At 67.1% G+C, this 54,704-nt stretch carries 60 protein-coding genes (2 of these 60 only partly in view); 29 read left to right on the top strand and 31 right to left on the bottom strand.

Translation table 11 applies throughout. From position 1 onward, the window contains the following. Positions 1-25: the final stretch of a lipase maturation factor family protein gene (locus AC5Y4Q_RS15780; protein ID WP_064923962.1), read on the top strand. 1,430 nt of this gene lie to the left of the window's left edge; only the last 25 of its 1,455 coding nucleotides appear in the window; its start codon lies off the left edge, out of view; its stop codon occupies positions 23-25. 41 nt (positions 26-66) lie between these two features. On the opposite strand, the gene dtd is transcribed toward AC5Y4Q_RS15780, so the two are convergent. After that, a complete protein-coding gene (gene dtd, locus AC5Y4Q_RS15775) occupies positions 67-498 on the bottom strand; it encodes a D-aminoacyl-tRNA deacylase (protein WP_064923963.1) in 432 nt (143 codons plus the stop codon). A gap of 53 nt (positions 499-551) precedes the next feature. On the opposite strand from dtd, the gene AC5Y4Q_RS15770 reads away from it, so the two are divergent. Beyond that, a complete protein-coding gene (locus AC5Y4Q_RS15770) occupies positions 552-866 on the top strand; it encodes an MTH1187 family thiamine-binding protein (RefSeq protein WP_064923975.1) in 315 nt (104 codons plus the stop codon). Here the strand turns inward: AC5Y4Q_RS15770 and AC5Y4Q_RS15765 are convergent. The 5 genes from AC5Y4Q_RS15765 to AC5Y4Q_RS15745 form a co-directional block, all read right to left on the bottom strand. Then, a complete protein-coding gene (locus tag AC5Y4Q_RS15765; RefSeq protein ID WP_064923964.1) occupies positions 859-1,509 on the bottom strand; it encodes a M15 family metallopeptidase in 651 nt (216 codons plus the stop codon). The two genes, AC5Y4Q_RS15770 and AC5Y4Q_RS15765, sit on opposite strands and share 8 nt — an antisense overlap. Further along, positions 1,506-2,255 (bottom strand): peroxide stress protein YaaA, encoded by a 750-nt coding sequence (gene yaaA / locus AC5Y4Q_RS15760; protein WP_064923965.1) that lies wholly within the window; start codon positions 2,253-2,255, stop codon positions 1,506-1,508. The genes AC5Y4Q_RS15765 and yaaA overlap by 4 nt, the downstream gene beginning before the upstream one ends. After that, positions 2,252-2,770 (bottom strand): phosphatase PAP2 family protein, encoded by a 519-nt coding sequence (locus AC5Y4Q_RS15755; RefSeq protein ID WP_082952764.1) that lies wholly within the window; start codon positions 2,768-2,770, stop codon positions 2,252-2,254. The genes yaaA and AC5Y4Q_RS15755 overlap by 4 nt, the downstream gene beginning before the upstream one ends. Positions 2,771-2,814: 44 nt before the next feature. Further along, positions 2,815-3,273, bottom strand: coding sequence for an STAS domain-containing protein (locus tag AC5Y4Q_RS15750; RefSeq protein WP_064923967.1), 459 nt, complete (start codon positions 3,271-3,273; stop codon positions 2,815-2,817). Positions 3,274-3,373: 100 nt separating this feature from the next. Further along, positions 3,374-5,326 (bottom strand): neutral/alkaline non-lysosomal ceramidase N-terminal domain-containing protein, encoded by a 1,953-nt coding sequence (locus AC5Y4Q_RS15745; protein ID WP_064923968.1) that lies wholly within the window; start codon positions 5,324-5,326, stop codon positions 3,374-3,376. 189 nt (positions 5,327-5,515) lie between these two features. Here AC5Y4Q_RS15745 and AC5Y4Q_RS15740 point away from each other — a divergent pair, with 189 nt between their 5' ends. The 3 genes from AC5Y4Q_RS15740 to AC5Y4Q_RS15730 are packed head-to-tail and all read left to right on the top strand — an operon-like array spanning position 5,516 to position 8,530. Beyond that, complete coding sequence (locus AC5Y4Q_RS15740; protein WP_064923969.1) at positions 5,516-6,751, top strand: acyltransferase family protein; 1,236 nt, start codon at positions 5,516-5,518, stop codon at positions 6,749-6,751. A 48-nt stretch (positions 6,752-6,799) separates the two neighbouring features. Then, positions 6,800-7,513, top strand: a complete 714-nt coding sequence (locus tag AC5Y4Q_RS15735; RefSeq protein WP_064923970.1) for an Rv0518 family GDSL lipase — start codon at positions 6,800-6,802, stop codon at positions 7,511-7,513. A 39-nt stretch (positions 7,514-7,552) separates the two neighbouring features. Next, entirely contained in the window at positions 7,553-8,530 is a 978-nt protein-coding gene (locus AC5Y4Q_RS15730; RefSeq protein ID WP_064923976.1) for an NAD-dependent epimerase/dehydratase family protein, read from the top strand. 5 nt (positions 8,531-8,535) lie between these two features. On the opposite strand, the gene AC5Y4Q_RS15725 is transcribed toward AC5Y4Q_RS15730, so the two are convergent. Together AC5Y4Q_RS15725 and AC5Y4Q_RS15720 are read right to left on the bottom strand one after the other, a co-directional pair. Further along, complete coding sequence (locus AC5Y4Q_RS15725; RefSeq protein ID WP_064923971.1) at positions 8,536-9,492, bottom strand: GlxA family transcriptional regulator; 957 nt, start codon at positions 9,490-9,492, stop codon at positions 8,536-8,538. Between the two features lie 255 nt (positions 9,493-9,747). Further along, entirely contained in the window at positions 9,748-10,695 is a 948-nt protein-coding gene (locus AC5Y4Q_RS15720; protein WP_064923977.1) for an AraC family transcriptional regulator, read from the bottom strand. Between the two features lie 233 nt (positions 10,696-10,928). Between AC5Y4Q_RS15720 and AC5Y4Q_RS15715 the strand changes: the two genes are divergently transcribed. From AC5Y4Q_RS15715 to AC5Y4Q_RS15705, 3 genes are all read left to right on the top strand, one after another. Then, positions 10,929-12,743 (top strand): hypothetical protein, encoded by a 1,815-nt coding sequence (locus AC5Y4Q_RS15715; RefSeq protein ID WP_065019469.1) that lies wholly within the window; start codon positions 10,929-10,931, stop codon positions 12,741-12,743. A gap of 181 nt (positions 12,744-12,924) precedes the next feature. Then, the gene (locus tag AC5Y4Q_RS15710; protein ID WP_064920601.1) at positions 12,925-13,647 is read left to right on the top strand and encodes an SDR family oxidoreductase; all 723 of its coding nucleotides are present in this window, start codon (positions 12,925-12,927) and stop codon (positions 13,645-13,647) included. A 45-nt stretch (positions 13,648-13,692) separates the two neighbouring features. Continuing rightward, positions 13,693-14,328: an HD domain-containing protein gene (locus AC5Y4Q_RS15705; RefSeq protein ID WP_185746563.1), complete on the top strand. Its 636-nt coding sequence runs from the start codon at positions 13,693-13,695 to the stop codon at positions 14,326-14,328. A gap of 21 nt (positions 14,329-14,349) precedes the next feature. Here AC5Y4Q_RS15705 and aceA read toward each other — a convergent pair whose 3' ends face one another. Next, on the bottom strand, positions 14,350-16,647 hold the full coding sequence (aceA, locus tag AC5Y4Q_RS15700) for an isocitrate lyase ICL2 (protein WP_064920603.1): 2,298 nt from the start codon (positions 16,645-16,647) through the stop codon (positions 14,350-14,352). Between the two features lie 247 nt (positions 16,648-16,894). Here aceA and AC5Y4Q_RS15695 point away from each other — a divergent pair, with 247 nt between their 5' ends. From AC5Y4Q_RS15695 to AC5Y4Q_RS15670, 6 genes are all read left to right on the top strand, one after another. After that, the gene (locus tag AC5Y4Q_RS15695; protein WP_234786573.1) at positions 16,895-17,212 is read left to right on the top strand and encodes a hypothetical protein; all 318 of its coding nucleotides are present in this window, start codon (positions 16,895-16,897) and stop codon (positions 17,210-17,212) included. Positions 17,213-17,433: 221 nt separating this feature from the next. Then, the gene (locus AC5Y4Q_RS15690; protein WP_419179699.1) at positions 17,434-17,856 is read left to right on the top strand and encodes an MmpS family transport accessory protein; all 423 of its coding nucleotides are present in this window, start codon (positions 17,434-17,436) and stop codon (positions 17,854-17,856) included. Continuing rightward, positions 17,853-20,738 (top strand): MMPL/RND family transporter, encoded by a 2,886-nt coding sequence (locus AC5Y4Q_RS15685; protein ID WP_064920605.1) that lies wholly within the window; start codon positions 17,853-17,855, stop codon positions 20,736-20,738. The genes AC5Y4Q_RS15690 and AC5Y4Q_RS15685 overlap by 4 nt, the downstream gene beginning before the upstream one ends. Then, positions 20,735-21,397 (top strand): TetR/AcrR family transcriptional regulator, encoded by a 663-nt coding sequence (locus tag AC5Y4Q_RS15680; protein WP_109535587.1) that lies wholly within the window; start codon positions 20,735-20,737, stop codon positions 21,395-21,397. The genes AC5Y4Q_RS15685 and AC5Y4Q_RS15680 overlap by 4 nt, the downstream gene beginning before the upstream one ends. Positions 21,398-21,407: 10 nt before the next feature. Then, entirely contained in the window at positions 21,408-23,261 is a 1,854-nt protein-coding gene (locus AC5Y4Q_RS15675; protein ID WP_064920606.1) for a fatty acyl-AMP ligase, read from the top strand. A gap of 62 nt (positions 23,262-23,323) precedes the next feature. Beyond that, positions 23,324-24,478: a PPE family protein gene (locus tag AC5Y4Q_RS15670; protein WP_064920607.1), complete on the top strand. Its 1,155-nt coding sequence runs from the start codon at positions 23,324-23,326 to the stop codon at positions 24,476-24,478. On the opposite strand, the gene AC5Y4Q_RS15665 is transcribed toward AC5Y4Q_RS15670, so the two are convergent. The 3 genes from AC5Y4Q_RS15665 to AC5Y4Q_RS15655 all read right to left on the bottom strand — a co-directional run bounded on the left by AC5Y4Q_RS15665 (position 24,444) and on the right by AC5Y4Q_RS15655 (position 28,423). Beyond that, positions 24,444-27,287, bottom strand: coding sequence for an MMPL/RND family transporter (locus AC5Y4Q_RS15665; RefSeq protein ID WP_064920608.1), 2,844 nt, complete (start codon positions 27,285-27,287; stop codon positions 24,444-24,446). The genes AC5Y4Q_RS15670 and AC5Y4Q_RS15665 overlap by 35 nt on opposite strands. Continuing rightward, complete coding sequence (locus AC5Y4Q_RS15660) at positions 27,284-27,676, bottom strand: MmpS family transport accessory protein (protein WP_064920709.1); 393 nt, start codon at positions 27,674-27,676, stop codon at positions 27,284-27,286. The genes AC5Y4Q_RS15665 and AC5Y4Q_RS15660 overlap by 4 nt, the downstream gene beginning before the upstream one ends. A 138-nt stretch (positions 27,677-27,814) precedes the next feature. Further along, positions 27,815-28,423, bottom strand: a complete 609-nt coding sequence (locus AC5Y4Q_RS15655; protein WP_064920609.1) for a TetR/AcrR family transcriptional regulator — start codon at positions 28,421-28,423, stop codon at positions 27,815-27,817. Between the two features lie 82 nt (positions 28,424-28,505). Here AC5Y4Q_RS15655 and AC5Y4Q_RS15650 point away from each other — a divergent pair, with 82 nt between their 5' ends. Together AC5Y4Q_RS15650 and AC5Y4Q_RS15645 are read left to right on the top strand one after the other, a co-directional pair. Continuing rightward, positions 28,506-29,432, top strand: coding sequence for a metal-dependent hydrolase (locus tag AC5Y4Q_RS15650; RefSeq protein ID WP_064920610.1), 927 nt, complete (start codon positions 28,506-28,508; stop codon positions 29,430-29,432). Continuing rightward, on the top strand, positions 29,432-30,568 hold the full coding sequence (locus AC5Y4Q_RS15645) for a hypothetical protein (protein ID WP_064920611.1): 1,137 nt from the start codon (positions 29,432-29,434) through the stop codon (positions 30,566-30,568). Before AC5Y4Q_RS15650 ends, AC5Y4Q_RS15645 begins: the two co-directional genes overlap by 1 nt. Positions 30,569-30,575: 7 nt before the next feature. Here the strand turns inward: AC5Y4Q_RS15645 and AC5Y4Q_RS15640 are convergent, their stop codons facing one another. Together AC5Y4Q_RS15640 and AC5Y4Q_RS15635 are read right to left on the bottom strand one after the other, a co-directional pair. Beyond that, positions 30,576-30,932, bottom strand: a complete 357-nt coding sequence (locus AC5Y4Q_RS15640) for a type II toxin-antitoxin system PemK/MazF family toxin (protein ID WP_064920612.1) — start codon at positions 30,930-30,932, stop codon at positions 30,576-30,578. Then, positions 30,919-31,149: a ribbon-helix-helix domain-containing protein gene (locus tag AC5Y4Q_RS15635; RefSeq protein ID WP_064920613.1), complete on the bottom strand. Its 231-nt coding sequence runs from the start codon at positions 31,147-31,149 to the stop codon at positions 30,919-30,921. Before AC5Y4Q_RS15635 ends, AC5Y4Q_RS15640 begins: the two co-directional genes overlap by 14 nt. A 37-nt stretch (positions 31,150-31,186) precedes the next feature. On the opposite strand from AC5Y4Q_RS15635, the gene AC5Y4Q_RS15630 reads away from it, so the two are divergent. After that, entirely contained in the window at positions 31,187-32,233 is a 1,047-nt protein-coding gene (locus tag AC5Y4Q_RS15630) for an NHL repeat-containing protein (protein WP_109535588.1), read from the top strand. Between the two features lie 17 nt (positions 32,234-32,250). Here the strand turns inward: AC5Y4Q_RS15630 and AC5Y4Q_RS15625 are convergent, their stop codons facing one another. Next, positions 32,251-33,024 carry an enoyl-CoA hydratase/isomerase family protein gene (locus tag AC5Y4Q_RS15625; protein ID WP_064920615.1) on the bottom strand — a complete coding sequence of 258 codons (774 nt, stop codon included), beginning with the start codon at positions 33,022-33,024 and terminating at the stop codon, positions 32,251-32,253. A 75-nt stretch (positions 33,025-33,099) separates the two neighbouring features. Between AC5Y4Q_RS15625 and AC5Y4Q_RS15620 the strand changes: the two genes are divergently transcribed. The 3 genes from AC5Y4Q_RS15620 to AC5Y4Q_RS15610 are packed head-to-tail and all read left to right on the top strand — an operon-like array spanning position 33,100 to position 35,214. Further along, positions 33,100-33,474, top strand: a complete 375-nt coding sequence (locus AC5Y4Q_RS15620; RefSeq protein WP_064920710.1) for an NYN domain-containing protein — start codon at positions 33,100-33,102, stop codon at positions 33,472-33,474. Then, positions 33,471-34,337: a helix-turn-helix domain-containing protein gene (locus AC5Y4Q_RS15615; protein WP_064920616.1), complete on the top strand. Its 867-nt coding sequence runs from the start codon at positions 33,471-33,473 to the stop codon at positions 34,335-34,337. The genes AC5Y4Q_RS15620 and AC5Y4Q_RS15615 overlap by 4 nt, the downstream gene beginning before the upstream one ends. Positions 34,338-34,344: 7 nt before the next feature. Further along, a complete protein-coding gene (locus AC5Y4Q_RS15610; RefSeq protein ID WP_064920617.1) occupies positions 34,345-35,214 on the top strand; it encodes an SAM-dependent methyltransferase in 870 nt (289 codons plus the stop codon). On the opposite strand, the gene AC5Y4Q_RS15605 is transcribed toward AC5Y4Q_RS15610, so the two are convergent. Then, positions 35,136-36,713 carry an FAD-binding protein gene (locus AC5Y4Q_RS15605; RefSeq protein WP_064920711.1) on the bottom strand — a complete coding sequence of 526 codons (1,578 nt, stop codon included), beginning with the start codon at positions 36,711-36,713 and terminating at the stop codon, positions 35,136-35,138. The genes AC5Y4Q_RS15610 and AC5Y4Q_RS15605 overlap by 79 nt on opposite strands. Before the next feature lie 201 nt (positions 36,714-36,914). Here AC5Y4Q_RS15605 and AC5Y4Q_RS15600 point away from each other — a divergent pair, with 201 nt between their 5' ends. Then, a complete protein-coding gene (locus tag AC5Y4Q_RS15600; RefSeq protein ID WP_064920712.1) occupies positions 36,915-37,751 on the top strand; it encodes a lytic transglycosylase domain-containing protein in 837 nt (278 codons plus the stop codon). Positions 37,752-37,758: 7 nt separating this feature from the next. Here the strand turns inward: AC5Y4Q_RS15600 and AC5Y4Q_RS15595 are convergent, their stop codons facing one another. Then, positions 37,759-38,124: an RNA-binding S4 domain-containing protein gene (locus AC5Y4Q_RS15595; RefSeq protein ID WP_064920618.1), complete on the bottom strand. Its 366-nt coding sequence runs from the start codon at positions 38,122-38,124 to the stop codon at positions 37,759-37,761. An 11-nt stretch (positions 38,125-38,135) separates the two neighbouring features. After that, a complete protein-coding gene (locus AC5Y4Q_RS15590; RefSeq protein WP_064920713.1) occupies positions 38,136-38,693 on the bottom strand; it encodes an FKBP-type peptidyl-prolyl cis-trans isomerase in 558 nt (185 codons plus the stop codon). Between the two features lie 79 nt (positions 38,694-38,772). Here AC5Y4Q_RS15590 and AC5Y4Q_RS15585 point away from each other — a divergent pair, with 79 nt between their 5' ends. Both AC5Y4Q_RS15585 and AC5Y4Q_RS15580 read left to right on the top strand, forming a co-directional pair. Next, positions 38,773-39,162, top strand: a complete 390-nt coding sequence (locus AC5Y4Q_RS15585; RefSeq protein WP_064920619.1) for a TA system antitoxin ParD family protein — start codon at positions 38,773-38,775, stop codon at positions 39,160-39,162. Continuing rightward, entirely contained in the window at positions 39,159-39,800 is a 642-nt protein-coding gene (locus tag AC5Y4Q_RS15580) for an ATPase (RefSeq protein ID WP_064920620.1), read from the top strand. Before AC5Y4Q_RS15585 ends, AC5Y4Q_RS15580 begins: the two co-directional genes overlap by 4 nt. Here the strand turns inward: AC5Y4Q_RS15580 and AC5Y4Q_RS15575 are convergent. Next, a complete protein-coding gene (locus AC5Y4Q_RS15575; protein WP_064920621.1) occupies positions 39,797-40,807 on the bottom strand; it encodes an NADP-dependent oxidoreductase in 1,011 nt (336 codons plus the stop codon). The two genes, AC5Y4Q_RS15580 and AC5Y4Q_RS15575, sit on opposite strands and share 4 nt — an antisense overlap. Positions 40,808-40,889: 82 nt before the next feature. Between AC5Y4Q_RS15575 and tpx the strand changes: the two genes are divergently transcribed. After that, the gene (tpx, locus tag AC5Y4Q_RS15570) at positions 40,890-41,384 is read left to right on the top strand and encodes a thiol peroxidase (protein ID WP_064920622.1); all 495 of its coding nucleotides are present in this window, start codon (positions 40,890-40,892) and stop codon (positions 41,382-41,384) included. A 16-nt stretch (positions 41,385-41,400) separates the two neighbouring features. On the opposite strand, the gene AC5Y4Q_RS15565 is transcribed toward tpx, so the two are convergent. The 8 genes from AC5Y4Q_RS15565 to AC5Y4Q_RS15530 all read right to left on the bottom strand — a co-directional run bounded on the left by AC5Y4Q_RS15565 (position 41,401) and on the right by AC5Y4Q_RS15530 (position 48,883). Further along, complete coding sequence (locus tag AC5Y4Q_RS15565) at positions 41,401-41,895, bottom strand: nucleoside deaminase (RefSeq protein ID WP_064920623.1); 495 nt, start codon at positions 41,893-41,895, stop codon at positions 41,401-41,403. A 56-nt stretch (positions 41,896-41,951) separates the two neighbouring features. Then, complete coding sequence (locus AC5Y4Q_RS15560; RefSeq protein WP_064920624.1) at positions 41,952-42,863, bottom strand: quinone oxidoreductase family protein; 912 nt, start codon at positions 42,861-42,863, stop codon at positions 41,952-41,954. A 101-nt stretch (positions 42,864-42,964) separates the two neighbouring features. Then, positions 42,965-43,843 (bottom strand): cyclopropane mycolic acid synthase family methyltransferase, encoded by an 879-nt coding sequence (locus tag AC5Y4Q_RS15555; protein ID WP_064920714.1) that lies wholly within the window; start codon positions 43,841-43,843, stop codon positions 42,965-42,967. 26 nt (positions 43,844-43,869) lie between these two features. Continuing rightward, entirely contained in the window at positions 43,870-44,745 is an 876-nt protein-coding gene (locus tag AC5Y4Q_RS15550) for a cyclopropane mycolic acid synthase family methyltransferase (protein WP_064920625.1), read from the bottom strand. 15 nt (positions 44,746-44,760) lie between these two features. Then, positions 44,761-46,014 carry a 3-oxoacyl-ACP synthase KasB gene (kasB, locus tag AC5Y4Q_RS15545; RefSeq protein WP_064920626.1) on the bottom strand — a complete coding sequence of 418 codons (1,254 nt, stop codon included), beginning with the start codon at positions 46,012-46,014 and terminating at the stop codon, positions 44,761-44,763. 24 nt (positions 46,015-46,038) lie between these two features. Next, on the bottom strand, positions 46,039-46,902 hold the full coding sequence (locus AC5Y4Q_RS15540) for a cyclopropane mycolic acid synthase family methyltransferase (protein WP_064920627.1): 864 nt from the start codon (positions 46,900-46,902) through the stop codon (positions 46,039-46,041). A gap of 21 nt (positions 46,903-46,923) precedes the next feature. Then, a complete protein-coding gene (locus AC5Y4Q_RS15535; RefSeq protein ID WP_064920628.1) occupies positions 46,924-47,814 on the bottom strand; it encodes a cyclopropane mycolic acid synthase family methyltransferase in 891 nt (296 codons plus the stop codon). 418 nt (positions 47,815-48,232) lie between these two features. After that, on the bottom strand, positions 48,233-48,883 hold the full coding sequence (locus AC5Y4Q_RS15530) for a maleylpyruvate isomerase family mycothiol-dependent enzyme (RefSeq protein WP_064920629.1): 651 nt from the start codon (positions 48,881-48,883) through the stop codon (positions 48,233-48,235). Positions 48,884-49,017: 134 nt separating this feature from the next. Here AC5Y4Q_RS15530 and AC5Y4Q_RS15525 point away from each other — a divergent pair, with 134 nt between their 5' ends. After that, positions 49,018-50,034: a TIGR03617 family F420-dependent LLM class oxidoreductase gene (locus AC5Y4Q_RS15525; protein ID WP_064920715.1), complete on the top strand. Its 1,017-nt coding sequence runs from the start codon at positions 49,018-49,020 to the stop codon at positions 50,032-50,034. 2 nt (positions 50,035-50,036) lie between these two features. On the opposite strand, the gene AC5Y4Q_RS15520 is transcribed toward AC5Y4Q_RS15525, so the two are convergent. The 3 genes from AC5Y4Q_RS15520 to AC5Y4Q_RS15510 form a co-directional block, all read right to left on the bottom strand. Continuing rightward, a complete protein-coding gene (locus AC5Y4Q_RS15520; protein WP_082952502.1) occupies positions 50,037-50,840 on the bottom strand; it encodes a DUF6498-containing protein in 804 nt (267 codons plus the stop codon). A 72-nt stretch (positions 50,841-50,912) separates the two neighbouring features. Beyond that, entirely contained in the window at positions 50,913-51,569 is a 657-nt protein-coding gene (locus AC5Y4Q_RS15515; RefSeq protein ID WP_064920630.1) for a sterol desaturase family protein, read from the bottom strand. Then, on the bottom strand, positions 51,566-52,288 hold the full coding sequence (locus AC5Y4Q_RS15510) for a FadR/GntR family transcriptional regulator (protein WP_064920631.1): 723 nt from the start codon (positions 52,286-52,288) through the stop codon (positions 51,566-51,568). Before AC5Y4Q_RS15510 ends, AC5Y4Q_RS15515 begins: the two co-directional genes overlap by 4 nt. Before the next feature lie 162 nt (positions 52,289-52,450). Here AC5Y4Q_RS15510 and AC5Y4Q_RS15505 point away from each other — a divergent pair, with 162 nt between their 5' ends. Continuing rightward, entirely contained in the window at positions 52,451-52,879 is a 429-nt protein-coding gene (locus tag AC5Y4Q_RS15505) for a cellulose-binding domain-containing protein (RefSeq protein ID WP_064920632.1), read from the top strand. Positions 52,880-53,231: 352 nt separating this feature from the next. Here AC5Y4Q_RS15505 and AC5Y4Q_RS15500 read toward each other — a convergent pair whose 3' ends face one another. Beyond that, positions 53,232-53,441 (bottom strand): hypothetical protein, encoded by a 210-nt coding sequence (locus tag AC5Y4Q_RS15500; protein ID WP_064920633.1) that lies wholly within the window; start codon positions 53,439-53,441, stop codon positions 53,232-53,234. 264 nt (positions 53,442-53,705) lie between these two features. On the opposite strand from AC5Y4Q_RS15500, the gene AC5Y4Q_RS15495 reads away from it, so the two are divergent. From AC5Y4Q_RS15495 to AC5Y4Q_RS15485, 3 genes are all read left to right on the top strand, one after another. Continuing rightward, positions 53,706-53,861, top strand: coding sequence for a hypothetical protein (locus AC5Y4Q_RS15495; protein WP_165605188.1), 156 nt, complete (start codon positions 53,706-53,708; stop codon positions 53,859-53,861). Between the two features lie 385 nt (positions 53,862-54,246). Beyond that, on the top strand, positions 54,247-54,480 hold the full coding sequence (locus tag AC5Y4Q_RS15490) for a hypothetical protein (protein WP_064920717.1): 234 nt from the start codon (positions 54,247-54,249) through the stop codon (positions 54,478-54,480). Continuing rightward, positions 54,477-54,704 carry the 5' portion of a type II toxin-antitoxin system PemK/MazF family toxin gene (locus AC5Y4Q_RS15485; RefSeq protein ID WP_064920634.1) on the top strand. 108 nt of this gene lie beyond the right edge of the window, so 228 of the gene's 336 nt are visible here — the first part of the coding sequence; its start codon is at positions 54,477-54,479; the stop codon falls past the right edge of the window. Before AC5Y4Q_RS15490 ends, AC5Y4Q_RS15485 begins: the two co-directional genes overlap by 4 nt.

The following is a 54,704-nucleotide window of genomic DNA, read 5'->3' as shown; positions in this document are numbered from 1 at the left end:
GGTTTCGGGGCGGCCCGGGCCCTGAGCATCGGCCACCCTTCGCCGATCCAGAGCCCGTTTTCGGCGCTACAACTCCAGCAGCACCGTCACCGGTCCGTCGTTGACCAGCTCCACCGACATGTGGGCACCGAACCGGCCGGTCGCCACCTGCGCGCCCAACTGCCGCAGGGTGTCGCCGAACTCAGCGACCAGCGGCTCGGCGACCGAACCCGGCGCCGCGGCGTTCCAGGATGGCCGCCGCCCCTTGGCGGTGTCGGCGTAGAGGGTGAACTGGCTGACGACCAGGATCGGGGCGCCGACATCAGACGCCGAGCGCTCACCGTCGAGAATCCTTAACTGCCAGAGTTTTTCAGCGAGCCGCCGGGCCTTGCCCGTGTCATCGTCGTGGGTGACCCCGACCAGCGCCACCAACCCTTGCCCCGCCGGCGTGATCTCGCCGACGGCCTCGCCGTCGACGCTAACCCGCGCCGACGAGACGCGTTGCACCAGAACCCGCATGCGCCCGATGCTAGGTAGGCTCGGCGGTGCTGCAAGCGGGAGGGGTGGTCACGGTGTCGGTGCTGGTTGCGTTCTCGGTCACGCCGCTCGGGGTGGGCGAGGGAGTCGGTGAGATCGTCGCGGAGGCGGTGCGGGTCGTTCGGGAGTCGGGCCTGCCCAACCGCACCGATGCGATGTTCACCGTCATCGAAAGCGACAGCTGGGCCGAGGCGATGGCCGTGGTGCAGCGGGCGGTGGAGGCGGTGGCGGCCCGATCACCACGGGTGAGCACCGTGATCAAGGCCGACTGGCGAGCCGGCGCAGTCGATGCGATGACCGCCAAGGTGGCATCGGTCGAGCGGCATCTGGCGGCGCCACCACCTAGGTGACCGGTACGTCGAGGATGGGCCTGCCCACGCCGGCGCCGGGTCCGTCGAAGTGCCACCACTCCCCGGAGTAGACGGCCAGGCCGCCGGCGCTCATCGCGTCGCGCAGGGTGGCGCGTTCGGCCGCCGCGGCCGCGCTGATCCCGTCGGCAAATGCCGCGGCGCGGGGCGAGAAGTCGTCGAAGCCGGTGCCCATCTCGACCAGGCGTCCCCGCGCGTCGGCGGTCGTCACGTCGACCGACCGCCCGGTCTCATGGCTGCGGGCGAGCGGGCCCGGGCGGGCCACCCAGGCCGGATTCGGCACCGCTTGAAACATTCGCACCTGCACGTCGTGCGGCCGGTAGCAGTCCCAGAACACCAGCGTTCGGCCCCGGCCGCGCAGCGCATCGGCGGCTGCCGCCAAACCCGGGGCCAGCGACTCGTGCACCAGGCACCGGGCGTCGGTCGGATACAGCTGCACGCCGGTGAAGTTGTTGGCCGTGGCATACCGCAGATCGAGGATCGCATCCGGCACCGCACTGCGGACGTCGACAAAGCCGGCCGCGCGGGCCGCCGGGGAGACCGGCGGGAAGTCGGGGGCGCCCCACGCCGCGCTGGCCCAACCGATGGCCACCAGCAGCGGCACCACCGCCAACGACCTGATCATGAGCCCGCAACCACTATGGTCAGCCGGTTGCCGTCGCGTTCCACCCGCATCCCGGCCCGGCGTGCGACCGCCGCGACGGCCGCGGCGTCGTCCGGCTCGTACCTGCTGGTCGCCAGCGCCCGGGCCAGCCTGCCCTTGTGGGCCTTGTTGAAGTGACTGACGCTCGCCCGCCGGCCGTCGGGGTGCTCGGCGACCACGTCGACGCGGACCGCGCCGGGGATCTTCGCCAGCGCCGCATACGAGCCGGACCGCAGGTCGACGACGAGTTCCGCGGCGGCGATTTCGGCCAGCACCGGTTCCAGCACGGCACGCCAGCGACTGCCCAGGCCCGGCTGCCCGGGCAGCTTCGAGGTTGCCGACAGCCGGTAGGCGGGCACCGGATCGGCTGCCCGCAGCAGCCCGAACAGGGCTGAGCCGACCGCCAGACGGGCTTCGGCACGGGCCGCCGCCGCGCCGCGCAGCGAGTCGACGTCGAGCGCCTCGTACAGCACGCCGGTGTAGCGGTTGATCGCCGGCGCCGTCGGCGCGGAGCGCAACATCGCGTTGCGCTCGATCTCGGCGTCCTGGGTGGCCGAGAGACCCAGCGCGCGCCGGCTGGCGTCGGGATCCGCGGCCAGGGCGACCAGCTCATCGACCAGCGCTGCCCGCAGCTCGGTGAGTTGGGGGGATCCCAGCGCGTCGAGGCGCAGCGGAGGCCCGTCGCCGCCGGCCCGCTTGGTCTCTGACGGTGGCAGCAGCACGATCACAGCGCAGACGTTAACCGAGCCGCGGCGCACACCAGCGCGGTGGCGAGCATCGCCGCGCCGAGGGTGTCGGTGAGGAAGTGATAGCCGCAGGCCACCAGCCCGAGCATGCCCAGCAGGCTCAGCACCGCCGCCAGCATCAGCGCCCAGCGCCGGGCCATCCTCGAACCGGCCACCACGACCATCATGCCCAGCACCGCGACCAGCAGCGCGGTGTGCCCGCTCGGATACTCCAGGTACACCCCGTTGCGGCGGTCGAAGAGGTGTTTGAGAACCTGATTGACCCCGGTGACAACGAACGGGCAGACCAGCACCGCGGCCGCCAACGCCCATTGCCGCCGAAGCAGCGTGACCGTCAGACAGCCCACCAGCACCGCGAACACCAGCCAGCCGCTGGTGAAGGTCAACAGCCACCGCGGTTGTCCACCGATGACCTCACGGGTGCGATGGCTGAACCAGCTGTCAACGGCCGTCGAACCGCGGCCCACCGCCCAGCCCAGAACCAGGGTTGCCAGCACGCCGGCCGCGGGCCACCAGCGCAGTGCGGCGGCGGCCCCTCGGCTCAGGCCGATTTCTGGAACAGCGGCAGCAGCGCCTGACGACGCTGGTCGTTGCCGTCGGCGAGCGCGTGCAGCGCCTGCTCGACCGAGCGCGCCGTCGGGAACTTCGCGTCCTCGTCGAAGTCACCGAGGAGTTCGGCCACCGCCGGGCCCTCGATCAGCGTCCAGTCCACGCCGGCGGCGCGGCAGTCCCCGTCGAGGACGCACAGCAGCCAGATCCCGGCGGCAGCGAACGACGTCACCCCGCTCAAGTCGAGGAGCAGCGGTTCCTTCGCAAGTACGAAGCGCCGCGCCTGCTCACTGAGCTGGTCGACGTTGGTGGCATCGATCCGGCCCCGGATCGTGATCACCGTCGCGAGGTGACGGGAGTGTGCCCGGATCTGCGCGCCACCGCACTGGACGGTGGGGTTGCCCTGCTGACCGATCCGCGCCGTGCCCCGAGTGGTGATCGTGATAGCCATGCCAGCCCCCGCTTCCGCTTGTCTGAGCAGTGCCGGCAGGTGGCCGGCCTCGACATTTCCCGACGTTAGGCGGCGAAGTTAAGGCGCCTCGGGCGCCCGATTAACGCTTTCGTGAGATATCGAAGGGCTCCGTCGCTCCACTGAACGCGCTGATCCGCCCGTCGCGCCCCCGGGCATCGCCGTGGTAGCGCAGTCGGTAGCGCCCGGCCGCGGCGTCGGCGGGCACCGTCCAGGTCACGGTGACGGTCGACCCACGGCCGCCGGCACGGCGCCAACGGAACATCGTCGACCAGTCGCCGTCGTCGGCGACGGTGCACCATCCGTCGGCGGTCTCCCGCTCAACCCGCAGGTAGGTGCCACCGCGGTGCAGGTCGTTGTTCGGGTAGGCGCCGGCGAACACCGCCGTCACCGTGGCCCCCGGCTGGTAGTGGGACCGCGGCGGTTGCACGACGTCCCCGAAGCGGTGACCGGCGGCCGGTTCATCCGGGCGCACCCGGCGGCGTGACCGCCGGGTGCGAGGCGGCGCGGTGGGGGCTGTGCCGACCGGTGCCGGTCGCTGCTCCCGCATCGCGGTGGCCAATCCGGCCACCACCTGTTGCAGCGCCGCCAGCTCCCAGCGCCCGAACATGGTGCTGCCGCCCTCGTAGCGCTGCTCCTCGTACTCCTCCGGTGTGGTCACGTAGTGCAGGTAACCGTTGCTGTAGCCGGCCACCAGTACATCGCGCAGCTCGGCGCCCACGATGGCGGCCACCGTGCGGCGCAACCGCAGCCCCGCCACAATGGTCACCTCGGCGGGGATGCCGATCAGATACAGCTGCCCGATGCGCAGCAGTTGGACCGGGCCACCGTTGGGCATCAGCGTCAGGGCCTTGTTCAGCCGGCTGCCCGGCCCGATCGCCCCCTTGGGGGCGTGCGCGTCGCGCAGGCGCGGAGAGCGCCGGTAGACGGTGTTGGCGACCAGCGCATCGATGATGCGGTTGCGGCCCTGCCTGGTCAGCGGGTGCAGCGGGCCGGGTCCCTCGTCGGTGCCGGCCAGCGCCGCCGCGCCGGCCAGCGCGGGGCCGGTGCGATGGGTTCGGCCGTCGCCGGTGAATTCCGGTGCGACCTCGAAATCCGACAGGTCCACATAGGTGGCCCGCGCGTCGAGGCCGCCGGTGACCTCGACGCCGTGCCCGGTCGTCAGGTCGGTGGCCGCGTCGGCTTGGCGGGCTCCGATGATCCGGGTGTTCTCGAACTCGTCCTCGGTGGGGCCGCTGCCGGGGCGGTGGTTGAGATTGGGCGACATATCGCCGGCGTTGGTCTGGGCGAAGGCCGCGACGAATTCCGGCGGTTCGGGCGCCAGGTAGTCGACGCCGCGGTCGAGGCGCTCCACCTGGTAGGCGGCGTAGCCCTTGTTGTCGCCACTGATCAAGGTGTTGCGGTTGGTCATGGAAGTGCCGTGGGTGGCGAACCAGTTCACCGCGCCGACCAGCCGGCCGTTGCGCTCGATGCGCAGCAGCGTGGTCTGCGGGTCGATGGCGTCGGGAAAATAGGCCCGGTCGGCCGCCGGGTTGCGGGCGAACGCCGAGGGTGAGCGGTTGCTGCTGGCGTCGTGGAGTCGGCCGACGGCAAGGCTCAAGGTGGCGGGGGAGAGGTCGGCGTGCGCGCGGTCGACGGCTTCGCAGATGCCGTCGACGATCGCGGTGAAGGTCTGCGGCCGGAACCCACCGGTGTTGGAGTTGTACAGCCGGTGATCGCCGTAACCGCCTGGGCCGCAATGGGTGTGCGTCGCCGTCAGCATCACGTTACTGAACGTGTACAGCTCGCCGTAGCCGGCGGCGAGGCGCCCGAGTACCTCGTGGTGCACGCTCTCCAGCAGCAGCGGCAGTTCGCAGACGACCAGGAGCAGACGAGCGCCGGTGGTGGCGTCGACGAACACGAAGGCCCGCGCGCGCAGCCGGTTGTGCAGGCCGGACGTTTGCTGGGAGGCCACGCCGTAGCCGAGCATTCCGCACTCGGCCGGCTCGCCGGTGATGTCGGCGATCCCGCGACCCACCCGGTAGTCGTCTGGCATCGGTTCAGTATTCCCAACCGGCGGCAAATTCCCGGCAGGCGCACCCGGCCGGCAACTTCACCGCGGACGGTCCCGCTGCTAGTCTTCGATGGCTGCCGGCCACCGGTTGCGGCTGCCGATCGTCGGAATGCCCCGGCGGGCCCGCGCCCAAGCAGTCGCGACAGCAGAGCCCACCGGCGGAAGAGTGTTGTGCGCAGCGGAGAGATCAAAGCCCTCACCGGGCTTCGCATCATCGCCGCGGTCTGGGTGGTGCTCTTTCATTTCCGGCCGCTGCTGCGGCTGGCGTCGCCTGCGGTCAGCGATGCGCTCGCGCCGGTGCTCGACCGCGGCGCCCAGGGCGTCGACCTGTTCTTCATCCTCAGCGGATTCGTGCTGACCTGGAACTATCTGGAACGGATGGGGGAGTCGTTCTCGGCGCGGGCGACCCTGCATTTCCTGTGGTTGCGGCTGGCCCGGGTGTGGCCGATCTACCTGGTCACGCTGCACCTGGCGCTGTTGTGGGTGATCTTCACCCTGCACGTCGGCCATGTGCCCACCGAAGACCTCAGCCGGCTGACCGCGACCAGCTATGTGCGCCAGGTCCTGCTCGTGCAGTTGTGGTTCGAGCCGTTCTTCGACGGGTCGAGCTGGGACGGGCCGGCCTGGTCCATCAGCGCCGAGTGGCTGGCCTACCTGCTGTTCGGCGGGTTGGTCCTGGTGGTCTACCGGATGATGCGGGCGACGTCGGCGCGGGGCCTGGCCGCGCTGGCGGTCATCGCTTCGCTGCCGCCGCTGTTGTTGTTGCTGGCCACCGGCCAGTTCTACACCCCGTGGAGCTGGCTGCCGCGCATCGTCATGCAGTTCACCGCGGGAGCGCTGGCCTGCGCGGCGGTGCGCAAGCTCGCGCCGAGCGCCCGGGCCCGCCGCGCCGCCGGATACGGCTCCGCGTTGCTCATCGCCGCGACCGTCGGCATCCTGTACTACTTCGATGCGCACCCGATCTCCGGGCTCTACGACAGCGGCGGATTGGTCGACGTGCTGTTCGTGCCGCTGGTGATGGCCCTGGCGGTCGGTACCGGCAGCCTGCCTGCGCTGCTGTCCACTCGGTTGATGGTGTACGGCGGCCAGATCTCGTTCTGCCTGTACATGGTCCACGAGCTGGTGCACACGGCCTGGAACTGGGCCGCAATACAATTCGAGATCGTGTTGGACGAGGGAGCGACCGCGGCCAAGTGGACGGTGTGCGGGCTGTTGGCGACGGCGACGGCGTTGTCGGTGCTGCTGTTCCACGGCGTCGAGGAACCGGGTCGGCGCTGGATGCGCAGGATGATCGGTGCCCGGCCCGAAACGGCGCAGGTGACGCCGTCGGAGGACCCGCTGGCCGCCGCACCGGTCGATGAGATCCTCGATGAGCGCACCGCGGCGGTCCCGGTCAGTGTGTCCTGACACGCTGACCCCGGCCGGCGTGCGCGTGGGTGATCGGGGAGGTGGGCTGTGAGCCGGGTGATGACGTTTGCGGCTTCGCTGCTGACGGTCGTCGTCGCCGTCGTGGTGGGAACCGGGTATCTGGCCCGCGACCACGATTCGACGCGCCACTACGAGACGACGCCGCTGAGCGCCTCGCCGACCCGGATCGCCGTCGTTGGCGATTCCTACACCTCCGGGTATGAAGACACCGGTCGCGGTGCGGCGAACTGGACCGAGCGGGCGTGGCAGATCCTGGCCGGCCGCGGGATCTACGTCAGCGCCGACGTGGGGGCGGAGGGCGGCGCCGGGTACGCCGTGCGCGGCAACCAGGGCGGTCTGTTCGGGGATCTGACGGCACGGGTGGTGCAACCCGACGACGCACTGGTGGTGTTCTTCGGCTCGCGCAACGACCAGGACGTCGAACCGGGGGAGCTGAGCCGGTTGGTTGCCGACACCCTGGCGCTGGCCCGGCGGACCACCCCGGCGGCCCGGATGCTGGTGATTGGGCCGCCGTGGCCCACCGCTGAGGTACCCGGCAACGTATGGCGGATCCGCGACATCCTGAGCTCCGAGGCCCGCGTGGTCGGCGCGGAGTTCGTCGACCCGCTGGCCGAACGCTGGTTCGTCGGCCGTCCGGATCTGATCGGTCCCGACGGTGTGCATCCCACCGACGCCGGACACGCCTACATGGCCGACAAGATCGTGCCGCTGATCGCCGGCCAGTTGCCCAAGCGGACCTGACACAACCGCCCGGATCCTTACGATCCAGGGATGGGTGCGATGCGGGTGTTGGTCACCGGGGGAACCGGATTCGTCGGCGGCTGGACTGCCAAGGCGATCAGTGACGCCGGGCATGCCGTGCGGTTTCTGGTTCGCAACCCGGCCGGCTTGCACACCAGCGTCGAACGCCTGGGCGTCGACGTCTCGGATCACGTCGTCGGTGACATCACCGATGCGGGGTCGGTCCGGCGCGCGCTGGACGGCTGCGACGCCGTCGTGCACGCGGCTGCGCTGGTCGCCACCGATCCGCGCCAGAACGAACAGATGATGGCGACCAATTCCGTGGGCGCCCGCAACGTGCTCGGCGGCGCGATCGAGGTGGGTCTGGATCCGATCATCCACGTCTCGAGCTTCACCGCGCTGTTCCGCCCCGGCCTGCGCACCCTGAGCGCCGACCTGCCGGTCGCCGGCGGGACCGACGGCTACGGCCGGTCCAAGGCCCGTGAGGAACGCTATGTGCGCGGCCTTCAGGACGACGGCGCCCCGGTCACCATCACCTACCCCGGCATGGTGCTGGGTCCGCCGGTCGGCGACCGGTTCGGTGAGGCCGGCGAAGGCGTGCGGGCCGCGTTGCAGATGCGCCTGATTCCGGGTCGCAGCGCAGCCTGGCTGGTCGTCGACGTCCGCGACCTGGCGGCGGTGCACGTGGCGCTGCTCGAGCCCGGCCGCGGTCCGCGCCGGTACATGGCCGGTGGCCACCGGGTGCCGCCGCAGCGGTTGGCAGGACTACTCGGTGCGGTCTCCGGTGCGCCCCTGTTCGCCGTGCCGGTGCCCGACGTCGCATTGCGCTGGGCCGGGCGGCTGCTGGATCAGGCCGGGCGGGTGCTGCCGATCACCACCCCGATCACCGAGGCGGGCATGCAGTACTACACCCAGATGCCGGCCTCCGATGATTCGCCGGCCGAACGGGAGCTGGGGGTGGTGTTCCGTGATCCGCGGGAGACGCTGGCCGATACGGTAGCGGCGATCCGCGGTTGATCGCCTCACCCGGAAGCGGTGGTACGGAACCTGTCTCGGTAGGCCTTCGGTGAAATGCCGAGGTGGTTGGCGAACACCCGCCGCAGCGTCTCGGTGCTGCCGAAACCTGCCAGCCGCGCCGTCTCGGCGACGCTGTGGCCGGCATCGAGAGCGCCCCGCGCGATGTCGATCCGGACGGACTCGACATAGCGCGCCGGGGTGGTGCCCAGCTCGGCGCGAAACAGGCGCGTTAGCTGACGGGTACTCAACGAGGCTTGTGCGGCAAGAGCTTTCACGCTGTGCGGGGCCCCGGGATCGGCAGCGATCGAATCGAGAACGCCCCGTAGCGCCGAGCCCGCCGGAGGATCGGCCTCCATGAGGACGGAGAACTGCGATTGGCCACCGGCCCGTTTGAGGTAGACCACCAGGGTGCGGGCGACCTCACGGGCCAGCTCGGTGGCGTAATCCTGCTCGACCAGGGCCAGCGCCAGGTCGATCCCCGACGACACTCCCGCCGAGGTGAAGAGGTCGCCGTCGCGGACGAAGATGGCATCCGGTTCGACGTCGATGTCGGGGAACGCGCGGGCCAGCCGCCCGGCGTGGCGCCAGTGGGTGGTCGCGCGACGGCCGCTGAGCAGCCCGGCCCGGGCCAGGATGAACGCGCCGGTGCACACCGACGCCAGTCGCCGGGTGCGCGGTGCGATCAATTTCAGCGCGTCCACCAGGTCCGGATCGATCGGCCGCCCGACCAATTCGTCGCCGCCTGCGACCATCACCGTGTCAGCGCAATCGAGTGAGGAGATTCGGGTGCTGACGGTGAGCGGTATACCGACCGAGGTCCGCACCGTCTGACCGTCGACCGACGCGACCGTCAGCCGGTAGTCGGCGCCGAATCGGTTGGCTTCGGCGAATACTTCGGCGGGACCGGCGACGTCCAACAGTTTCACGCCGTCGAAGACGACGAGCAGCACCGTCTTGCTCACTGAACCGCCCTCATACCTGTGGCATTCGTTTGCCTAGTTTGCGCTCGGGTTAGCCGTTCGGTCGGGGGTCCGGTCGCGAGCAAGTGCCTCCAACACACCAATACCCGACACCGCACCGTCCGCGCATCGTCGGCCTCCACTCGACGGAGATCAGTCTGCTGCGATCGTGCGCTGGCCGCGATGGTCATTTCCGCCATGCATGCCACAGGATGCGACGTGTTTCCCGGTGGCGCGGGTCGTCATGACGCATTCCTTTCACCGGCCGTCCTGGTAGGCGGGTGTTCCCAGCACTTGCCTCCGGTAGTCGCTCGGAGTGGTCGCGTGTCGACGTCGCATCACCGTGGCGAGGTGTTGGGAACTGGCGAAGCCGCACCGGTGCGCGATCTCGGTGACGCTCAGCGACGAGGTCGCGAGCAGTTCACACGCCCGCACAAACCGGCGGTTCATCAACCAGCGGCGCGGCGGCTCGCCGGTGGCGTCTCGAAAGAGTGTGGTGAGGCGCGCCACCGACAGGCATACTGACGCAGCGATCTCGCCGAGATCAAGCTCCTCGGCGAGGTGCGACTCGAGGTATTCGATGGTCCGCCGGAGACGCCAATCGTGGTAGCCGGCACCGATCGTCGGCGACTGGGTTCGGGAGCCGGAGACGCTGGAATGCCGGCGCAGCAGACCAGTCACCAGCTGTTGGCCCAGGGCATCCAACATCATCCGGGAAATCTTGTCGCTGCATGACATTTCACGGAGGATCTGCCGAAAGACGAATTCTACGAACGGATCGTGGGAGCACATCGGATCGACGAGGGTGACTGTCTGGCCGACGGCCAGCAAACCGCTGTCGACGGCCAGCCGCTCAACCATGGCGTGCCGTACGTAGACATGCAGATAGGTGAACGGCTGCACCGAGGTGAACAGTGCACGCGGCTGCTCCCCGGCTACGACCATGTTCATGTGAAACGGTGGATGCAGGCGGCTCCATTTCAGCCGGCCGTTGCCGAAGTAGGTGTGGTGGTGGTGCCCGGTGATCGGCATCGCGATGACGTCGGTGTATCTGTCTGCGCTGCAGCACAGTTCGTAGTACGGCCGGTCCCGGAACCGCCAGATCGCCGCCGATAACGACCCGTCCGGTGTGGCGAGGCGGCTTTCCGGGGCAAAGCCCAATCGGTGCGCGATCGAATCAGGTATCGATATCGGCGGTGCCGTCACTCCAGCAGTGTCCGCTTCGATTCCGTCCACGCACTGGTGTCGATGCGACATCTTTCCCACAACAGCCGACATCGCCAGCGGGCGCTGGCGGCCGCCTCGACGCAGGCACGCGTCTGGTGTACATGCCGCTCGTCACAGACACGCCTCGGCACCCCCGGTTTTGGTAAGACCACGGGGGCGGTCACGGCGCTCGGTGCCGCGCCGACGTAATCACGGTCAGCAGAGGAGAAGTCATGCAGTTGTTCTGTCACCCCGGCGCAGCCGCCGGGGGGCCCGCGGCCCGGATCCGGTTGGGTGTCGCCGCGGGCGCCGCGGCCGCTGGCGCGAGCGTCGTCGTCGGTGCGCTACCCGCGCCCGAGCCGGACATGGCACAGATTCGCCGAGAGGTAGCACTGACCGCCGGCCGATTCGACGTCACCGACCCGGTCCCGGTTGTTCCCAGCGCGACCGGAGCTGACGCGTTCACGATCGGCGGCTTCACCTTCGACCCGGTCGTCGGCGACGACGAGGGTTTCGCCCTCATCCACCCGCTCACCAGCGCTCCGCCCCTGTTGACCTTGGGCGGCGGAGTCGTATTCGGCGGCCCCATGGCCGCCCAGGAGTTCGAAGTGTTTGACCCCTCCGACGGCACCGACCTCGGCAGGATCGACACCAGCGCGGTCGTGACGAACCTGGCAGGCTTCACCAATACCCAATTCACCGTCACCGGCGCGCCCTCCGCGACCGATGTGGCTCTCCCGACGGTGGGATCGGTCTACGACGTGTTCAATTTTGGTGCCGGCTACGCGAACGTCTACACCGCGACCCCGGGTGCCGACGACGGTCCGGACACCGTCACCGACACCTTCGTGACGCCGTTCGGGAACATCGATCTGACTCCGCTGTTCGGCGGTATCGACGCTGCCGCGCTGCTGCAGCCCGGCGACGCCTTCGCCGCGCTGGAAGCCGGAGCAGCCGGCGGGGGCGAGGATGCCTTCGCGATCGGCGGGTTCACCCTGGACCCGTTCACCAACACCGGCGGCTCCACTGTGGAGGGCTTCGCCCCGGTCGTACCCCTGACTGGCGCCGCGCCGTTCCTGAACATCGGGGGCGGTTCGATCGAAGATGTCACCAGCGGCGGAATCGTCCTGGCTCCCCAGAGCTTCGACGTCTACAGCGGTTCCGGCGATGCGGCCACGCAGATCGGCACCATCGACACTGCCGTGCACGTGAGCAATCTGTTGGGGCTGACCAACACCCAGCTGATGGTCGTCGACGCCACCTCGGCCGACGGGGGCAGCACTGACGCTCTGCCGGTGGTGGGGACCGTGTACGATGCTTTCAATTTCGGCGGTGGCTTCGCGAACGTCTACACCGCCACGCCGGGGGCCGACGGTGTCGTTACCGACACCTTCATCACCCCGTTCGGGAGCATGGACTTGAGCTCATTGTTCGGTGGTATCAACGTGGCAGACACGCTCAACCCGGGTGATGCGTTCACAGGCTTCGCCGATACGGCGATCGGCAAAGCTGCTTTCAGCATCGGCGACACCACGTTCGACCCGTTCACCGGGTCGGGGGACGACGCGACCGAGGGCTTCGCTCCGGTCTTTCAGACGATCGGTGTCCCGCCGCTGCTCAACATCGGCGGCGGTACTGCCACCCTGCCCGGCACCTCTGTCCTGCTAACACTGGCCGAGCAGGACTTCCACGTCTACGACGGGACCGCCGCCGATGCCGAGCAACTCGGCAGTGTGCACACCCAGGAGACCGTGACGCAGCTGCTGGGCCTGACCAACACCGCGTTCACCGTCGACGCTGTCACCGCCGCCGCCGGCGTGGACACCGCGGATCTCCCCGCGATCGGCTCGGTGTACGACGTGTTCAATCTCGGCGGCGGTTTCGCCAACGTCTACACCGCAATCCCCGGCCTAGACGGTGCCGAGGGCACCGTTACCGACATCCTCGTGACACCGTTGGGGAACGTGGACCTCAGTGCACTGTTCGGCGGCTTCGACGCCTCCTCGCTGATGGACCCGGGGGACGCGTTCCTCGGCCTGGATCTCTAGGCGGCCCAGTCAGACACGGCCCAGGCGGTGCAGCGACCGCCTGGGCGCGTGTGGTCTTCATTGCCGCCCAGGCGGGCACATCGACGTCGCATTCTGTGGGAACTGCGGCACATCCGCCATGACTGGATCGCCGGCTGGGTGACCAGAATCGGATCGAAGCGTGTTGTTGAGAGGAGACCAGATGCCCGCGAACAGGCCGGATCGACGAGTGTTGATCACCGGCGCGTCCAAGGGAATCGGGCGGGCGGTCGCGGACCGCCTTGCCGCCCGTGGGGTTCAACCGATCGGCATCGCCCGCACCGCCCCGGAGAACTTCCCGGGGCCGTTCTATCCGGTGGACCTGGCCGACCGCGCGGCCACTGCGACGACCCTGGCGGCCATCGTCGCCGACGGCCCCGTCGATGCGGTGGTCAACAACGTGGGGTTCGCGCACTTCGGCCGGATCGGGTCGGTCGATCTGGACCATCTGCTCGACACCTACGACCTCAACGTGCGCACCGCCGTTCAGGTCGTGCAGGCCGTCTTGCCGGGGATGCGTGCCGCTGGATGGGGGCGCATCGTCAACGTCACCAGCTTGACCACCTTGGGCACCCCGGAGCGCACACCGTACGCGTCAGCGAAGGCTGCGCTGGAAACCTGCACCCGGATCTGGGCAGCTGAACTCGCCGAGACGGGTATCACCGTCAACGCGGTAGCGCCCGGGCCTACCGAGACCGAGATGTACCGGGAGCGCAGCCCGATCGGGTCAGAACGGGAAAGACTTTTCCTGCAGAGCATTCCGATGCACCGCGTCGGCACGCCGCCGGAGATCGCCCATGCGATCTGCTTTCTGCTGGACGAGGACGCCGGCTACATCACCGGCCAGATTGTCCGGGTGGACGGCGGCGGAAGCCTCGCCGGGTAAACAACAGTCGCCGAATCGAAAGGAGCCGGACCAATGACCGCAGTACTGGAAACCATCGCCGGGATCGCGATCCCCGACACCCCGCTGGTGCGGGAGGTCACCGACTACATCCGCGACGCCGAGAACGATCTGCTGTTTCACCACTCTCGTAGGGTGTTCTTCTTCGGTGCGCTACAAGGCCTCCGACGAGGATTGACCCCCGATCTGGAACTGCTCTACGTCGGGGCGATGTTTCACGATCTGGGCCTGACCGAGCGCTACCGCGCCTCCGCCCTGCGCTTCGAGGTCGACGGCGCCAACGCCGCCCGCGACTTCCTGCTGGAGCGCGGCGCCGACGAAGCCGATGCCCGCAAGGTCTGGTTGGCCATCGCGTTGCACACCACCCCGGGCGTCCCGGAGTTCCTCGATCCGGAGATCGCCCTGGTCACCGCCGGGGTGGAGACCGATGTGCTCGGCATCGGCCGCGACGACCTGTCGTCAGACCTGCGTGACGCGGTGACCGCCGCGCATCCGCGTCCCGACTTCAAACGCCGCATCCTGCACGCGTTCACCGACGGCTTCCGACACCGCCCGGACAGCACGTTCGGCACGGTCAACGCCGATGTGCTCGCACACTACGACCCGACCTTCGTCCGGGGCGATTTCGTCGAGACCATCCTGAGCAACAGCTGGCCCGAGTAACCGGCTCGGGGGCGGATGCGTTCAGTCCTCCTTGCGGATCAGCTTGCCCAGCGCCACCCGGTCGGAGGCCAGCAGTTCGTCGATGCGCGGCTGGTTCACGTCGGCGACGATAATCTCACCGACCTCCTGGTGGACGCTGCTGAAGATGCCGTGCGCCTTCATCTTCTCGGTCTGGTACAAGTTGTCCTGGGTGGGCGTGACATAGTGCACCGCAGCGGCTTTGAACCGGTTGACCAGCCACAGGTGGATCAGCGTCATCAACCGCTTCTGGCGGAACTTCTCGGCGAACGTGTTCTGGTCGCGCACCGTCAGGATGCTCCGGCCGTGCCGGTCCTTGATCGGGTCGACGATCACATTGGCAAGCTTCTCCTCGTCGTCGCCGTAGATACCGAGTTCGAGGACGTCGGATCCGGGACGGGTCGGGCGCAGCTGCACGCGTAGCTTGTCGGTGAGCTGATAGTGCTCAGCCCACAACGCCAGCCATTCCTCCAGCAGCTTCTTGGGTACCTCGGTCTGCACCAGGTGCTGATGCTGGGTGGAACCGGCGCCCATCGCCTTGGTGGTGGCGGTGCGCCCGGACGAGGCGGCCAGCGCGGCGTCGCTGCGTGGTCCGCCGACCAGGGTCTGCGGGGTGCGGTAGGGCGACTCGACCAACCGCATCTTGCGCTGCAGCCGGGCCAGCGCCAGCATGCCGTCCTGCAGCAGGGTGGCCGCAAATTCCTCGGAGGCCACGCCGTCGACCTGGTGCCCGCCGTAGGTGATGAAGTTGAAGACGAACCCCATCTTGCCGAGCTCGGCCGGGAAGGCCCGCATCTGTTCGTCAGTCATGCCGGTGGTGTCCCAGTTGAACGACGGCGACAGGTTGTACGCCAGCATCTGGTCGGGGTACACCGCGTGGATCGCCTCGGCGAACTGGCGGGCATCGTCAAGGTCTGCGGTCTTGGTCTCCATCCACAGCAGGTCGGCGAACGGTGCCGCGGCCAGCGATTTGGCGATCGCATAGGGGATACCGCCGCGCACCTGGTAGTAGCCTTCCGGTGTCTTGGCCCGCTCGCAGTCCCAGCCCGGGTCGGCGTTGAGCTCGGCGGCCTTCTCTCGGGCGGTGTAAAACGGGGCCCGCTCGGCGAATTCACGCCACTGCGCGGCGGTCATGTCGCGGGGCTCGCCTTCACCCTCGGCGAACTCGAGCATCTCGGCGACGGCTTCGCCGTACGTCATCAACCCGGCGTCGTTCTGCCAGGCCTCGACGAACTTCGATTCGATCTCGTCGTAGAGTCCATCGACCGACTGCGCCCCGTTGCCGCGCCAGCTCTCGGCTGCCTTGGTGACCAGTGCGGTGATGCCGTTGCGTTCCAGCCAGGCGTCGGCGGCGGCGTACTCGCCTTCGGGCAGGTCATAGAGCAGGTGACCATTGATCTCGGTGATCCCGGAGTTGTACAGCTGCCGGGTCATTGCCAGGAAACACGCCTTGTAGGACGGGATCTTCAAGTTGGTGGTGCCCAGGATGAACGGCTGGTCGCGTTCGTCGGCGCGACTGTCGATCAAGTTGGCCGCCTCGGCGTCGGTGCGTGCCACGATGATGCCGGGCACGCCCATGATGTCCAGCTGGAACCGGGCGGTGTTCAGGCGTTTGATCTGCTCGTCGGACGGCACCAGCACCTTGCCGCCCTGATGTCCGCACTTCTTGGTTCCGGGCCGCTGATCTTCGATGTGGTAGCCCGGAACCCCGGCCTCCACGAATCGCCGGATCAGGTTGCGCACGTGTGGATCACCGCCGTGGCCGGTGTCGGCGTCGGCGATGATGAACGGCCGGTAGTCCACGGCCGGGGTGGCGGCGCGCTGCTCCTCGGTCATCTGCAATCGCAGGTAGTGCTGATTGCGGTCGGCGGTGAGCAGGGCACGCACCAGCCCGGCGGCCTCCTCGGGCACCTGACTGAGCGGGTAACTGGCCAGATCGGGGCCCGGGTCTTCGGTGATGGAGCCCTTGGCTGAAGTCGCCCAGCCGCCCAGATAGATGCCCTCGATCCCCACCCGCTTCATCACCACCGCCTGGCCGGGCGAATAGGGGCCGAAGGAGGTGATGCTCTTCTTCGCGGCGAACAGCTCGCGCAGTCGCGTGTAGAACGCGGTCGCCGCCTCGCGCGCCACGATGTAGTCGGACGGGATGGTGCCGCGCTGCTCGACGACCTGGCGGGCGGAGTACAGCCGGGTGATTCCTTCGAAACGCGGACTGTCGAAGTATTGCTGTGTCGCGACGACGTCGGCCTCGACGTCTGGTTGGGCCGGTGCGCTCGTCGCTTTCGTCTCGATGGTCGTCATGGGAATCGGCTCCTGTTCGCCCGGTTGCTGCGGCGGGTTCGCGCGTGTTACTCCCAAGTATTGTGCCGCCGCTCGCTGAGCGATTGCGCAGTTTTGGCATACATCTTCCGCACGCTGCCGGCGTTGCAACGGAAGTTGGCTGAAGCCGGGGGATTCGGCGGTTTTCGGACTATGGTGAGGAGTTATGACGGGCCGGTCAGACCGTTGGGATACGCCCTGGGGTCAGCCGCCGCAGCACATTGCTTCGGTGGACCACCCGGTCGGTCGCTGGAGCGCGCGGCGGATGAGCCGGCGCTTCGCCGGCGTCGGCGTCCAGATCCCGGCTGCCCGGCTGCGTGAGGTGACGGCCGGCGCACCGCTGGCCTCCGCGGAGTCGATCGACTACATGTTCGCCCTCGCCGCGACCGCCATGCAACGCGAGCAGCGGCTGGCACGCTCCCAGCGCACCCGGCGCCGCCTGGTCCACGCCCTGATCGTGGCCGGGCTGATGCTCGCCGCGCTGAACCTGCTGATCTGCATGGGTTACGTCTTCATCAGCCTGGCGCTGCACGAACCGGTGATGTGAGCCCCCGCCGGCGGAGCTGCGCCGGCTTTCGGGCCCGACGCGAGCTTCGGCCGGGCCTCGATGCGCAGACCCCTCACCCGAGTGCGGTACGGTAACGACCGTCGCAATGACGGAACTCGGGTTCCGTGTCGATGGGCGAGCCCATCATCTCGGCTGAATCGGACCGTCCGGCGTCGGACCGAACAAGACAAGAGGGGGAGGTGCGCACCGGCGTGTATCGAGTGTTGCAGCGGTTCTGGATTCCGCTACTGCTTGTGGTGGTCGTGGCACTGGGCGGCTATGCGATCAGCCGGATCCGCGGGTCCCTGGGCTACCACGGCCCAAATTTGGCGGAAGGTTCGGCGATCACCGAGAACTTCAATCCGAAGCACATCACCTACGAGGTCACCGGCACGGGAGGGACGGTCAACCTGAACTACCTCGACGAGAACGGTCAACCCAATCTCGTCGAAAACGCCCCGCTGCCTTGGTCGTTCACGATCGTGACGACGCTTCCGTCAATGTCGGCCAATATCATGGCGCAAGGCGACCGCAACGTCAGCGGCCTTCGGTGCCGGGTGACGGTCGATGACAAGGTGCGCGATGACCGGGCGAGCAACGACACCGTCAAACCGTTCATCTACTGCTTGGTGAAATCCGTATGAGCGCCCTTCGCACTAATTCGCATCGCCCGTTTCTCGGCCGGATGGTTCGGGTCTTCTCGCTGCCGATCATCTTGTTCTGGGTGTTCGTCGCGGTCGTCCTGGGCACCGTGGTCCCCTCACTGGGCGAGGTCGCGGCGACCCGCTCGGTGCCGATCAGTCCGCTGAACGCGCCGTCGTATCAAGCGATGCTCAATATCGGCAAGGTGTTTCAGCAGTACGATTCGGACTCCACCGCGATGGTCGTGCTGGAAGGCGAGGACAAACTCGGCGACGCCGCGCACAAGTTCTACGATGAGATCATCGCCAAACTCGAGGCCGACCACGAGCACGTCCAGAACGTGCAGGATTTCTGGAGTGACCCGCTGACCGCGGCCGGTTCGCAGAGCGTGGACGGCAAGTCGGCCTACGTGCAGATTTTTCTCAACGGCTCGCAGGGCACCACCGAAAGCCACGAGTCGGTGGCGGCGGTGCGTGACATCGTTGCTTCGGTGACCCCGCCGCCGGGTATCACGGCGCACGTCGCGGGCAATACGGTGCTCAATGCCGACACCAGTGTGGCCGGCCATCAAAGCCTGGCGACGATGGAGCTGGTGTCGGTCGCCATCATCATCGCGATGCTGCTGGCCATCTACCGCTCGGTGGTGACGATGCTGGTGTCGATGGTGGTCATCGGCCTGGGCCTGTTTGCCGCCATGGGCGTTACGGCCGTAGCCGGCAACATGAACATCGTTGGTTTGACCCCGTATGCGGTGAGCATGGTGACCATGCTGTCCCTGGCCGCGATCACGGATTACTTGATCTTCCTCCTCGGCCGATATCACGAAGAGAGGTCGAAAGGCCTCGATGCTGAAGAGGCGTTCTACGTTTCCTACAGCGGTGTCTCGCACGTCATCCTGGGTTCCGGGTTGACCATCGTCGGCGCCTTGATGTGCCTCAGCATGACAACGCTGCCCTACTTCCAGACCATGGGCCCACCCTGCGCGATCGCGGTTTTGGTCATCATCGTCGCGGCACTGACACTGGCCCCCGCGGTACTGGTCGTTGCGTCGAAGTTCGGACTGCTCGACCCCAGGAAGAAGCTCTCGACGCGGAACTGGCGCAAGGTCGGAACCGCCACGGTGCGCTGGCCCGTTCCCATCATCTTGGTGACCAGCGCGGTCGCCGTTATCGGTTTCGTCAGCCTGCTGACCTATGTGCCGCAGTACAACGATCAGAAATTCACCCCGCCCGACATGCCCGCCAACCGGGCCATGGATGTCGCGGACCGCCACTTCTCGCAGGCCCGGATGAACCCCGAACTGTTGATGCTCGAGGCCGATCACGACCTGCGCACGCCCGCGGACATGCTCGTGATCGACAAGGTTGCCAAGAACGTCTTCCGCATGCGCGGCATCGATCGGGTACAGACGATCACCCGGCCGCTGGGCGCACCGATCGAGCACAGCTCCATCCCATTCCTGCTCGGCGCGCAGAATGCCGGCACCCTGCAGGCCGCGAAGTTCAACAACGACAACGCGGCACAGATGCTCGAGCAGGCCGACGAGATGTCCAAGACCGTCGCCAACATGGAACGCATGTACACGATCATGAAGGAGATGACCCAAACCACACATAGCATGGTCGGCAGGACGCAGGAGATGGCGGAGACCACGAACGAATTGCGTGATCATATCGCCGATTTCGACGATTTCTTCCGCCCGCTGCGCAACTACTTCTACTGGGAACCGCACTGCTACGACATCCCGATTTGCCAGGCGCTGCGGTCGATTTTCGACACCATCGACGGGATCGATCAACTCGCCGCGCAGATTGATGGCCTGCTCGTCGACCTGGACCACCTGGATGAGCTGATGCCGCAGCTGTTGCCGGTGCTGCAGCAGACCATCGACTCGATGAAGACGATGCGGGACTTCATGATCGCGACCCACAGCACCATGGCCGGCACCCAGGCCCAGCAGCAGGAACTGGCCAAGGGCGCCACCGAGATCGGCCTGTACTTCGACCAGGCCAAGAACGACGATTTCTTCTATCTGCCGCCGGATGTGTTCGACAATCCGGACTTCCAGCGCGGGATCAAGATGTTCATGTCGCCGGACCACAAGGCGGTCCGGATGATCATCACCCACCAGGGCGACCCGGCGTCGGTACAGGGCATCGCACATGTGCGGGACCTCAAAGACGTCGTCGCGGACGCCCTCAAGGGCACCCCGCTGGCCACCGCGAAGGTTTCGCTCGCCGGTACCGCGTCGCTGTACTCCGATATGCAGGACGGCGTCGCCATCGACTTGATGATCGCTCTTATCGCATCGATGATCCTGATCTTCTCGATCATGCTGATCATCACCCGCAGCATGGTGGCCGCCGTGGTAATCGTGGGAACCGTCGCCGCATCGTTGGGTATCGCGTGTGGCTTGTCGGTCCTGTTCTGGCAGGACATCCTGGGCCTGGGGGTGCAGTGGATCGTGCTCCCGCTGTCGATGGTGATTCTGCTGGCGGTGGGTTCGGACTACAACCTCCTGCTGGTCTCGCGCCTCAAAGAAGAGATCCCCGCCGGGCTCAATACCGGCATCATCCGTGGTGTCGGTGCCACCGGACGCGTCGTCACCGCCGCCGGGTTGGTGTTCGCCTTCACCATGATGGCCATGCTGGTCAGTGATCTGCGGGTGGTCGGCCAACTGGGCATGACGATCGGTATCGGCCTGATCATCGACACGTTGATGGTGCGGGCGTTCATGACCCCATCGATCGCTGCTGTGCTGGGCCGCTGGTTCTGGTGGCCGCTCAACACCTTTAAGATCACCGGGCGGAGCGGTCGTGGACCCGAACCAAAACCGGCGGGCGGCGGAGAAGACACCGCGCCCATTCCGATACCTACCGCATGAAGATCATGGAAACGGACGCGAGATCACAACTGCGCCAACGCACCGACGGTCGGCTCGATCGCTCGCGTGATTCGGCGATCCTCGACGCGGCGCTGGCCGCGTTGACCGAGCACGGTTACAACGGCACGAATATGAACGATGTCGCCACCCGAGCCGGCGTCGGCAAGGCCGCGATATACCGTCGCTGGTCGTCGAAGGCTGCGTTGATCACCGATGCGCTGGTGTACTGGCGGCCGGACCTGACCGACCATGATGCCCCCGACACCGGCAGCCTGGCCGGGGACTTCGACGCGCTCGTGGAGCGTGCGGCACGCAACGAGAGCGAGCGGATCCCCAATGATCTGGTGTTGCGCGTGGCGATGGAGGCGATGCACGATCCTGCGCTCAGCGCAGCACTCGACGACCTGCTATTGCTGAGGGGCCGCCGCGTGGTGACGGCCATTTTGCAACGGGCAACGGCGCGCGGTGAGCTCGCACCCGGCCGGGACTGGTCGCTGATCGCTGACGCCTTGACGGGGATGGGGCTGATGCGCGCGATCAACGGTCAGCGCGTCGACGCGAAGTTCGTCCGCAGCGTCATCGACACGCTGATCCTGCCTGCGGTCTGCGCGGCCAACGCGCGGCCTGGGAAGGACAAGCCATGCGCAGCGGGCCCCTAGACTGCGGGACATGACGGGTCTGGTCCAGATCGAGGAGTGCCTGGACTCCGAGGGCGGCATCGTCTTACCGCCGCACGACACCCTGATCTCGCTGATCGACCGCAACATCGCCCATGTCGGTGACGCGGTGGCCTTTCGCTATCTTGACTACACCGGACCGGACGAGGGCCGCGCCATCGAACTGACCTGGACGCAGTTCGGTCAGCGGCTGCGCGCCATCGGGGCCGGGCTGCAACAGGTCACCGACCGCGGCGACCGGGTGGCGATCCTGGCTCCCCAGGGACTCGACTACGTCGCCGGGTTCTACGCCGCGGTCAAGTGCGGCACCATCGCGGTGCCGCTGTTCGCCCCCGAGTTGCCCGGGCATGCCGAACGCCTCCATACCGCATTGCGCGACTCCACCCCGGCCGTGGTGCTGACCACGGCGGCGGTGCGGCCCATCGTCGAAGAGTTTCTGCGCGGGCTGCCGCGGCCGTTGCAGCCCCGCGTCATCGCCATCGACGAAATCCCCGACTCGGCCGCCGCGGCGTTTCAGCCCGTGGACATCGACGTCGACGATGTGTCGCATCTGCAGTACACCTCCGGCGCCACCCGGCCTCCGGTCGGTGTAGAGGTGACCCACCGAGCGGTGGGAACCAACCTGCTGCAGATGATCCTGTCGATCGACATGCTGGACCGAAACACCCACGGGCTCAGCTGGTTACCGCTCTACCACGATATGGGCCTGTCGATGATCGGGTTTCCCGCCGTTTATGGGGGACACTCGACGCTGATGTCGCCGACCGCGTTCATCCGCCGGCCGCAGCGCTGGATCAACGCCCTGTCGGACGCCTCGCGCCGCGGCCGGGTGGTCACCGCGGCGCCGAACTTCGCCTATGAGCTGACCGCGGCGCGCGGACTGCCCGCACCGGGAGCCGACATCGACTTGGCGCGGGTGGTGATGATCATCGGATCCGAACCGGTGAGCATGTCGGCGATCACGGCGTTCAACGAGGCATTCGCCCCCTATGGGTTACCTCGCACCGCGATCAAGCCGTCCTACGGTATCGCCGAGGCCACGCTGTTCGTGGCAACGATCGACCCCGACGCCGAGGCGAGCGTGCTGTACCTGGGTCGCGAGCAGCTCGGCGCGGGCCGCGCGGTGCCGGTGGCTGCCGACGCCCCGGATGCGGTGGCCCAGGTGTCCTGCGGCCGGGTCGCGCGCAGCCTGTGGGCGGTGATCGTCGACGCCGACGCCGGCCACGAACTGCCCGACGGCCACATCGGCGAGATCTGGCTGCATGGCGACAACGTGACCGCGGGCTACTGGGGTCGGCCGGAGGAGACGCGGCAGGTGTTCGGCGCGCGGCTGCGGCGCCGGTTGGCACAGGGCAGTCACGCCGAGCGAACGCCGAGCGGCGTCACCTGGCTGCGCACCGGCGATCTGGGGTTCTATCTCGACGGCGAGCTCTATGTGACCGGCCGGACGGTGGACTTGATGACGATCGACGGTCGCAGCCACTACCCGCACGATATCGAGGCCACGGTCGCGCAGGCCTCGCCGATGGTGCGCAGCGGCTACGTGGTGACGTTCACCGCCCCGGCCGATGCGGGCGACGGGTTGGTGATCGTCGCCGAGCGTGCCACCGGCACCGGCCGCAAGGACCCGGCACCGGCGATCGCGGCGATCCGCGCGGAGGTGTTGCGGGTGCACGGGTTGACCGCCGCCGATATCCGGTTCGTCCCGGCCGGGGCGATCCCACGCACCACCAGCGGCAAGCTCGGGCGAACCGCCTGCCGCGAGCAGTACCTTTCCGGCGTGCTGAACCTGACGGTCCCGCGCACAGCGGGCGCACAGCGCAGACCTGCCGGGCACCCAAAATAGCTAGATAACCTTCCTAAATCGTCTCGTCGGCCTGGGTGCCGACCAGGACATAAGGGGAGGCAATGGATTTCGGAGCCTTGCCGCCGGAGATCAATTCGGCGCGGATGTACGCCGGGGCCGGGCCGGGTTCGCTGCTGGCCTCCGCGGCGGCTTGGCAGGACTTGGCCGCCGAGCTGCAGTCGGCTGCTGCGTCCTACGGGTCGGTGATCGCGGGTCTGACGGCCGGGTCGTGGGCGGGGCCGACCTCGGTGGCCATGGCGGCAGCGGCCGGCCCATACATCACCTGGCTCAGCGCGACCGGGGCGCAGGCCCAGCAGGCGGCCGCCCAGCTGTCCGCGGCGGTTGGCGCCTATGAAACCGCGTTCGCCGCCACGGTGCCGCCACCGCTCATCGCAGCCAATCGCAGCCTGCAGGCGACGCTGATCGCGACCAATGTGTTGGGGCAGAACAGCGCGGCGATCGCGGCCACCGAAGCCGACTACCTCCAGATGTGGGCCCAGGATGCGGCGGCGATGTACGGCTATGCCGGAGCATCCGCGGTGGCCACCCAAGTCAGCCCGTTCACCTCGCCGCCGCAGACCACCGACCCGTCCGGACAAGCCACCCAGGCCTTTTCGCTGGCGCAATCTGCTGCCGCCACCACGGGGACCGACACTGAAACGTTGATGTCCCAAGGGCCGCAGCTGATCTCGACAACCCCGGCGGCGTTACAGAGTCTGGCGGCACCGGCGACTGAGACACCGTCGGGTGCCTCGACGTCATCGCTGGCCGGCCTCTCCTCGTTGATGATGCCGTTGCGGATGGCGATGATGCCGATGAGCATGCTCATGCGCATGTTGATGACCGGCGCCAACGGCGCCAAGGGGGCCACCGCCGGTCTGGCGGCGGCGCCGGCCGCAGCCGCCGGAACGGCCGGTTCGGTGACGCTGACCGGCTTCACGACCGGGTCGGCGGCGACCGCCGGTGTCGGCCGGGCCGCCTCGATCGGCGCATTGTCAGTGCCCCCGGCGTGGACGGGAATGGGGGTGGCCGCTGGACCGGCGGCCACGGCGTTGCCCGCGACCGGCGTGGCTCCTCCGGTGGGGGCGGGGCCGTCGTCGGCGATCCCGCCAATGGTTCCGTTCGGCAACCTGGCTGCCCGTGGTGGCATCGGCGCCACCGCCACCCAATACGACTTTCGCCCTACCGTGATTCCGCGATCACCGGCGGCCGGGTAGACACCGGCGGGCGTGCGGGAACCGCCCGCGCAAACTCCCGGGGCCACCAGAACCACCGTCCGAGCAACGCCGCAATCGAGGGCGTCAGGAACGCCCGCACGATCAGGGTGTCGAACAACAATCCGAGCCCGATCGTGCTGCCCGCCTGGCCGATCGAGTACAGGTCGCTGGCCGCCATCGACATCATGGTGAACGCGAACACCAGGCCTGCCGCGGTGACCACCGAACCGGTTCCGCCGATGGAGCGGATGATCCCGGTCTTGATCCCGGCCCCGATCTCCTCTTGGAACCGGGACACCAGCAGCAGGTTGTAGTCCGAGCCCACCGCCAGCAGGATGATCACCCCGAACACCGGTGCGATCCAGTTCAGCGGGAGCCCGAAGATGTGCTGCCACACCAGCACCGAGAGCCCGAACGCCGCACTCAGCGACAGCAGCACGGTCCCGACGATCACGGCAGCGGCCACCAGGGCGCGGGTGATCAACAGCATCACGATGAAGATCAACGTCACTGCGGCCACCCCGACGATCAGGATGTCGTAGACGGAGCCGGCCTGGATATCCTTGTACACCGCTGCGGTCCCGGTGAGATAGAACCTCGCGTTTGTCAGTGGCGTGCCCTTCACCGCGTCATGGGCGGCAGCCAGCATCGGTTCGACGAAGGAAATCCCCTTGGGCGTCGCGGGATCCGCGTCGTAGGTCACGATGAACCGTGCTGCCGTGCCGTCCGGGGACACGAAGAGCTCCAGGCCCTTTTGGAAGTCGGGGTTGTCGAACGCCTCCGGGGGAAGATAGAAGTAGTCGTCCGCCTTCGAGGCGTCGAACGCGCGGCCCATCTCGCTGGCCGTGTCGGTCATCCGGGCCATCTGGGTCACCAGCCCGGCGAAACTGCTGTGCATGCTCAGCAGGCTGGCGCGCATGGACTCGGCGACCGCGATCATCGGCGTGAACTGCTCGACGATCTGCGGCATCAGCGCGTCGACGGCGTTGACGTCATCGAGCAGCGGCCGCATCTTCTCGCTGAACTGGTCCATCCCGTCGTAGGCGTCGAACACCGAGCGGACCGCGTGACAGACCGGGATGTTGAAACAATGCTGCTCCCAGTAGAAGTAATTGCGCACCGGCCGCGCGACGTCGTCGAAATCGGCGATGTGGTCCCGGATCTCGTCGACGGTCGAGGTGATGTCGGCCATGTCGGCATGCATCCGGCCGGTGGTGCCGCCCAGCCGGATGACCAGGTCACGAAGGTGGGTCATCGACTCGATCGTGGCGCCCAGATCGTCGCTCATCGTGCGCATGTCGGCGAGCCGATCGGTCATGAACTGCAGATTTTCCTGGATCGGAACCGCTTGCATGCTGATCTGAAACGGTATCGACGTGTGGTCGATGGGACTGCCCAGCGGCCGGGTGATGCTCTGCACCCGCTCCACGCCGCGGGTGCGGAACATGTTCTTGGCGATGCGGTCCAAGATGATCATGTCGGCGGGGTTGCGCAGGTCATGATCGGCTTCGACCATCAGCACGTCGGGATTCATCCGGGCGGCGCTGAAATGCCGTTCCGCCGCGTCATAGCCGACATTGGCCGGCAGGCCGGCGGGGATATAGAACCGGTCGTTGAAGCTGATCCGCATTCCGGGCACCGCGAGCATCCCGACCAGGGTGACCAGCAGGGCGGCCACGAACACCGGGCCGGGCCAGCGGACGTTGGCGGTTCCGATGCGCCGCCAACCACGCCCTTCCACCCGCTTGGGATCGAGCAGCGGAGCGGCGACCGCGACGACGGCCGGGGCGACGGTCAACGCACCGGCGATCACCACCAGCAGACCCAGAGCCGACGGGACGCCGAGCGCTTTGAAGTAGGACAGCCGGGCGAAATGCAGGCACAGGGATGCCCCGGCGATCGTCAGTCCTGAGCCCAAGATGACATGCCAGGTGCCCCGGAACATCGAATACCAGGCCGCCTCGCGGTCCTCCCCGGCGTTGCGGGCTTCGTGGTAGCGGCCGATCAGAAAGATCGCATAGTCGGTGCCGGCTGCGATCGCCAGTGATGACAGCATGGCGACGACGAACGTTGAGAACCCCAGCAGGCCACGGTCGCCCAGCAGTGCGACCAGGCCGCGGGCGGTGCCCATCTCGAAACCGACCATCACCAGTGCCAGCGCCACGGTGGCAGCCGAACGGTAGACGAGCGCGAGCATGATGATGATGACGATGCCGGTGACGCCCATCATCTTGAGCATGGATTTGTCGGCGGCCTCGGTCATGTCGGTGGTCAGCGCGGCCTGGCCGGTGACGTAGGCCTTCACCCCGTCTGGTGGCGGCACCGAGGCGACGATCGTGCGCACCGCGTCGACCGATTCGTTGCCCAGCGTGCTGCCCTGGTCGCCGGCGGTGTTGATCTGCGCGTAGGCGGCACGACCGTCGCTGCTCTGCACGCCGGCGGCGGTGATCGGGTCACCCCACAGATCCGCGATGTGCTGGACGTGTTCGTGGTCCGCCGACAGTTTCGCGACCAGCGTGTCGTAGTAGCGGTGGGCCTCCGGCCCGAGTTCGCTCTGGCCCTCGAGCACCAGCATCACCATGGCATCGGAGTCGAATTCCTCGAACTTCGCGCCGATGTGCTTCGCGGCGATCAGCGACGGCGCGTCGTGCGGGGACATCGTCACCGCGTGGTGGCGCGCCACCGATTCGATCGGCGGCACCAGCACGTTGAGGCCCACAGTCAGCAGCAGCCAGAAGATGATCAGCGGCCAGGCCAGCCGACGGACCAGGCGCATGTACCGCGGGCGACGGCTGTCGTGGGCGCTCATGCGGCTTTGACCAGACAAAAGGCCTGGGCGTGGCGCCCGACGGCGACGTGTTCGTCTTTGATCTCGCCGTTGACGGTGATGCGGCAGCCGATCCGGTCGCCGTCACCTTGAGCGACCACATTGCCGATCATGGCGGGGCTCGTCGTGGTGATGGTGTAGCTCCACGGCAGCCGTGAAAATGTCGCGCGCACCGCCCGGGTCTCTTCGTTGAGGTAGCTGACGCCACCGGTGCTGCCGTCGGGGCCGAAAACTTGGTAGACGACCCGCTTTTCGTTGACCGAGGCGATCGGGGCCGACCCGCTGCTGTCCCAGTGGAAGATCTCGTCGGATCCGAAAGCGCCGCGCAGGTTGATCACCGCCACCGCTCCGGCTAGCGCTGCCAAGGCCATCACCAGTGGCAGCCATGCCCGCTTGGTGATCACGGCTATCACACGCACGGCGCACCTCCGCTTCGATCCCACGTCGATACCATACCCCGTAGGGTATCCGATAGGGCCGGCGGGCGCCCTCGGGGGACGTGGAACGAGTTAGGAGTTGCGCGGTTTCTGGGCGGCGACCGCTTCGCCCAGCCAGCGCCGCAGGAACCGGCGTAGTTCGTCGGGGGAACGCTCGGGCCCGTTGGGCGCCACGACGAACGACAACATGATCCGCAGGACGAACTCGACGAGTTCGCGCAGGCTGGGTTCGTCATAGCCGTGGGATACCCAGTCGACGTCGAACCGCTCGATCATCCGCATCCCGAACGCCCGGGCCTCCTCGGAGGTCAGCTCCCGGCTGTGCGGCGATGACGACGACAGCACTGCCCCCAGGTGGGGCGAGCGCGCCACCGCATCGAGGGTGTAGAGGGTGCCTTCGGTGAGGGCGTCGGCCGGCTCATGGATCCCCTGCACGTGCTCGGTCAGCCGGTCGAGGAAGCCGTCGACCGAGGCGATCGCCACGGCGCGCATCAGGGCGTCGGCGGTGGGGAAGTAGCGGTACACCGTCTGCCGGATGACCCCGAGGGCGTTGGCGACATCGGCCAGGGACACCGCCGAGCCGGTCTCGGCGACCAGATCCACGGCCGCGGCGATGATCCGCTGGCTGGCTTCTTCGTCGTTGCGGGGCGGGTTACCGCCCCAGCCGCGCCGGCGTGCCATCAGTGATTCCCTTGACAACCGTCTCGCACCGAACAATCATACGCGAGGACGTTCGTTTGTATGTTGATTGCCGAGGTAGCCCATGACCGACCTGATCGTGCGCAAGTTGCGGTTCGCATTCGCCGATCATCCCGTGCCGTTCCTGTGGAACGAAGCCAACCCGGCGTTCTCGTCGATGGCCAATGCGGTGTCGCTTCTGGCGATCGGCTTCGAGAAGATGATCGTCTCGACGATGGCCGATGTCACGCCGACGATCACCGACCCGGCGATCGCCGAGGAGGCCGATGCCTTCGTCCGCCAGGAAGGCCAGCACTCGATGGCCCACCGCGGGCACGCCAAGGCGCTCATCAAGGCCTATCCCGGGCTCAAGGAAACCCTCAACGAGTGCAACGCGATGTTCGACAGACTGGTCGCTGAGACGCCGCTGCGCTACCGGCTGGCCTACACCGCCGACCTGGAGGCGACCTTCACCCCGGTCTTCAAGCTGATGCTCGACCACGACGACACCCTGTTCGCCCCGGGCGATGACCGGGTGGCGTCACTGTTCCTGTGGCACTTCGTCGAAGAGGTCGAGCACCGCAGTTCCGCGCTGATCATCTATGACGCCGTCGTCGGCGACCCGTGGTACCGGATGCGGATGGCGCCGTCGATCTTCAAACACGTCATGAGCGTCATCAAGGTGGCCTGCGAAGGATTCAACAAGCACATCCCGTTGGCCGAGCGCAAGGTCGACGCACTGTCGCTGTTCAGCACCTACCGCGGCAAGCAGGCCTGGCGGCGGCGGATTCCGTTCGGCTGGCCGGCCAATCAAGGCCCGGTGCTCGATGCCTTCAAACATCTGCCCAAGGGGGAGATACTCACCGCCGTGAACGGTATCGTGCGGAGTCAGCTGCCCAATCACAAACCGGCACACGAGAAGATCCCCGTTTTGGCCGAGGAGTGGTTCGCCCGCTACGACCAGGGCTACGACGTGACCAAGTGGTACACCGCTGACGAGAAGAGCGCCTGATGTCCGACCTGTGTGCACCGACCTTCGAGCGCCTCGCCGACGCGCTGGGGTTCTCCTGCTCCGAGGCCGGTGGCCTGGTGGAGTTCCGCAATCCAGCGCACCTGGAGAACTGGACGCTGCCGGTCCTGGAGCTCACCGTGATCATCGGAGCGGTGCTGGCCCTGGGCTACGCGATCAACCGGTTCCGCCGCCACGGCGATGCCACCAACCTGGCGCTGTGGTTCGGCGCGATCGCCTATCTGCTCATCATCGAGCCGCCGCTGTACTTCCCGGCGGCGTTCGGGATCGACGGGCACGTCGATACGATGTTCGCGCACAACGTGTTCAGCGTCGACTTCCTGTGGGGCCGGCTGCCGCTGTACATCGTGGCGATCTATCCGATGATGGCGACCGTCGCCTTCGAGATCGTTCGCATCCTGGGGGTGTTCCGCCGCTACGGCGTCGTCGTCGGCGCGGTGTGCGTCGGTTTTGTCCACCACGCCTTCTATGAGATCTTCGATCACCTCGGACCGCAGCTGCGCTGGTGGGAGTGGTCGGTGGACAACCCGCTGAATCAACCGATGTTCGCCTCGGTGCCGATGGGCAGCGTGGTCGTGTTCGCGGCGCTGTGGCCGGCGTCGCTGGCGTTCTGCGTCCAGTTGCTCGTCGGCCGCCAGGTCGACCAGGGCCGGCGGTTCAGCGGCCCGCAGGTGCTCGTGCGAACCATCGTCATCGGTCTGCTGGCCTCGCTGGGGACCGGGATCCTGCCGCTGCCGGCAACACTTCTGGGTGCCGCCACCGACGGCCGGCTGCTGGGGATCGCTTATGCCGCAGAGCTTCTGGTCATCGCGGTGATCGCCGTGCCGGTGCTCATCATGCAGTGGCGGCGGCTGCGGTTGAACCTGATCGTCGGCGGCCGTCACGACAATCCGCTGATCGTCCGCTATGCGGCGGTGTACCTGTCGGTGATGACGGTGCTGTGGCTGACCGCGCTACCGGCCTACCTCGGCGCGGTGGACGGGGTGACCGCCGACGGCGACCCGATCGGAAGTCTGTGGTACACCATCGGCTGTTTCACGGTGGCCTACATCAGCGTCGCGGCGGCGGCTACGGTCCCGCCGATCCTGGCAGAGTCCTCCGAGCCGGCTTTGGTCTGAGTTGGACTCAGACCGACCATAATTCGAGGTGCAGGCGCAGCGCATCGTCGAGTTGTGTCAACTCCTTTGAGCGGAGTCGCCCCAGGCGATGCCGCATTCGGCCGACCGACACCGACCTGATTTGTTCGGCCTGCGCCTTGGAGTCGACGGACAGGCCGGTGCGCTCGGCCGTCAGCAGCACCTGGAACGGATAGATCCTGGTGACGTTGCTCGTCACAGGTACGACGGTGACGACGCCGCGTCCCAGATTCGCAGCGGAAGCGTTGGCGCGATCGTTGCTGACGACGACGGCGGGACGTTGCTTATTCGCTTCGCTACCTTGAGCCGGATCGAGGTCGACCAGCCAGATCTCACCGCGCCGCATCGCCGATCCCGTCGGCGACTGCACGGTCCCAGGCCTCTTCCTCGCCGCCTTCCGACCACTCCGCCCACGCGCGGCGGTAGTCGTCGTCCAAGGTGGGGTAGCGCAGCATGCGGATCGCGCGCTGCAGGCCGGCGGATCGCGAGGGCAGGCCGGTGTTGGCCACGTAGGCATCCAGCGCCGCGACGTCGGCGTCGGACAAGCTCACACTCAGTTTCATACCGAAATACTACCCGAGTAGCACCGATCTGGAAGGGATGGTCAGCGGCGCATCCAGCGCCGTGGCGCCGTCCGGTGTGGGCCGATTGCAACACCGCGACTACCTTCATCGCATGGATGGGAGGCTTGCACCATCGCGTCGCGCTCGACGGCCCCACCGCGCAACGCCGCGCATGGTCGTGCGTCTCGGAATCGCCATCGTCACGGCGTGTTTGACACTGCCGGGGTGCACCCGGACCACCCCCGGCTCGCTGGTATCGACAACGGCCGAATCGGGCCATACCGCCCCGGGGTGGTCTTCGCGCGGCTCCGAGCCGCGCAGGCTGCCGTTCAGCGGCCTCGGGAGGCCGAATGGCGTGGCGGTGGACTCCGCCGGCAACGTCTACGTCACGGACGCCGCCGAACGCAAGGTGGTGAAGCTGGAGGCCGGCTCGGCCAAACAGACGGAGCTGCCGTTCACCGGGCTGGGGAATCTGACCGGGCTGGCCGTGGATGCCGCCGGGAATGTTTACGTCACCTCCTTCAGCTCCGGGCCCGATCCCGTCGGGACGGTGGTGAAGCTGGCGGCCGGATCCGCCGAACAGACCGAGTTGCCGTTCACCGACCTCATCGACCCGCGTGGGGTGGCAGTCGACGGTGTGGGCAGCGTCTATGTCGCCGACCGACGCAAGCACGCGGTGGTGAAGCTGGAAGCCGGGGCCACACACCAGACCGTGCTGCCCTTCACTGGACTCGAATTCGCCTCAGGTGTCGCCGTAGACGTGGCGGGCAACGTCTACGCCACCGACACCGGGACCTACGACAACCGGGTGGTGAAACTGGCCGCCGGATCCGGCGAGCAGACCGTGCTTCCGTTCACCGGCCTCAGCCAGCCCTACGGCATTGCGGTGAACACCGCCGGCGACGTCTACATCACTGACGCCAACAACCGCCAAGTGCTACGGCTGCTGGTCGGGTCTGACCGTCCGACCATGCTGCCGTTCGGCGCGCTCGCCGACCCAGAGGGCGTAGCAACCGACTTATCCGGAAACGTTTATGTCGTGGATTCCGAACGCCAACAGGTGCTCAAGCTCCCTACGGGGTAGCGACATCATGCCGTTCCTCAGCGTCCTTGCCAGCGCGGCGGGCGTTTCTCCCGCCAGGCCTGCAGTCCTTCCGCGACGTCTTCGGTGGCACCGGCCACTTTGCGCATGGTCTCGCCGAATCGCACCGATTCGATCCAGCCCATATCCGTGCTGCGCCACGCCACCTCTTTGGTGGCCCGTTGGGCCAGGGGAGCGGCCTTGGTCAGGGTGTGAGCCCAGTCCCGGGCGGCCTCCTGCAGCCCCGGCGGCTCGACCAGCTTCCACACCAGCCCGATCTCGAAGGCGCGCTGTGCGGTGATCGGTTCGCCGGTGAGCAGCAGCTCCATCGCGTTGGCCCAGCCGACCCGCTGCGGCAGCCGGATCGCGCCGACGATGGTGGGCACCCCGATCGACACCTCCGGGAAGCGAAACACCGCCTCGGTGCTGGCGATCACGAAGTCGCAGAACAACAATCCGGTCAGCCCGTAGCCGATGCATGGGCCGTGCACGGCGGCGATGGTCGGTTTGAACAGCTCCAGGCCGGATTCGAACGAGTTGATGGTGGGCTTCTCCCAGAACGTGCCGGCGAACGTACCGACGGCCCCTTGCGAATCGGTCAGGTCGGCTCCGGCGCGGAACACCTCCCCGTTGGCGGTGAGGATGCCCACCCAGGCGGCCTCGTCGGCGCGGAATCGCTCCCAGGCAGCGTTGAGGTCGTTGCGCAACGGGCCGTTGATGGCGTTGCGGGCTTCGGGACGGTTCAGCGTGATGGTGGCGACGTGGTCGTCCAGCTCATAGGTGACCAGGCTCATGGCACCACTCCTCCTCATCGCTGGCGGTCTGCATCGTCGTGGCGCGACCCATGACCGCACCGTACCGTCACAGTGGTGCGGTGGATCGTCGACGCGATGAATGTGATCGGTTCCCGGCCGGACGGCTGGTGGAAGGATCGCCACGCGGCCATGGTCGGGTTGACGTTGCAGCTCGAACGTTGGGCGGCCGCCGACGACCGGAACGTCACGGTGGTGTTCGAGAGGCCACCGTCTCCGCCGATCAGCTCGACCGTCGTGCAGATCACCGCGGCGCCGAGGGCCGGCGCCGACTCCGCCGACGATGAGATCGTCCGGTTGGTGCGAAGCGACCGGAAGCCACACCAGATCACGGTCGTGACATCGGATATCACGCTGGCTGAGCGGGTCACCGATGCCGGCGCGGCCACCTGCCCGGCGGCGCGCTTCCGCAGCATGGTTGAGGGCCGGTGACGGGCCCGCAGCTGTATCGGCCCCGACCACCGCTGGCCGAACACATCGCCTACTTCGGGTACTGGGACGGCCGGAGCGCTGATGCCCACCGGAGTCGAGCACTACCACGAGGTGCGGCCACCATCGTCATCGATGTCGGTGGCTGTCCGCAGCTGGATTTCTACGATGCCGATGGCCGCACCCGGATGGATGTTCCGCCGGTGTTCATCGCCGGCGCCGGCACCGATTCCTATGTCACCGGCGTCGCGGCCGCGCAGACGGTCATGACCGTCCATTTTCGGCCGGCGGGCGCGCTGCCGTTCCTGGAAGTCCCCTTGGGCGAGTTGACGAATTCCTGTGTCGGGCTTGAAGATCTGTGGGGCCGCGAAGCGACATCACTTCGCGAGCGCTTGATCGACGCGCCGTGCGCGGCATCTCGCATCGCACTGGTGGAAGCGTTCTTGTTGGCTCGCATGAGCTGTGACGCCTTTCCCCGGCACCCCGATGTGACAACGGTATTGGCTGCTGTCGAGCGCAACCCGTCCATGCGGGTCTCGGACGCTGCGGTGTTCACCGGACTCTCGCCGAAGCGGCTCAGCGCCCTATTCCGGGCGCAGGTGGGCCTGCCACCTAAGTCCTACGTGCGGGTCCGACGCCTGCAGGCCGCACTGAGACGGCTCGACAGCGGCGGCACGCGCGGTGCGGCGATCGCGACCGATCTGGGGTACTTCGACCAGGCCCATTTCGTGCGTGATTTCCGGGCCTTCGCCGCGACGACGCCGACCCAATACCTGCAACGCCGCTCACCGATGCCCGGCCATGTCGACTTGACCGAGGTGGGCGGCCGAAATTTACAAGCCAACCGGCCTCGGCATCCACAATGATCGGGGCATGTACCGCACCCGAGGCGCAGTGGCGAACACGGGGATTCTGGTCGCCGCGATCCGCGCCCAGGAATCCGCCCGCGCCGACGCGCTGTTCAGCGACCCGTTCGCAGCCAAATTGGCGGGGGAGGCGGGCCGTGCGATGCTCGCCGGGGCCGTCGCGGCGGCCGGTGATCAGTCGACCTGGCAGATCGTGGTCCGCACCCGGTTCTGGGACGAGGCCCTGCTGCGCAGCGGGATAAGACAGGTTGTCATCCTGGCCGCGGGCATGGATGCCCGGGCATATCGGCTGTCCTGGCCGGAGCGCACCACCGTCTTCGAGGTGGATCAACCGGCGGTGATGGCGGCCAAAGCGGATCTGCTGGCCGAAGACCAGCCACGGTGCCGCCGCGTGCCGATCGGTATCGACCTGGCCGACGATTGGCCCAACGCTCTGCAGGCGGCGGGGTTCGATGCCACCGCACCGAGCGTCTGGCTCATCGAGGGCCTGTTGCAGTACCTCGACGACGACGCGGTACACCTCTTGTTCGATCGCGTCGATGCGTTGTCGGCACCGGGCTCGGCACTGTTGTACGACGTTGTCGGCAAGACGCTGTTGGAAGCGCCGTCCATGGCGCCGCTGCTGCAGTCCATGGCCCGGCAGGGCTCACCGTGGCTTTTCGGCTCGGATACACCCGGCGAGCTGGCCGAGCGCCTGGGCTGGTCGGCTGTCGTGACCGACGTGTCCGAACCGGCTATTCGCTGGGATCGGTGGCAGGCGCCGGCGGCCGAAAGCGACGGATCCGACGCGCCGCGCGGCTACTTCGTCGAAGCGGCGCTGGCGCCAGCGCGGCGGCCGGCGAATACACAGTCGGCGATCGACAGCCCGCTGACGTAGGACCGTGACGCGATCCCGATGGCGGTGCGGCCGGCGCTGTAGAGCCCGGGGATCGGGGCGCCGTCGGCGTCGAGCACCGCACCGGTGTCCTCGGCGACCCGCACCCCGCCCAGCGTCAGCATCGGGGTGGGCAGCAACACATTCGGCCGCACCGAGATGTCCAGCAGGGTGAACGGGGCCTTGTCGATCCGACGCCGGAATTCGGCCGGCTTTCCGACCGGGTCCTCGGTACCGGCGTCGATGGCGTCGTTGTGCGCGGCGACGGTGGCTTCTAGCCCCTCGGGGTCGATGCCGGCGGCTCGGGCCACCTCCGCCAAGGTTTTACCGCGCGCCGCGCCGGTCAGCATCAGCGCGGCGGACTGGGCGCGCTGGAACCACAGCGTCTGGGTGAGAAGTTGCCGCCGGGCCTCCGACATGAGTGCGGCGTCGGCCAGGATCCAGCCTTTACTGCCATGGTTTTTCACCAACGCCTGGCCGAGGGCCGCGCCATAGCGGGTCTCGTCGATCACCCGGCTGCCCTTCTCGTCGACGACGATCGAGGAGATGAACGCGCTCGGCGGGGTGATGAACCGCCACGCCGAGACGTTGTCCATCCGGTCGGTCACCGCGCCGGCGCTCTGCGCCAACGCGATACCGCTGCCGTCGTCGCCGCTGGTGCCCAGCGGCAGGCCGCCGTTGAACTCCGGTGCAAAGCGCTTGCGCCATTCGGTGTTGGCGATGAAGCCGCCGGCGCAGATGATCACCCCGCGGCGTGCGGTGATCTCGATGGGCCGGGCGTACCGGCGCTCCAGCTTCCTCAACAGGCGGTCCATCGCCGCGCGCAGTGGCGGGTAGTAGACGCCCGGCTTCGAGGAGATCGCGGCCAGCAGGGCGTAGCGCCGCTGGACGCGCCGCGGCGCCTGGCCCATCGTCAGCGCGCGCACCCCGATCACCCGCCCCGACGAGTCCTGCAGCAGTTCGGTGACGCATGTGTGCGGGCGAAAGTCCACGCCGAGTCTGCACGCCGATGCGGCCAGCGGTGCGTAGATCTTCTTGCCGGAAGTGCCTTTCCCGTAGGCCCGGTGGCCGCGCTGCACCGGCGGAGTCTGGGCCCGGAACGCCCCGGCGTTCTCGCTGCCGGAGTGATACAGGTAGTAGCGGTTGTTCGGAAACGATGTCTTGTAGGGACACAGGCCCGGGTTGAACGGCACCCCGTGGTGTTGCAGCCAGTCGATCATCTCCGGGCTGGTGTCGACGAAGCGCTGCAGCGTTTCCGGGCTGACCGCGTCCCCGACTTCCAGGCGCAGGTAGTCCAGCATCTGCTCGGCGGTGTCGGTGACGCCGGCAGCTTTCTGAACCGCGGTCCCGCCTCCGGCGTAGATGATGCCCCCCGAGATCGCGGTGGCGCCGCCGCCGTTGGCGCGGTCGACGGCGATGACGTCGGCGCCGTGTTCGCGGGCGGTGATCGCCGCGGAGGTGCCGGCTGCACCGAACCCGACCACGACGACGTCGGTTGTCATACTGGTGGTCACGCGCTATCCCCTCGACGCACTGAGCTGATCGGCCCCCAATGTAACAGTCGATAGTCCTCTCACGAACGAGATGACCAGCGTTGATGATCCGCAAAGCCGCCGGAAACGAAACACGTTCTAGTTGACTCGGGGCGGTCCAGGCTGCCGCCTTGCACGGATTGCGCCCGGTTACCGGCCAAGATGAACGGCATGGCTGCCCGGTTACTTCGGTTCATCGTCACCCTGGTCTGCGTTCTCGCCACCGCAGCAACGCCGGCCGTCGCGGCACCGGGACCGGACCCGGCTGCGCTGGCCGCCGATCTGGTCGCCGCCGACCAGGCGCTGCGCAACCCGTCGGCACCGGAACCGGTGCTGGCGGCCGCGGCCCGTCGCCAACAGATCGCTTACCGCACCCTCGGCGCGCACCCGGAGTGGGACGCGATCGCCCGCCCGCAGATCCCGCCCGCACTGCTGGCCGTCTACGACCGCAATATCGACGCCCGCCGCCAACTCATGGCGCTCACCGAGCCCAAAGCCACCATGCCGCCGTGGCGGGTGGTGCCGCCGGTGCCGGCGAACGAACTGCTGGACTGCTACCGGGCGGCCGAGGCGGCCACCGGGGTGCCGTGGAACTATCTGGCGGCAATCAACTTCGTCGAGACCGGCTTCGGGCGCATCAACGGTGTCAGCGACGACGCCGCGCAGGGACCGATGCAGTTCCTGCCGTCGACCTTCGCCGCCTACGGTAACGGCGGAGACATCCACTCACCCCGCGATGCCATCATGGCGGCGGGACGGCTATTGGCGGCCAACGGTTTTGCCACCAACCGCGATAAGGCCATCTGGGGCTACAACCATTCCGACCACTACGTACGCGCCGTCAACGACTACGCCGCGGTCATCGGGGGAGACCCGGCCGGATTCGCAAGCTACTACCGGTGGGACACCTACTACCGCACCACCGCCGGAGATCTGCTGCTGCCGATCGGCTATGTGTCCTCGACCCGGATTCCGGTCGAGGAGTATCTCGCCGCGCACCCCCAGTGAGCGCGGCTCAGCGCTGCTGGGCCCGCCACTTGTCCAGCACCCGCCGGTCCCGTTTGGTCGGCCGCCCGGCACCCCGGTCCCGCGCGGCAACCGGAGCCGCGGAAACCGGTGGGGGCGGGGGCGTCCGGTCCAGGTAACACGTCACCGCGTCGGCCGCACCGACTCGCTTCTGAATCACGCGCAGCACCTCGACAGTCCGGGTGCGTTCACCCACCCGAGCGCACACGACGTCACCGGGCGAGACCGGGGTGGCCGGCTTGGCCGGCCGGTCGTTGACGCGCACATGCCCGCCGCGACAGGCCGCGGCGGCGTCCGGCCGGGTTTTGGTGATCCGGACCGCCCACAACCACCGATCCACCCGGGCCGATTCCATGCGGCTGCGGCTCAGCGCGCCTTGAGGATCTTGATCGCGAAGACCAGCGTGTCGCCGGGCAGAATACCGGCGGCGGGTTGGCCCTCGGGGTAGCCGTCGTCGGGAATCATCGCCACCGCCACCGTCGACCCGACCTTCTGGCCGGCGATCGCCTTCTGGAAGCCCGGCACCACGCGGTCGAGGCCGAACTCCACCGGCTCGCCCCGCTCATAGCTGCTGTCGAACACCGATCCGTCGCGGCCGTTGACGCCCATGTAGCAGACCGTCACGTTCGCGCTTTCGGCGACGACGGGCCCGTCGCCGGCCTTGAGGGTCTGGACCTGGGTCTGCGTCACCTTGAACGGCGCTTCGACGGCGACCCGCGGTGCGGCGGTGTCGGTGGATCCGGTCACCGCAACGCTGCCGCTCGCTCCGGGCAGCGTCCAGTCGGCCGCGCCGCCGTCGGCCGGCGGGGCCGAGGGGCAGGCCGACGGTGTCTGGTTGGTCGGCGGCACGAACAGATCCGTGACCGAGGAGGTGCGTTCCGACGAGGTGTTGTTGTCGGAGCCGCCGCAGGCGGTCAGCGTCATGCCCAGGCAGAGGGCACCGGCAGCGAACGCGACGAAATAGGGTGCACGAAAGGAAGTCACCTGCGCCACGCTACAGCTCCTGGTATCGGGCGCCGATCGGGTTACCAGGTTCGCGGCAGACCTGGTGGACAGTGCCGCCGCCGAAGGCGCTCGGCAAAGCAGGTCGGCCAAACAGCAGCTCGACCACTGGGCGCGGGTCGGGCGAGCGGTCTCGGCGCACCAGACCGCGGCGCGACGTCGGATCGAGGCGGCCCTGGCCGGCCAACTGGACCCCGGTGCGTTGACCGGCGAAGAAGGCGTGGTGTTCAACGCGGAGATCTCCGCGGCGATCGAGGAGAGCTTGGCGCACACCAACTACGGCGACATCCTCGCCGAGCGCGGCGTCACGACCGTCGCCCTCGATGACGACGGTCGAATCGTCGAATACCGGCCCGACGGCACCTCAGTGGTCGTGGAGGCGTTCCACTGAGGCGCCTCGACCTCGTCGTCGGCCCGAACGGGGCGGGCAAGTCGACCTTCGTCGCCCTCACGTTGGCGCCGCTGCTGCCGGCCGCACTGTTCGTCAACGCCGACGAGATCGCCAAGAGTCGCTGGCCCGATGAGGTCGCCGCGCGCGCGTACGACGCCGCGCGGGTGGCCGCGCAGACCCGGTTGGCACTCATCGAACACGGACGTTCGTTCATCGCCGAGACGGTGTTCTCCCATGAGTCGAAGCTCGACTTGATCCGCACTGCCCATGCGGCGGTCCCAGCTTCGCCTCTCCTTCGTCGAGCCTCGCTGAACCGCCGGGCCCACGCCCACGACTACACGGTGGTCCTGCATGCGGTGCTCATCCCCGAGGCGTTGGCCGTGCAGCGGGTGCGGTATCGGGTGGCCGCCGGCGGGCATGCGGTTCCCGAGGAGAAGATCCGGGACCGCTACCACCGACTGTGGCCGTTGGTTGCCGAAGCGATCGGAAAGGCCGATATCGCAACGGTTTACGACAATTCGCACCCTACCGGTCCCCGGATTGTGGCGCAGTTCGCGGGCGGCGCCGAGATCGGGGAGCTGGCCTGGCCGGCCTGGACGCCCGAGGCGCTGGTCATGCGCTGGCCCCAGGGAGTCTAGGACACCTTCACGACGAGCTTGCCGACATTCTTGCCGTCGAACAGCATGTTGATGGCCGTCGGTAGCTGCTCGAAGCCCTCGACGACAGTCTCGAGCGGCGTGAGCTTGCCCGCGGAGATCAGCGCGGCGATCTCGCTGTTCGCCTCTGGCGCGCGAAGGAAGTGATCGAGCACGATGAAACCCTGCAGGGTGGCGCGCTGGATGAGCAGGTTCCCGAACGCCCGCGGCCCGGGCGGCGGGTTGGTGGCGTTGTAGCCGGAGATCAGCCCGCACAGCGCGATTCGGGCGCCGACATTGACGCGCGCAAAGACCGCATCCATGATGTCGCCGCCGACGTTCTCGAAGTCGACGTCGATGCCATTGGGTGTTGCGGCGGCCAGCTGGGCGGCCCAGTCGTCGGCGCGGTAGTCCACCGCCGCGTCGAAACCGAGCTGATCGGTCAACAGCGCGCACTTCTCCGGGCCGCCGGCGATCCCGACGACACGCGCGCCGCCGGCCTTGGCGAGCTGACCGGCGACCGAACCGACCGCACCGGCCGCGGCCGAGACGACGACGGTCTCGCCGGGCTTGGGCTTGCCGATGTCGCGGATCCCGATCCACGCGGTGAGGCCGGTCATTCCGAGCGCGCCCAGGTATGCGCTGGGGGAGACGCCTTCCGCGACGTCGACCGGGAACAACGGCATGGTGTCCGAGACGACGACGTACTCCTGCCAGCCGGTCAGGCCTTGCACGATCTGGCCGACCGGATAGTTCGGGTGGTTCGACGCGACCACTTCACCGAGTCCGGCAGCGCGCATCACCTCGCCGATGCCGACCGGCGGCAGGTACGACGGAGTGTCGTTGATCCACATGCGGTTCGTCGGGTCCAAGGAGATCCAGTTGACACGCACCAGCGCCTCGCCGTCGCCGATCGCCGGCACCGGTTGCTCGCTGAGTTCGAAGGTGTCCGGGCCGATGCGGCCGGTCGGGCGTTCGCGAAGCAGGAAACGGCGGTTTCGTTCGGCCATGGGCGCACGTTACCCGGATGCGGGGTGGAGGAGAAGGCGAACCGGGCATCGTGCCCGTGGCCACACCTGGCACACTGTCGATGTGGCACAGATAACCTTGCGCGGAAATCCAGTGACGACGACCGGAGAGCTGCCCGCAGTGGGGGATGCGGCGCCCGCATTCTCCCTGACCGGCACGGACCTCGGGGCGGTGGAGAGTGCTCAGTTCGGCGGCAAGCCGCTCTTGCTGAACATCTTCCCCTCCATCGACACCCCGGTGTGTGCAACGAGCGTGCGGACGTTCAACGAACGCGCTGCGGCCGGCGGTCTGACCGTGGTGTGCGTGTCCAACGATCTGCCGTTCGCGCAGAAGCGCTTCTGCGGGGCGGAGGGCATCGAGAACGTCACGACGGCCTCGGCCTTCCGATCCGGCTTCGGCGGCGACTACGGGGTGACCATCGCCGACGGGCCGATGGCCGGCCTGCTGGCACGTGCCGTCGTGGTCATCGATGCAGACGGCAAGGTCGCCTACACCGAACTGGTACCGGAGATCGCCAGCGAGCCCAACTACGACGCGGCCCTCGCAGCGCTGAGCTGAACGGCCCGCGCGGAGTTCAGCCGGTCACGGGCGTCGCGCTGCGCTCTCCGCCGTTGTGCTCCTGCCACAACTGGTAGACCGCGATGGCGGCGTTGCTGGGTTGGTAACGCATCGGTAGGCGCCGCTTATCCCAGGCCTTGCCGAATTCGTCGTAGAAGGTGTCGATCTCGAAGTATTTGCGGTTGTCGATGTAGTACGGCGCGTAGTCGTCACGCGAGGCCAAGAAGACGACTTCATCCGGCGAGGAGTAGTACAGCGAGCCCAGGCACATCGGGCACGGGTGGGCCAACAGGTAGGCCGTGGCGCCGAGGAGCTGCTCGGTGCCTAGTGCCCGGCACGCCTGGCGGATGGCGAGGATCTCCGCGTGTGCGGTCGGGTCGCGGGTCTGGGCGACTTGGTTGGCGCTCTCACCGACGATCTCGCCGTCCTTGACGATGACCGCGGCGAAGGGCCGACCGCCCTCGCTGACGTTCTGTCGGGCCAAGTCAATGGTCCGCTCGATGTAATCCATAGTTGTGCCTCCGGAAGATGTCGCTGCTGCAGGACCTGAACCGCTGCCGTCGTCGGTCACGGAACGATGGCGAGTTTCACATGGGGTCCGTCAGCCTGGGCGCGCCAGGCGTCGGCGGCGTCGTCGAGGCTGTAGCGCCGGGTCTCGACGCGAATCCTTCCTTGGGCCGCATGCCGGGTGAGTTCCTCATATCCGGTGCGCAGCACGTCCGGTGGCATGGCGTTGTTGAAATGACCGACATGGGTGCGGCCCATCAGGGACCGAAATGAAACGTCGGCCGTGGGACCGGCGCCTTGACCGATGGTGATCAGCGTCGCCCCGGAAGCGGTGGCGTCTAGCGCCGCCAAGAACGGGTCCCCGTAGACGGTGTCGATGACGACGTCGTAACCGTCGCCGGCTTCGGATTTCAGCGCCTCGGCGTCGTTGCCCTTGCCGAGCGTGACCGTGGCGTCGGCGCCCAGTTCACCCACCAGCTCCAACGCCTCCGGATTACGGCCGGCCCCGACGACACGGCCCGCGCCGAGCAACTTGGCGGCTTGCACCGCTATTCGCCCCACGATCCCGGTTGCGCCCAAAACCAGCACGGATTCACCGTTTTCCACGCTGGCGTGCCGGGTCAGCGGCAGCCATGCCGCCAGCCCGGCGATGCCCATGGCCACGGCAAGGTCGTCATCGACAGCGTCGGAGACCGGGAAGGTCAGGCCGGGTTCGATCCGGCAGCGTTGTGCCCAGGAACCGAAGGGGTCCGGCGGCGAATTGAAGTACACCCGCGCGCCATCCGCGGTGGAGCCGATGCCCTCCTGCCCGACAACCGAGGGAATTTCCGGCGTCCCCATCTTCCCCGACGCCCGAGCCAGATCAACCGGATTGCAACCCGCGAGTCGCACTTGGACGACCTTGCCGTCTGGCTCATCGAATTCGCCGACGGCCGGAACCCCTCCGACCTTCTGCAGGATCGCCGCTTTCATGTTCACTCCCTCCGTGTTGCGTTGAGCCGGCTGCGGTCGCGTTGGCGGCCTGGTCACCGCATACGCGGTGGCGCTACGCCGGTGATCGCCGTCGGGCTACGTCACCGTGTCGTGATGGAGCCGGATCCGGGTTTGCGGTAGGTGACCAGGCTGACATCGAGCATCTCGTCGGCGAAGTAGTGTTGGCAGCCCCGCAGGTACTTCAGGTAGCGCTCGTAGACCTCTTCGGATTGGATTGCGATAGCGGCGTCCTTGTGGGCTTCCAGGGCGTCGCCCCAGATCTGCAGGGTCTTGATGTAATGCGGCCGCAAGGAGATCGCTTCGGGGACCGTGAATCCGGCTTTCTCACCGTGTTGCACCATCATGTCGGTGGTGGGTAGTCGGCCGCCCGGGAAGATCTCGGTGACGATGAATTTGATGAACCGCGCGGTTTCGAAGGTGAGCTTCTTGCCGCGGGCATTCAGGTCATAGGGGTGGTAGCTGACACTGCTCTGAATCGTCATCCGGCCGTCATCGGGCAGGATATCGAAGCACCTGGCGAAGAACTTGCTATAGCGCTCATGCCCGAAGTGTTCGAACGCCTCGATGGACACGATGCGGTCGACCGGCAGACTGAACTCTTCCCAGCCGTGCAGCAGCACCCGGCGGCTGCGATCGGAGTCCACGGCGTCGAGCAGGCGCTGCGCGTAAGTGCGCTGGTTTTTCGACAGGGTCAGGCCGATGACGTTGACGTCGTATTTCTCGATGGCGCGGCGCATCGTGGCGCCCCAGCCGCAGCCGATGTCGAGCAGTGTCATGCCGGGCAGCAGGTTCAGCTTGTCGAGGTTCAGGTCGATCTTGGCGATCTGCGCCTCCTCCAGCGACATGCCCGGTTCCTCGAAGTAGGCACAGCTGTAGGTGCGGGTCGGGTCTTGGAACAAGCCGAAGAAGTCGTCGGACAGATCATAGTGGGCCTGGACATCTTCGAAATGCGGTCGCATTCGCGAGGTTTCGGCAGCTGCCTCGCTCACTGCGAGTCCCGCTTCTCCAGCGTGAACTGGTTGACGTCGATGTAGCCCTGACGGAATCCATTGGCGCAGCCGGTCAGGTAATGCATGTAGCGGTCGTAGACCTCCTGGGACTGGATCTCGATGGCCTGCGCGCGGTGGGCTTCCAAAGCGGCCGCCCAGCAGTCCAGGGTTCGGACGTAGTGCGGCTGCAGGGACTGGCGGCGGGTCAGGGTGAACCCCGCGGCGGCGGAGTGGTCTTGCACCATTTCGATGGTGGGCAGGCGGCCGCCCGGAAAGATCTCGGTGACAATGAATTTGATGAAGCGGGCGATCGCGAACGTCAGCGGCAGACCGCGCGCCGCCATCTCCGGAAACGTCAAGCCGGAGATCGTGTGCAGGAGCATGACACCGTCCGGCGGTAAGACGTTGTAGGCCATGGCGAAGAAGTCGGGGTAGCGGTCGTGACCGAAATGCTCGAACGCACCGATGGACACGATCCGGTCGACGGGCTCGTCAAAGCATTCCCAACCCTCCAGCAGCACCTGCCGGCTGCGCTCGGTGTCCATCGCGTCGAGGGCCGCCTGGGCATGGACGGCCTGGTTTTTGCTCAGCGTCAAGCCGATGACGTTGACGTCGTATTTCTCGATGGCGCGGCGCATCGTGGCGCCCCAGCCGCAACCGATGTCGAGCAGTGTCATTCCGGGCTGTAACCCGAGCTTGCCCAAGGACAGATCGATTTTGGCGAGCTGAGCCTGTTCCAGGGTCATGTCGTCGCGTTCGAAGTAGGCGCAGCTGTAGGTCTGGCTCGGATCCAGGAACAGCCGGAAGAACTCGTCGGACAGGTCGTAGTGCGCCTGCACGTCGTCGAAATGGGGCTGGAGATCCTTGGGCATATGTGCAGCGGCTTTCTAATAGGCACCGAAGGCCAGCGCCACGTTGTGGCCACCGAACCCGAACGAATTGCTGATCGCGTAGCGGTAGTTGCCCGGACGCGGGTCCCCGGCGACGACATCCAGGTCGATCTCCGGGTCGAGGGTCTGCAGATTCAAGGTCGGCGGCACGACCCCGTCCCGCAGCGCCAACACGGTCAGGATCGCCTCCACGGCACCGACCGCACCGACCGAATGGCCCAGCGCCGCCTTCGGCGCGTACACCGCCGGTTGATGGGTGCCCAACGCGTTACGGATGGCGTGGGCCTCAGCGACGTCGCCGATCTTGGTTCCGGTGGCGTGCGCATTGACGTGGTCGATGTCGCCGGGGGTCAGCCCGGCCAGCTCGATCGCTCGGGTCATCGCGTAACCGGCCCGCTCACCGTTGGGGTCGGGCGCCACGATGTGGTAGCCGTCGGAGGTGATGCCGGCACCCATCAGCCGCGCCAGGATGGGGGCGCCGCGCGCTTTGGCGTGCTCCTCGGTCTCGATGACCATCATCGCGCCCGCTTCACCGAAGACAAAGCCGTTGCGGTCCCTATCGAAGGGGCGACACGCACCTGCCGGGTCGTCGTTGCTGGTCGACAACACGATGCGCATCGCGGCGAAGCCGGCTATCGGCACCGCTTCGATCTTGTTCTCCACCCCGCCGCAGATCGCGATGTCGGCCTCGTCGTAGACGATGTCGCGCCATGCCTGCGCGATGGCTTCGGCGCCGGACGCGCACGCCGACACCGGCGTGATGACGCCGGCCTTGGCGCCGCGCTCCAGCCCGACGGCGGCCGCGGATGCGTTGGGCATGTACATCTGCACCCCAAGCGGTGAGACGCCCTTCATGCCGCGGGCCACCATGTCCTGATAGCCCCAGACCAGCTGCTCGGGAGAGCCCAGGCCAGTACCGATGGACACCATCAGCCGCCGGGTGTCGACCTCGGGTGATCCGGTGCTTTCCCAGACCCGCCGGCCGATCATCGTCGCCATACTGCCGAGGTAGGACAAGCGGCGCTGCTCGATGCGGGTCAGTCCGTGGTCGAAGTCTTCGAGCAGATGGCCACCGATGCGCACCGGCAGGTCATACTCCTCGACCCAGTCGTCGTCGAGCTTGCGGATTCCGCTCTGCCCGTCCAGCAGCTTCTTCCAGGTGTCGTCCACACTGGTGGCCAGCGCCGTCGTCATCGCGACTCCGGTGACGACCACGTCGGGAAAGCCGTGTCCCGTCGAGAACTTCGCCATCTCCTCGCCTCGTTTCCCGATTCGCTACTTGGTAAGGGTGAATTGGCCGACGTTGCTGATGCCCTTGCGGAACAGGCCCGCACAGCCGGTCAGATAGCGCATGTAGCGCTCGTAGACCTCCTCGGACTGGATGGCGATTGCGCGGTCACGGTTGGCCCGAAGGTTGGCCGCCCAGGTGTCCAAGGTGCGTACGTAGTGCTCGGGAAAGACCTCGACGTCCTCGATGGTGAATCCCGCGCCCTGGGAGTAGTCGTAAATGTCGTCACGGCCGGCCATCTGTCCGCCGGGGAAGATCTCCTTGCCCAAAAACCTGACGAACCTCAGGTCGTCCATGGTGATCGGGATGCCGTGTTCGCGCCAGTAGGTCTGCGGGTAGGTGAAGATGCTGTGCAACAACATGCGTCCGTCATCGGGCATCAGTTCGTAGGCCCGCTCGAAGAACGCGGCGTACCGCGACTTCTTGAAAGAGTCGAACGCCTCCACGCTGAAGATGCGATCGACCTTCTCGTCGAACTCCTCCCAGCCCTGCAGCCGCGCCTCGACGTGCCGCGTGGTGGGCAACTTCGCCAAGGTAGCGGCGCTATAGGCGCAGTGGTTGCGGCTCAACGTGATACCGATGACGTTGACATCGAACTGCGTGACCGCCCGCACCAGACCCGCGCCCCAGCCGCACCCGACATCGAGCACCGTCATTCCCGGCTCCAGGTTCAACTTGCGCAGCGCCAGATCGTATTTGGCATTCTGGGCTTCCTGCAGACTCATGTCGTCGCGCTCGAAATAGGCACAGGTATAGGCCATGCTCGGATCCAGGAACAGCGAGAAGAACTCATCCGAGATGTCATATGCCGCTTGTGATTCCTCGTAGTACGGCCTCAGCTGCGTCGTCATGTCGTGCCACCTTGTCTCTCGTCACGCGGCCGGTTTTTCCATGGTGAATTGGCAGACGTTGGTGTAGCCGTCCCGGAACAGCTCCCGGCAGCCGGTCAGGTATTTCAGGAAGGTCTCGTACATCTGCTCGCCCTTGAGCTCGATCGCCTGCTCTTTATGGGCTTCCAGGGCCTTGGCCCAGGTGTCCAAGGTGCGCACGTAGTTCGAGCCGATCATGTGGTGACGGGTGATCTCGAAGCCGCACCGGGTGGCGTGTTCGTCGACCACCGACACCATCGGCAGCCGGCCGCCGGGGTAGATCTCCTTGCGGATGAAACTGATGAAGCGCAGCAGCGACATCGTGCGCTTGAGCCCCATCTGCGCGGCTTCCTCTTCGGAAGGCACCACGATGGAATGCAGCAGCATCACCCCGTCGTCGGGCAGCACGTGATAACACATCTTGAAGAAGTCGTCGTAGCGTTCGTAGGTGCCCACGCCGTCGGCGAAGTGCTCGAAGGCCCCCAGGGACACGATGCGGTCGACCGGCTCGTCGAACTGTTCCCAGCCCTGCAACCGCACTTCTTTCGACCGCGGACTGTCCATTTCGGCGAACTTGCGTTCGCAATGGGCCACTTGGTTTTCGCTGAGCGTCAGGCCGATGACGTTCACGTCGTACTTCTCGACCGCGCGCCGCATCGTCGACCCCCAGCCCGAGCCGATGTCGAGCAGTGTCATTCCCGGCTTGAGGCCGAGCTTGCCCAGCGCCAGGTCCACTTTCGCCATCTGAGCCTCTTCGAGGGTCATGTCGTCGCGCTCGAAGTAGGCACAGCTGTAGGTCATCGTCGGGTCGAGCCACAGCCGGAAGAATTCGTTGGACCGGTCGTAGTGTGACTGGACATGTGCGATGTCGGGCTTGAGTTCGGTGTCAGTCATGAGGTTCTCCCGCTCCGTAGTTCGCCGCAACCTCGTCAGTCGGCGTCCGAATGTGGGGGCAACAGGGGCCCACTGGCGATAACCGCCGCACAGCGGTCAACGAGTTGCGCTCGGCGGGATAGCCGACCACCGAACGGCGCCGCGACGCCCGCGGGGGATGGGGGATGGTCCGTCCGGCGCGGGCCGAACCGGGCCCACGAGGGGCACCGGAGCCTCCCGCTGCTGAGTTGATCTCCCGAACGCACTCGCCGTCCCCCAAACGCGTCAACTGCCGCGCTGTTTTCCCCCGTGAATGCCTGCTCAAACGCTGCTTTTAGGGTTTTCTTTCCGGCGCCGGACCGGCCGTGGTGCGACGCGGACGACGCGCCCCCTGACCTGTGGTTTCACCGGAACCGCACCCGAGTATTTGACGGCAGCGTCAGACGTGAGCCTCGAAGGCGCGAAGCTTCTGCACCTCGGCGGCGGGGCCGGCCATGGTGAGGTCGGTTGGCGGCCTGCGTCCCGCGAGCCAGCGCACCAGGTTCGCCGAGCTGCCGCGGACGACCACCTCGGGAGCCGAGGCCGGACCGACCGATGAGCGAATGCTGTCGTCGTCGGTGCCGACGGTTACCCGGATATCGGCCGGCAGCTTCCTGAGTTGATGGCGCAGGAGTAGGGGAACGACCTCGATCAGGGTCGGCGGCGCCGCATGCGCGGCCTCGCCGGCGCCGACGAGGTCGTCATGATGGGTCCAGTACTCGAACAACGCCAGCGGCGCGACCCGCGGCCGGAGTAGTAGTCGCGGCACCGGCAGACGCAGCCGGTCGATCAGGGCCGAGAAACCGTGGCGACGCTCGAGGCGGATCGCGCTGTCCACCAACGCCGGCGGACCCGTGACGGAGACCCCACGCGCCACCAGGCAGCGGGCGATGAAGGTCGTCAGACCGCCGAGGCGTTCCTCGGCGACCAGGTGGCAGGCGAGGTCGAATGCGGTCCACTCACCGCAGCCGGCGTGAGCCGAGGCACCGGCTGCGAGTAACGACTCCGCGAGCGCCGCCCGTTCGGCCACGATGTCGCCGGAGATGGTCATGCCTGACAGTCTGTACCCGGCTGCTCGCGGTGTGGCCGAAAGTGCCGCGGTCGGGGCAGATCAGCCGTCGAACAGCGTGCGGGCGATCCGCTCGACGGTCTGCATGGGTCATCCGCGGCGCGTACGCTTTGCCGGTGCACGTCGACGTCATGACGCTTCCCCAGCATCTGGGGAAGGCCGGCGAATTGGCCCGCAACACCCAGGCTGCGGGTTTCTCGGGTCTGTTGTTCACCGAGGCCGGTCGGACCGCGTATCTCAACGCCGCCATTGCGTCTCAAGCCGCGCCCGATCTGGAGCTCTCGACCGGCGTCGCGGTTGCCTTTCCGCGCAGTCCGTTCGTCACCGCCGCTGCGGCGTGGGAATTGCAGGAGGCGACGGCGGGCAAGTTCCGACTTGGTCTCGGTACCCAGGTGCGTACCCATGTCGTGCGCCGCTACGGTGCGACCTTCGACCATCCTGGTCCGCGGCTGCGCGACTACGTACTTGCGGTGAAGGCATGCTTCGCGGCCTTCCGAACGGGTGCTTTGGATCATCACGGACCGTTCTATGACCTCGACTTCATCAGTGCGCAGTGGAGCCCGGGCGCGATCGACGCACCGGATCCCAAAGTCGATATCGCGGCGGTGAACCCATGGATGCTGCGCATGGCAGGTGAGGTGGCCGATGGTGTGCACGTCCATCCGCTTGGTGAGCCCGGGTATCTGGCACGTCACGTTGTGCCGAAGGTCGCCGAAGGTGCCGGTAGGGCGGGCCGCTCAGCATCCGACATCGCCATCATCGTGCCGGCGATGACGATCGTCGGGGACAGTGACGAAGAGCGCCATCAGGAACGGGAGCTGGTGCGCGCCAGCTTGAGCTTCTACGGAAGCACGCCGAACTATGCCTTCATCTGGGATGAGGCCGGATTCGAGGGCACAACTGCCCGTATCCGCGAGAAGCAGAAGGCCGGCGACTTCACAGGTATGGCAGCGCAGATCACCGACGAGCACCTGGCCGCGTTTACGACGGAGGCGACCTGGGATGAGTTGGGGGACAGGCTGATCGACAAGTACGGGAAAGTGGCGACGCGCCTGGTGTTGTACAACGCGTTGGGCGACCGCGAGCGCTTCGAGCGCTATGGCCAGATCGCGCGCGGGATTTCGGGCCGCTAGAGCTACGGCGTCGTCTCCCAGGGCTGCTCGTTGCGGCGCTGCCGGTCTCGCTCGCGTGCTCGATCCTGAACCCAGAAATCCTCGAAGCGCTCGCCGGGGTGCACGTTCGGTATCCGGTTCATCAGGGTGCTGAGCCAGCGCGGCGGGCGATCCGGCTCCCACTGGGGGACTACGGCGCTGAGCGCGGCGAGGGTCTTGAGCACAACGAAAATCCCGAACAAGGTGCTGGGCGCATCGGTGGCGGCGATCCCGGCGAATCCGAGCAGCAACGTCAGATGCACGACCATGACTCGGCCCAGTCCAATGTCGGCGGTGCGCTCGACGTCGCGGAAGGACCAGCGGCGCAGATCGACCAGATCGAGGAGGAAATTCAGCGTCAGGAACAACAGTACGTTCAGACATCCCCAGCCGGCGCTGCGCCAGTCGAGGTCGAGGAGCTCAAGCGCGGCTGCGCGGTTGTGCGTCAGCAGAGCCAGAATCGCCCCCAGGAAGATCCCGTGGGCAGCACAGAAGGCCAGGCTGACGAGGGCGAACCCGGCCAAGAAGGATTGATTCGCCGGGCCGCCGGATTGCGGTGCGCGGTAGCGGAAATGCCCAGATTTGGGCGTCCAGCGCCGGTGTACGGCGATGCGCGCCATTACGAACAGGCATACGGCGACGTTCTCGAACCAGTACACCACCAGGGTTGTGGCTCCGGACCAATGTTGGGTGAACCAGCCGAGCGCCGGGATTGCGATCACTGCGAGCGCAGCAAACAGCTGAAACCGTGAGATCGCCGTCGCGCTGCGAGAATCCGGCGCGGTCATGAGTGGATCCGGTCGGCCACGATTTATTCAAACACTCCGGCGGCGAGAACCGGCCATGGTCGTTTGTCGGCGTCAGCGTGTCGCGCCGTGCAGGTTCTTGGCGGTCGGAGAGGTCCGAACCGCGGACTGGTTCGGGTAGGTACGGAGTAGTCGATCGGCGGTTCCGGTGCTGGTGACGGTGAACCAGTAGTTCTCGTTTTTGAAGTGGTGCCGCCGGTGATTACGCCAAATTGAGCGGTAAGCCCGGGATTTGGGCCTGTAATCGGTGTGGATGAGGTAATGCGTCCACTCATAGACCAGCCCGAGGGCCGTCAAGCAGACCACGGACGTCAGCCCGAGACCGAGTCGACTGAAGGCGAGCAACGGTACAGCGACGGCGGCCGGGATCAACCACACCAACGTCTGTTGCGGTATGAAGATGAGCTCGATTCGTCGTGGTTCACGGTGATGCTCGCGATGTTTGCGGGCCAGCAACGGATCCACGGTGAAGCGGCCGAGCGTGCGCGGGCGCCAGTGCAGGATGGCGACGTGGATGATCCATTCGAAAACCGGAAAGGTGGCGAGCATGAACACTGGCAGCGCGACGTCGGTGAGCTGCCAGTCGCCGACGGTGGTCCGGGCGGTCAGCGCCCCGGTGAGCGTGAGCGCCAAACACCAGGGGGAGGGGTGGCGCCAAAACTCCCTTCCGGCCGCGAACAGGGTGACGCCGCTACGTGTCTGCGGGGTCATCGCTGGTGGTCCAAGCCGGACAGAGCGCTGAGCAAGCTACGGGTGGCCGGCTCGAGGAGGTCGATCGCGGCGCATTTGGCGCCTGCCGGGTCGCCGGCGACGATCGCTTGGGCCACCCGCTGGTACGGCTCTGGGTCACTGACCTCGGAGGCCATGACGGTGGCAAGGGCTTCGAGGGCGGGTTCGTAGGTTGCGCGCAGCGTGTTGAACATCAACCGAAAGACGATCGAGTCGGCGGCGTCGACAACGTGGTCCCAGAACGTCAGCGCCGCGCGCTGACGCGCCACCGGATCTTCTTCGGCGGCCAGCGCCGTCACAGCGCCGTCGAGCACCGCGGCCGACTGCGGGCCGCTGCGTTCGGCCGCCAGTTCGGCGACCTTGGGTCCGTTGTGTAGCCGGGCCTCCATAATGCTGCGCACCACCGCCAGGTCCGGTGCGTCGCCGCGCAGCACCAAGCGCGGCAGCAGATCCAGGCCTGCGTGGCGGCGATAGTCGCGCACGGTGGTGGCGTCGCCATGCCGGATTTCGACGAGTCCGGCCGCGTTGAGACGGCTGAGCGCCTCGCGCACCGCCGGACGGGACACGCCCAGCACTTCTGCGAGTCTGCGCTCGTTAGGCAGTACCTCGCCGGGTGCCATTTCACCGCTGAGTACATCGGACATGATCTGCTCGAATACGTGTTCGGGCACCGATCGTCGCGTCACCTGCCGCAGGGCCATACCGCCACGATGCCGGATTACTGGACAGAGGTCAAGTGGTCAGACCAGTGCCACAAGGCTGTGCGACATAGATTTCACGACGGTTGCGGTTGGGCAAAGGTCCGGCAGGCGAGCCGTGGCGCGAGGGCCGGCATCGCCCGTCTGGTTTTAATGTTGGTTGCTATGTCCGGACTCGACGGGTGCGTGAAGCGCTGGCGCACAGCGCTTCACGTCGCCTTGTCGGCGCTGATGGTGGTCGTTCTGGGACTCGCGACCACCGCCGTGGCTCAGGCGGCGGCGGCCACTGCGACGTTGTCGGTGACGTCGACCTGGCAGACCGGCTTCATCGCCCGCTTCACCGTCACCAATCGCAGCACGGTTCCGCTGACGGATTGGAAGCTTGAATTCGACATGCCGATGGGGCAGTCTGTCTCGCACGCGTGGAGTAGCACCGTTACGCGGTCCGGCACGCACTATGTTCTGACCCCGGTGAATTGGAACCGCATTATTGCTCCCGGTGATTCGGTCAGAGGTGGTTTCCGAGGCGTGCTGAGCGGGCCGTATTCGCCGCCGGTGAATTGCATGCTCAACCGGCAATATCTGTGCAGCTAGAGACGGTTGCGCGGACTCGGCACTGCTTACGTCACGGCTACGGACCTAGGGGAGTGCCTGCACCGCGACGCCGGTAGCGGTTCCCGTCATCGGTTACAGCCCGGCCCTGGCCGGGGTTTCTTTGTTGACTGAGTTCGAGCGCCAGATCGGGCGGTCAGAAATTTCCACCATGTGGTGATTGCCCGCCTTTGCGCGACAATTGCTGCGATGAGCCGGAATTGACGGGAGTTGTCGCGGAAAGGCGGGCAAACGCGGTGCCGTCCGGCCGGCGGGACCGTGCATCCAAGCCCGGCGGTGGTGGTGTCGGTCGACCTTCTCAACAACGGGCCCGGTGGCCTGGAGGCCGTCGGTTTCACGCGACGCTGCTGAAAATCGCCGCAACCAGCCCGCCCAGGGTCAGGATCCCAACCATCACCGAGGCGCAGATCGCGCGGCGTCGTCGGCGTCTGCGGGCGCTATCGATCGCCACCGCGATGCTGGCGAGGACCAACGCTGCATAGATCGACAGTCCCACTGTCAGCATCATCGGTTCCCCGGTGCTGGCCAGCGTCACCTTGTGCATGCGGCGAGCCTACGGGGGAGCTGATCATTCCTACTCTGCCGCTCTCGGCGACGCGACGAACGTGGTCAAATCGCGAACCAGGTCGTCTACGTCGCCGGCGCCACGATCACCTACCGCGGACTCGCCGAAAAGGCCGGTACGTTCAACGTCACCCGCGGCATCCCAAACCACGGCCACCGAGGAGTAGGGGCGCAAACACCGCAGCGCGAAACTTTAGAGCTGGGAATACGGCCTCATACCGCCTGGGCCGGGGAGAATTGCCGCATGTCAACCGCGCTCTGGATCATCGTTGCCATGCTCGCTGTCGGGACAATCGCCAGCGGGCTGATGCGACTGCAGGCGTGGTTGCGTAGGCCGGTACCGCCTGAGGTGATCGAGGCCGCGCGTCGCGATGACGCCGAGGACGAGTACCCGCGATGAAGTATCGATGCCGCGCGACGGAAGGCCCGCGCGGCGATCCGCGCCGAAGTGGAAAGTCTTGCTGAGGACGCGACGCGTCGCGTTGATGCAGCGCTGCGGATCGTGCTCGATCTCCGAGCGCTGCGCTGTCACATCGGATGGAAACCGTTGGGGCGAGGTGCAATACGGCAAGCTTTGCTGGTAACCCGCCGTATTCGATTCCGCCGTATTCCTTGCCCGGGCCGTCCGGCGGATCGCCACCGACGCCTCGATTCAGAATCTGGGAGCGCCCCACCCAGGGCAGAAGAGCAAGGGGTTGGCGGCCCCGAATGTTGCCTGGCGTTTCATGTGCTTTGAAAGCACGGGATGATCCGCAGTGCTCCGTGTCTACATTTCGTCTGGCTCCATGGCAGCAAAAACCACAACTGTCCGAGTCCGCCGTCCCGATTCCGAGCGGCTGCAATCTCTAGCCAAGGCTCGTCAAATCGCCGTGGTCGATGTCGTGCACGCAGCGATCGACGCCTTGGAGCGTCAGGAATTCCTGCGGGGGCTTAACGGGGATTACCAGCGCCTGCGCAACGAGCCCGAACTGTGGGAGCGATACCTGGCCGAACGTCGCGAGTGGGACACGCTGGCTTGATCTGGCGAGGGGAGGTCTACAACGTCGAGCTCGGCCAGCCGATCGGACACGAGCCGGCCTTTCGCCGGCCGGCGGTGGTGGCGTCGGTGGACATTCTCAACAACGGACCGGGTGGTCTGGTGGTCGTCGTCCCGATCACGACTGCTGATTACGGCCTGCGAAGCCATGTCGAGTTGGAGCCTCAGGCCAGCGGGCTGGACCACATCTCGTACGCGCGCTGCGAC

Source organism: Mycobacterium sp. NGS16 (genome assembly GCF_059813225.1).
The sequence above is the reverse complement of the archived record's forward strand: the minus strand, read 5'-3'. Positions and strand labels throughout refer to the sequence as shown.

Bases quoted from the DNA above. Each gene is read 5' to 3' on its own strand.
- AC5Y4Q_RS15715 (WP_065019469.1), top strand. From the start codon at position 10,929: ATGCAGTTGTTCTGTCACCCCGGCGCAGCCGCCGGGGGGCCCGCGGCC.
- AC5Y4Q_RS15650 (WP_064920610.1), top strand. From the start codon at position 28,506: ATGACCGACCTGATCGTGCGCAAGTTGCGGTTCGCATTCGCCGATCAT.
- AC5Y4Q_RS15490 (WP_064920717.1), top strand. From the start codon at position 54,247: ATGGCAGCAAAAACCACAACTGTCCGAGTCCGCCGTCCCGATTCCGAG.
- AC5Y4Q_RS15555 (WP_064920714.1), bottom strand. From the start codon at position 43,843: ATGCGACCGCATTTCGAAGATGTCCAGGCCCACTATGATCTGTCCGAC.
- AC5Y4Q_RS15635 (WP_064920613.1), bottom strand. From the start codon at position 31,149: ATGAAACTGAGTGTGAGCTTGTCCGACGCCGACGTCGCGGCGCTGGAT.
- AC5Y4Q_RS15515 (WP_064920630.1), bottom strand. From the start codon at position 51,569: ATGACCCCGCAGACACGTAGCGGCGTCACCCTGTTCGCGGCCGGAAGG.
- AC5Y4Q_RS15710 (WP_064920601.1), top strand. From the start codon at position 12,925: ATGCCCGCGAACAGGCCGGATCGACGAGTGTTGATCACCGGCGCGTCC.
- AC5Y4Q_RS15675 (WP_064920606.1), top strand. From the start codon at position 21,408: ATGACGGGTCTGGTCCAGATCGAGGAGTGCCTGGACTCCGAGGGCGGC.
- AC5Y4Q_RS15685 (WP_064920605.1), top strand. From the start codon at position 17,853: ATGAGCGCCCTTCGCACTAATTCGCATCGCCCGTTTCTCGGCCGGATG.
- AC5Y4Q_RS15495 (WP_165605188.1), top strand. From the start codon at position 53,706: ATGTCAACCGCGCTCTGGATCATCGTTGCCATGCTCGCTGTCGGGACA.
- AC5Y4Q_RS15765 (WP_064923964.1), bottom strand. From the start codon at position 1,509: ATGATCAGGTCGTTGGCGGTGGTGCCGCTGCTGGTGGCCATCGGTTGG.
- AC5Y4Q_RS15660 (WP_064920709.1), bottom strand. From the start codon at position 27,676: ATGGCCTTGGCAGCGCTAGCCGGAGCGGTGGCGGTGATCAACCTGCGC.
- AC5Y4Q_RS15575 (WP_064920621.1), bottom strand. From the start codon at position 40,807: ATGGCCGAACGAAACCGCCGTTTCCTGCTTCGCGAACGCCCGACCGGC.
- AC5Y4Q_RS15530 (WP_064920629.1), bottom strand. From the start codon at position 48,883: ATGACCATCTCCGGCGACATCGTGGCCGAACGGGCGGCGCTCGCGGAG.
- AC5Y4Q_RS15655 (WP_064920609.1), bottom strand. From the start codon at position 28,423: ATGGCACGCCGGCGCGGCTGGGGCGGTAACCCGCCCCGCAACGACGAA.
- AC5Y4Q_RS15500 (WP_064920633.1), bottom strand. From the start codon at position 53,441: ATGCACAAGGTGACGCTGGCCAGCACCGGGGAACCGATGATGCTGACA.
- AC5Y4Q_RS15540 (WP_064920627.1), bottom strand. From the start codon at position 46,902: ATGACGACGCAGCTGAGGCCGTACTACGAGGAATCACAAGCGGCATAT.
- dtd (WP_064923963.1), bottom strand. From the start codon at position 498: ATGCGGGTTCTGGTGCAACGCGTCTCGTCGGCGCGGGTTAGCGTCGAC.
- AC5Y4Q_RS15535 (WP_064920628.1), bottom strand. From the start codon at position 47,814: ATGACTGACACCGAACTCAAGCCCGACATCGCACATGTCCAGTCACAC.
- AC5Y4Q_RS15610 (WP_064920617.1), top strand. From the start codon at position 34,345: ATGTACCGCACCCGAGGCGCAGTGGCGAACACGGGGATTCTGGTCGCC.
- AC5Y4Q_RS15550 (WP_064920625.1), bottom strand. From the start codon at position 44,745: ATGCCCAAGGATCTCCAGCCCCATTTCGACGACGTGCAGGCGCACTAC.
- kasB (WP_064920626.1), bottom strand. From the start codon at position 46,014: ATGGCGAAGTTCTCGACGGGACACGGCTTTCCCGACGTGGTCGTCACC.
- AC5Y4Q_RS15595 (WP_064920618.1), bottom strand. From the start codon at position 38,124: ATGGAATCGGCCCGGGTGGATCGGTGGTTGTGGGCGGTCCGGATCACC.
- AC5Y4Q_RS15670 (WP_064920607.1), top strand. From the start codon at position 23,324: ATGGATTTCGGAGCCTTGCCGCCGGAGATCAATTCGGCGCGGATGTAC.
- AC5Y4Q_RS15600 (WP_064920712.1), top strand. From the start codon at position 36,915: ATGGCTGCCCGGTTACTTCGGTTCATCGTCACCCTGGTCTGCGTTCTC.
- AC5Y4Q_RS15680 (WP_109535587.1), top strand. From the start codon at position 20,735: ATGAAGATCATGGAAACGGACGCGAGATCACAACTGCGCCAACGCACC.
- AC5Y4Q_RS15605 (WP_064920711.1), bottom strand. From the start codon at position 36,713: ATGACAACCGACGTCGTCGTGGTCGGGTTCGGTGCAGCCGGCACCTCC.
- AC5Y4Q_RS15560 (WP_064920624.1), bottom strand. From the start codon at position 42,863: ATGAAAGCGGCGATCCTGCAGAAGGTCGGAGGGGTTCCGGCCGTCGGC.
- AC5Y4Q_RS15730 (WP_064923976.1), top strand. From the start codon at position 7,553: ATGCGGGTGTTGGTCACCGGGGGAACCGGATTCGTCGGCGGCTGGACT.
- AC5Y4Q_RS15630 (WP_109535588.1), top strand. From the start codon at position 31,187: ATGGTCAGCGGCGCATCCAGCGCCGTGGCGCCGTCCGGTGTGGGCCGA.
- AC5Y4Q_RS15590 (WP_064920713.1), bottom strand. From the start codon at position 38,693: ATGACGCTGACCGCCTGCGGCGGCTCCGACAACAACACCTCGTCGGAA.
- AC5Y4Q_RS15505 (WP_064920632.1), top strand. From the start codon at position 52,451: ATGTCCGGACTCGACGGGTGCGTGAAGCGCTGGCGCACAGCGCTTCAC.
- AC5Y4Q_RS15665 (WP_064920608.1), bottom strand. From the start codon at position 27,287: ATGAGCGCCCACGACAGCCGTCGCCCGCGGTACATGCGCCTGGTCCGT.
- AC5Y4Q_RS15625 (WP_064920615.1), bottom strand. From the start codon at position 33,024: ATGAGCCTGGTCACCTATGAGCTGGACGACCACGTCGCCACCATCACG.
- aceA (WP_064920603.1), bottom strand. From the start codon at position 16,647: ATGACGACCATCGAGACGAAAGCGACGAGCGCACCGGCCCAACCAGAC.
- AC5Y4Q_RS15510 (WP_064920631.1), bottom strand. From the start codon at position 52,288: ATGGCCCTGCGGCAGGTGACGCGACGATCGGTGCCCGAACACGTATTC.
- AC5Y4Q_RS15640 (WP_064920612.1), bottom strand. From the start codon at position 30,932: ATGCGGCGCGGTGAGATCTGGCTGGTCGACCTCGATCCGGCTCAAGGT.
- AC5Y4Q_RS15750 (WP_064923967.1), bottom strand. From the start codon at position 3,273: ATGGCTATCACGATCACCACTCGGGGCACGGCGCGGATCGGTCAGCAG.
- AC5Y4Q_RS15645 (WP_064920611.1), top strand. From the start codon at position 29,432: ATGTCCGACCTGTGTGCACCGACCTTCGAGCGCCTCGCCGACGCGCTG.
- AC5Y4Q_RS15745 (WP_064923968.1), bottom strand. From the start codon at position 5,326: ATGCCAGACGACTACCGGGTGGGTCGCGGGATCGCCGACATCACCGGC.
- AC5Y4Q_RS15565 (WP_064920623.1), bottom strand. From the start codon at position 41,895: ATGGATTACATCGAGCGGACCATTGACTTGGCCCGACAGAACGTCAGC.
- AC5Y4Q_RS15520 (WP_082952502.1), bottom strand. From the start codon at position 50,840: ATGACCGCGCCGGATTCTCGCAGCGCGACGGCGATCTCACGGTTTCAG.